The sequence below is a fragment of the Pseudarthrobacter sp. CC4 genome (assembly GCF_048957775.1).
GTDB lineage: Bacteria > Actinomycetota > Actinomycetes > Actinomycetales > Micrococcaceae > Arthrobacter.
Genome location: NZ_JARCCZ010000021.1, coordinates 1 through 57,671, shown reverse-complemented (window position 1 = coordinate 57,671; position 57,671 = coordinate 1). Strand labels below are relative to the sequence as shown.

General features: G+C 67.4%; 45 protein-coding genes (1 of these 45 running past the window's edge). 16 read left to right on the top strand and 29 right to left on the bottom strand.

The window, feature by feature from the left end:
• From PV768_RS15175 to PV768_RS15130, 10 genes are all read right to left on the bottom strand, one after another.
• A protein-coding gene (locus PV768_RS15175; protein WP_421093439.1) for an energy-coupling factor transporter transmembrane component T crosses the window boundary here: on the bottom strand, positions 1-423 show its 5' portion. It extends 321 nt beyond the left edge of the window; 423 of the gene's 744 nt are visible here — the first part of the coding sequence; the start codon lies at positions 421-423; the stop codon falls past the left edge of the window.
• Positions 424-431: 8 nt separating this feature from the next.
• A complete protein-coding gene (locus PV768_RS15170; protein WP_421093438.1) occupies positions 432-1,250 on the bottom strand; it encodes an ECF transporter S component in 819 nt (272 codons plus the stop codon).
• 162 nt (positions 1,251-1,412) lie between these two features.
• Complete coding sequence (locus PV768_RS15165; protein ID WP_157238466.1) at positions 1,413-2,438, bottom strand: nucleoside hydrolase; 1,026 nt, start codon at positions 2,436-2,438, stop codon at positions 1,413-1,415.
• 8 nt (positions 2,439-2,446) lie between these two features.
• Positions 2,447-3,424: an aldo/keto reductase gene (locus PV768_RS15160; protein WP_421093437.1), complete on the bottom strand. Its 978-nt coding sequence runs from the start codon at positions 3,422-3,424 to the stop codon at positions 2,447-2,449.
• A 9-nt stretch (positions 3,425-3,433) separates the two neighbouring features.
• Entirely contained in the window at positions 3,434-3,994 is a 561-nt protein-coding gene (locus PV768_RS15155) for a hypothetical protein (RefSeq protein ID WP_157238467.1), read from the bottom strand.
• Positions 3,991-4,608 (bottom strand): DUF402 domain-containing protein, encoded by a 618-nt coding sequence (locus tag PV768_RS15150; protein WP_421093436.1) that lies wholly within the window; start codon positions 4,606-4,608, stop codon positions 3,991-3,993. The genes PV768_RS15155 and PV768_RS15150 overlap by 4 nt, the downstream gene beginning before the upstream one ends.
• Positions 4,605-6,578, bottom strand: coding sequence for a 1-deoxy-D-xylulose-5-phosphate synthase (dxs, locus tag PV768_RS15145; protein ID WP_421093435.1), 1,974 nt, complete (start codon positions 6,576-6,578; stop codon positions 4,605-4,607). Before dxs ends, PV768_RS15150 begins: the two co-directional genes overlap by 4 nt.
• 127 nt (positions 6,579-6,705) lie before the next feature.
• The gene (locus tag PV768_RS15140) at positions 6,706-9,531 is read right to left on the bottom strand and encodes an aconitate hydratase (protein WP_157238469.1); all 2,826 of its coding nucleotides are present in this window, start codon (positions 9,529-9,531) and stop codon (positions 6,706-6,708) included.
• A gap of 165 nt (positions 9,532-9,696) precedes the next feature.
• On the bottom strand, positions 9,697-11,067 hold the full coding sequence (locus PV768_RS15135; RefSeq protein ID WP_421093434.1) for a class I SAM-dependent RNA methyltransferase: 1,371 nt from the start codon (positions 11,065-11,067) through the stop codon (positions 9,697-9,699).
• Complete coding sequence (locus PV768_RS15130; protein ID WP_321215962.1) at positions 11,067-13,043, bottom strand: APC family permease; 1,977 nt, start codon at positions 13,041-13,043, stop codon at positions 11,067-11,069. The genes PV768_RS15135 and PV768_RS15130 overlap by 1 nt, the downstream gene beginning before the upstream one ends.
• A gap of 118 nt (positions 13,044-13,161) precedes the next feature.
• Between PV768_RS15130 and PV768_RS15125 the strand changes: the two genes are divergently transcribed.
• Together PV768_RS15125 and PV768_RS15120 are read left to right on the top strand one after the other, a co-directional pair.
• Complete coding sequence (locus PV768_RS15125) at positions 13,162-13,836, top strand: potassium channel family protein (protein ID WP_104997563.1); 675 nt, start codon at positions 13,162-13,164, stop codon at positions 13,834-13,836.
• Positions 13,833-14,582, top strand: a complete 750-nt coding sequence (locus tag PV768_RS15120; RefSeq protein WP_421093433.1) for a potassium channel family protein — start codon at positions 13,833-13,835, stop codon at positions 14,580-14,582. Before PV768_RS15125 ends, PV768_RS15120 begins: the two co-directional genes overlap by 4 nt.
• 21 nt (positions 14,583-14,603) lie before the next feature.
• On the opposite strand, the gene PV768_RS15115 is transcribed toward PV768_RS15120, so the two are convergent.
• From PV768_RS15115 to dut, 4 genes are all read right to left on the bottom strand, one after another.
• The gene (locus PV768_RS15115) at positions 14,604-15,392 is read right to left on the bottom strand and encodes a DUF3159 domain-containing protein (RefSeq protein ID WP_421093432.1); all 789 of its coding nucleotides are present in this window, start codon (positions 15,390-15,392) and stop codon (positions 14,604-14,606) included.
• Positions 15,389-15,772, bottom strand: a complete 384-nt coding sequence (locus PV768_RS15110) for a hypothetical protein (RefSeq protein WP_231754784.1) — start codon at positions 15,770-15,772, stop codon at positions 15,389-15,391. The genes PV768_RS15115 and PV768_RS15110 overlap by 4 nt, the downstream gene beginning before the upstream one ends.
• Entirely contained in the window at positions 15,765-16,478 is a 714-nt protein-coding gene (locus PV768_RS15105) for a DUF3710 domain-containing protein (RefSeq protein ID WP_157238472.1), read from the bottom strand. The genes PV768_RS15110 and PV768_RS15105 overlap by 8 nt, the downstream gene beginning before the upstream one ends.
• 104 nt (positions 16,479-16,582) lie before the next feature.
• Positions 16,583-17,110, bottom strand: a complete 528-nt coding sequence (dut, locus tag PV768_RS15100; protein ID WP_421093431.1) for a dUTP diphosphatase — start codon at positions 17,108-17,110, stop codon at positions 16,583-16,585.
• Positions 17,111-17,258: 148 nt separating this feature from the next.
• On the opposite strand from dut, the gene PV768_RS15095 reads away from it, so the two are divergent.
• Positions 17,259-17,759 carry a DUF3093 domain-containing protein gene (locus PV768_RS15095; RefSeq protein WP_157238473.1) on the top strand — a complete coding sequence of 167 codons (501 nt, stop codon included), beginning with the start codon at positions 17,259-17,261 and terminating at the stop codon, positions 17,757-17,759.
• On the opposite strand, the gene PV768_RS15090 is transcribed toward PV768_RS15095, so the two are convergent.
• The gene (locus tag PV768_RS15090; protein WP_157238474.1) at positions 17,735-18,034 is read right to left on the bottom strand and encodes a DUF4193 domain-containing protein; all 300 of its coding nucleotides are present in this window, start codon (positions 18,032-18,034) and stop codon (positions 17,735-17,737) included. The genes PV768_RS15095 and PV768_RS15090 overlap by 25 nt on opposite strands.
• Positions 18,035-18,246: 212 nt before the next feature.
• On the opposite strand from PV768_RS15090, the gene sepH reads away from it, so the two are divergent.
• Complete coding sequence (gene sepH, locus PV768_RS15085) at positions 18,247-19,584, top strand: septation protein SepH (protein WP_157238475.1); 1,338 nt, start codon at positions 18,247-18,249, stop codon at positions 19,582-19,584.
• Between the two features lie 35 nt (positions 19,585-19,619).
• On the opposite strand, the gene PV768_RS15080 is transcribed toward sepH, so the two are convergent.
• The 4 genes from PV768_RS15080 to PV768_RS15065 are packed head-to-tail and all read right to left on the bottom strand — an operon-like array spanning position 19,620 to position 25,075.
• Positions 19,620-20,345 carry a thymidine kinase gene (locus PV768_RS15080; protein WP_321215958.1) on the bottom strand — a complete coding sequence of 242 codons (726 nt, stop codon included), beginning with the start codon at positions 20,343-20,345 and terminating at the stop codon, positions 19,620-19,622.
• Positions 20,338-21,606, bottom strand: coding sequence for an alkaline phosphatase family protein (locus tag PV768_RS15075; RefSeq protein WP_421093430.1), 1,269 nt, complete (start codon positions 21,604-21,606; stop codon positions 20,338-20,340). The genes PV768_RS15080 and PV768_RS15075 overlap by 8 nt, the downstream gene beginning before the upstream one ends.
• A 1-nt stretch (position 21,607) precedes the next feature.
• Entirely contained in the window at positions 21,608-22,348 is a 741-nt protein-coding gene (locus PV768_RS15070) for a DUF5998 family protein (protein WP_157238476.1), read from the bottom strand.
• Between the two features lie 42 nt (positions 22,349-22,390).
• Complete coding sequence (locus PV768_RS15065; RefSeq protein ID WP_421093429.1) at positions 22,391-25,075, bottom strand: GNAT family N-acetyltransferase; 2,685 nt, start codon at positions 25,073-25,075, stop codon at positions 22,391-22,393.
• An 88-nt stretch (positions 25,076-25,163) separates the two neighbouring features.
• On the opposite strand from PV768_RS15065, the gene PV768_RS15060 reads away from it, so the two are divergent.
• Together PV768_RS15060 and PV768_RS15055 are read left to right on the top strand one after the other, a co-directional pair.
• Positions 25,164-27,683 (top strand): DNA topoisomerase IV subunit A, encoded by a 2,520-nt coding sequence (locus PV768_RS15060; protein ID WP_321215955.1) that lies wholly within the window; start codon positions 25,164-25,166, stop codon positions 27,681-27,683.
• 19 nt (positions 27,684-27,702) lie between these two features.
• Complete coding sequence (locus tag PV768_RS15055) at positions 27,703-28,221, top strand: DinB family protein (protein WP_104997551.1); 519 nt, start codon at positions 27,703-27,705, stop codon at positions 28,219-28,221.
• Here PV768_RS15055 and cydD read toward each other — a convergent pair.
• Genes cydD through PV768_RS15040 form a run of 3 tightly spaced genes read right to left on the bottom strand, consistent with a single transcriptional unit; the run spans position 28,203 to position 34,383 of the window.
• The gene (cydD, locus tag PV768_RS15050; RefSeq protein WP_421093428.1) at positions 28,203-31,700 is read right to left on the bottom strand and encodes a thiol reductant ABC exporter subunit CydD; all 3,498 of its coding nucleotides are present in this window, start codon (positions 31,698-31,700) and stop codon (positions 28,203-28,205) included. The two genes, PV768_RS15055 and cydD, sit on opposite strands and share 19 nt — an antisense overlap.
• A 1-nt stretch (position 31,701) precedes the next feature.
• A complete protein-coding gene (gene cydB / locus PV768_RS15045) occupies positions 31,702-32,751 on the bottom strand; it encodes a cytochrome d ubiquinol oxidase subunit II (RefSeq protein WP_157238480.1) in 1,050 nt (349 codons plus the stop codon).
• A gap of 27 nt (positions 32,752-32,778) precedes the next feature.
• Positions 32,779-34,383, bottom strand: a complete 1,605-nt coding sequence (locus PV768_RS15040) for a cytochrome ubiquinol oxidase subunit I (protein ID WP_321216241.1) — start codon at positions 34,381-34,383, stop codon at positions 32,779-32,781.
• A gap of 270 nt (positions 34,384-34,653) precedes the next feature.
• On the opposite strand from PV768_RS15040, the gene PV768_RS15035 reads away from it, so the two are divergent.
• Positions 34,654-35,040, top strand: a complete 387-nt coding sequence (locus PV768_RS15035) for a BlaI/MecI/CopY family transcriptional regulator (RefSeq protein ID WP_157238481.1) — start codon at positions 34,654-34,656, stop codon at positions 35,038-35,040.
• Positions 35,041-35,046: 6 nt separating this feature from the next.
• Positions 35,047-36,039, top strand: coding sequence for a M56 family metallopeptidase (locus PV768_RS15030; protein WP_157238482.1), 993 nt, complete (start codon positions 35,047-35,049; stop codon positions 36,037-36,039).
• 37 nt (positions 36,040-36,076) lie between these two features.
• Here the strand turns inward: PV768_RS15030 and PV768_RS15025 are convergent, their stop codons facing one another.
• Positions 36,077-38,185, bottom strand: a complete 2,109-nt coding sequence (locus PV768_RS15025; protein WP_421093427.1) for a DNA gyrase/topoisomerase IV subunit B — start codon at positions 38,183-38,185, stop codon at positions 36,077-36,079.
• A 257-nt stretch (positions 38,186-38,442) separates the two neighbouring features.
• Between PV768_RS15025 and PV768_RS15020 the strand changes: the two genes are divergently transcribed.
• Positions 38,443-38,664 (top strand): DUF7455 domain-containing protein, encoded by a 222-nt coding sequence (locus tag PV768_RS15020; RefSeq protein WP_139028897.1) that lies wholly within the window; start codon positions 38,443-38,445, stop codon positions 38,662-38,664.
• A 181-nt stretch (positions 38,665-38,845) separates the two neighbouring features.
• Here the strand turns inward: PV768_RS15020 and PV768_RS15015 are convergent, their stop codons facing one another.
• The 4 genes from PV768_RS15015 to PV768_RS15000 form a co-directional block, all read right to left on the bottom strand.
• Complete coding sequence (locus PV768_RS15015; protein ID WP_321215950.1) at positions 38,846-40,156, bottom strand: RNA polymerase sigma factor; 1,311 nt, start codon at positions 40,154-40,156, stop codon at positions 38,846-38,848.
• Positions 40,157-40,459: 303 nt separating this feature from the next.
• Entirely contained in the window at positions 40,460-41,701 is a 1,242-nt protein-coding gene (locus tag PV768_RS15010; RefSeq protein ID WP_421093426.1) for a DUF4192 domain-containing protein, read from the bottom strand.
• Between the two features lie 77 nt (positions 41,702-41,778).
• Positions 41,779-43,131 (bottom strand): MFS transporter, encoded by a 1,353-nt coding sequence (locus PV768_RS15005; protein ID WP_421093425.1) that lies wholly within the window; start codon positions 43,129-43,131, stop codon positions 41,779-41,781.
• A gap of 35 nt (positions 43,132-43,166) precedes the next feature.
• A complete protein-coding gene (locus PV768_RS15000; RefSeq protein ID WP_321215947.1) occupies positions 43,167-44,105 on the bottom strand; it encodes a PAC2 family protein in 939 nt (312 codons plus the stop codon).
• Between the two features lie 260 nt (positions 44,106-44,365).
• Here PV768_RS15000 and PV768_RS14995 point away from each other — a divergent pair, with 260 nt between their 5' ends.
• The 5 genes from PV768_RS14995 to PV768_RS14975 all read left to right on the top strand — a co-directional run bounded on the left by PV768_RS14995 (position 44,366) and on the right by PV768_RS14975 (position 50,472).
• Positions 44,366-45,892 (top strand): leucyl aminopeptidase, encoded by a 1,527-nt coding sequence (locus PV768_RS14995; RefSeq protein WP_421093424.1) that lies wholly within the window; start codon positions 44,366-44,368, stop codon positions 45,890-45,892.
• A 257-nt stretch (positions 45,893-46,149) separates the two neighbouring features.
• Positions 46,150-47,532, top strand: a complete 1,383-nt coding sequence (gene lpdA / locus PV768_RS14990; protein WP_321215945.1) for a dihydrolipoyl dehydrogenase — start codon at positions 46,150-46,152, stop codon at positions 47,530-47,532.
• Between the two features lie 114 nt (positions 47,533-47,646).
• Complete coding sequence (gene sucB, locus PV768_RS14985; RefSeq protein WP_421093423.1) at positions 47,647-49,416, top strand: 2-oxoglutarate dehydrogenase, E2 component, dihydrolipoamide succinyltransferase; 1,770 nt, start codon at positions 47,647-47,649, stop codon at positions 49,414-49,416.
• 130 nt (positions 49,417-49,546) lie between these two features.
• Complete coding sequence (locus PV768_RS14980) at positions 49,547-49,897, top strand: hypothetical protein (RefSeq protein WP_157238486.1); 351 nt, start codon at positions 49,547-49,549, stop codon at positions 49,895-49,897.
• A 146-nt stretch (positions 49,898-50,043) separates the two neighbouring features.
• Positions 50,044-50,472 (top strand): OsmC family protein, encoded by a 429-nt coding sequence (locus PV768_RS14975; RefSeq protein WP_421093422.1) that lies wholly within the window; start codon positions 50,044-50,046, stop codon positions 50,470-50,472.
• An 83-nt stretch (positions 50,473-50,555) separates the two neighbouring features.
• Here the strand turns inward: PV768_RS14975 and PV768_RS14970 are convergent, their stop codons facing one another.
• Positions 50,556-54,053 (bottom strand): S41 family peptidase, encoded by a 3,498-nt coding sequence (locus PV768_RS14970; protein ID WP_421093421.1) that lies wholly within the window; start codon positions 54,051-54,053, stop codon positions 50,556-50,558.
• A 73-nt stretch (positions 54,054-54,126) separates the two neighbouring features.
• On the opposite strand from PV768_RS14970, the gene PV768_RS14965 reads away from it, so the two are divergent.
• Complete coding sequence (locus PV768_RS14965) at positions 54,127-55,053, top strand: TIGR01777 family oxidoreductase (protein ID WP_421093420.1); 927 nt, start codon at positions 54,127-54,129, stop codon at positions 55,051-55,053.
• Positions 55,054-55,093: 40 nt separating this feature from the next.
• On the opposite strand, the gene PV768_RS14960 is transcribed toward PV768_RS14965, so the two are convergent.
• Positions 55,094-56,764: a serine/threonine-protein kinase gene (locus tag PV768_RS14960; protein ID WP_421093419.1), complete on the bottom strand. Its 1,671-nt coding sequence runs from the start codon at positions 56,762-56,764 to the stop codon at positions 55,094-55,096.
• 164 nt (positions 56,765-56,928) lie between these two features.
• Between PV768_RS14960 and lipB the strand changes: the two genes are divergently transcribed.
• Complete coding sequence (lipB, locus tag PV768_RS14955) at positions 56,929-57,597, top strand: lipoyl(octanoyl) transferase LipB (protein ID WP_421093418.1); 669 nt, start codon at positions 56,929-56,931, stop codon at positions 57,595-57,597.
• Positions 57,598-57,671 lie beyond the last annotated feature (74 nt).

Below are 57,671 nucleotides of genomic sequence, written 5' to 3'. Positions count from 1 at the left end.
GAGGGTGGACGCCAGCACGAAAGCGAACCGGCCCTGGACGCCGCGTGCGGACAACGCCGCCACCAGGTCCGGAACGCTGACACTGAAGGAGAACACCAGGAGCGCAAGGATTACCGCTCCCAGCTGTGCCGCCCGTTCCACGGCGAAGGAAAGCCCCTCCGCGGTGACGCGGGCCGGCCCCCACTGCGCCAGGACGGTCCGGCCCTCGGGAAAGAACAGCCCATGCAGGACCAGCAGGGACAGCCCCAGCGGGAGCAGGACAGCCGCGGCGGCCGGGAGCATCCTGCGCGCCGTACCCGCGCGGGCCGACACGACGGCGGCCGCCGCCACGACGGCGAGGGACAGCGGCAAACTGGCTGCCGCCGTCGTAATGGCCGCCGTACTGCCGGCGGCTGCCAGCGAGGTGAGCGGGTGGAGGCGCATCAGACTGGTCAGGAACCCTGTTCCGGCATCTTGCCGGCCAGCACGCGGTGCCGGCGGATGAACGGGAACTGCAGCCGTGCGCGGCGCGGAAGCGCGTACGCCAGGATGGCCACAACGGTGAACACAATCGCTTTGTCCATGGGGTCGGAGATGAGCGCCTGTTTGGTGATGGCGGCCAGGAGGGTGTCGCCCATGGCGCGGAAGGCACTGACGACGGCACCGGTGGCCACGCCGGACGTGCCGCCAAAGACGAAGGCCGCCACCGGCGCGGACACCACGCCGCCGATGATGCCGGTGACGAACCCTGCCACGGGGGCGAGGTAGAAGCGGCGGAACATTCCATGGCGGGCGGCGAGGCCGGCAAGGCAGCCGATCAGTGCGGCCCCGGCGGCGAACGGCAGCACGGTGGGGTTGAAGAAGGACCAGACAATGCTGCTCAGTGCACCGGTCGCCGCGCCCGCCGCCGGGCCGGCCAGCACCGCGATGAGGACCGTGCCGATGGTGTCAAGGTAGAACGGGACCAGGGTGCTGCCTACGAACTGGCCCAGCACAATGTTCAGCACCAGCGCCACGGGGATCAGCACCACGGTGGAGGCCGGCAGCGTGGGCAGGACGGCGACAATCAGCAGCACGGCGCCGACGAGGAAGCCGGAAAGGGCGATCAGGGCGGACGCGCTGCCTGGTCCCCCGGTGATGTCTGCAGGCTGGTTCAGCACCAGGTAGACGTAGGTGCTGGCGATGGCCAGGGCGCCGAGGATTTCCAGCAGCCGGCGCCTGCGGGCAGCGGCGGGCGCCGGGGACGGCAACGTCAGGGAGTGCGATGACATGGAGGTTCCTTCAGGGTGCGGGGCGCGGGTGGCCCGGAGTTCCCGGGCCGGGCGGAGCGCCGCCTATGTCACCTCGGCAGCAGCCGGCGGCGTGTGGCCGGGCCGGACGCGAACCATTCTACCGCGGCAGTTTTGCGCGGCCCAGCGAGGTTTCGGGGGCGCTCAGCCCAGGCGCCGGGCCATGCTCCCGACGGCGGACACCAGTTCCCGGAAGGCGGCTTCGGGCTGGTTCGCCGTCACCACCCTGGCATTGGGCGGAATGCCCCACAGTCCCCGGAAGTCCGCCACGGTGGTGCCCATCAGGAGCGGAGACCCGGTCTCGACGTCGACGGTGGCGGGCAGTGCCTGGAACTCCAGGGTGCCCGCGGCCACGCCAGCGGCAAAGAAGTCGTGGACATGGGCCAGGTATCCCTGGTCATAGTGGCGGTGGAATTCGAAGTAGAACCGCAGGGCATCGGACAGGTGCCTGATGAGCTTGTTGTCCGAGGTGCTGCGCTGTCCTTCGGGCTGGCCGGGCAGCACCAGCTCGGGAACTGTCGCGCCGGCCGCCTCGGCCAGCTGCTGGACGTGCGCCGGGTGCAGCTCGATCCGCTCAGTGGTGTCCAGCGAGCAGACCACCGGCAGTTTCTCCGGCGGCTGCCCGCGGAAGGCGGCATAGACTTCCTTGGCCGCGTGGGGATCCACGTGCGTGTTCCACTCCGCCGTGGGCGTGGTGTTGCCCTGGTGGTAGAAGCTTCCGCCCATGATCACAACCTTTGCCAGCAGCTCGGGCAGCCTGGGTTCCTGCCGCAGGGCCAGCGCGAAGTTGGTGAGGGGCGCGGTGATCAGGGCCGTGAGCTCCCCCGGCCGGTTGCGTGCGTGGTCAACCCACAGATCGACGGCGTGGCGCGCCGACACAGCGCCGGCCGGTTCCGGCAGGACCGCGTACCCGATGCCCTGCGGGCCGTGCGTTTCCGGGGTGGTCAGCAGCGGTATGGCCAGTGGTCCGCGCGCGCCGACGGCCACTTCCACACCGGGGCGTCCGCAGAGTTCCAACAGTGCCAGGGTGTTGCGGGCCACCTGGTCCGCGTCCACATTTCCAGGGGTGGCCGTGACCGAGACGAACTCGGTGTCCGGGAGGGCGGCAAGGTACGCGAGTGCCAGGGCGTCGTCGATGCCGGTGTCCACATCCAGCAGGAAGGCGGTCATGTCGTTTCCTAGAAGAGCGCCACCTTGGGCGCTGCGGGGAAGATATCGTCCAGCTCGGCAAGGTCCTTGTCAGAAGGAACCCAGTCCGCTGCTTCCGCGTTCTGGCGCACCTGCTCAGGCCGGGTGGCCCCGGCGATGACGCTGGCCACCGAGGGCTGGGCGGCCAGCCAGGAGAACGCAACCTGGACTTCGTTCAGGCCGCGGTCCCCGGCGAAGCGGCTGAACCTGTCCAGCTGGTCCCAGTCGGCGTCGTGGACGAGGTTCGTGCGGGTGTGGCTGAGCCTGGAGCCCTCCGGGGCATGGCCGGGCGAGTACTTGCCGGTCAGCAGTCCGTTGGCGAGGGGGAAGTAGGGCAGGACGCCGAGTCCGAACTCCTCGGCGGCCGGGGTCACCTCGAGTTCCGCCCGGCGGTCCAGGAGGTTGTAGTGGTTCTGGGTGGAGATGAACCGCGCGCCGCCGAGTTCGCGGGCGACGTACTCGGCCTGGGCGATCTGCCAGCCGGCGCGGTTGGAGTGCCCGAGGTAGCGGACCTTGCCGCTGGTGACGAGCGTGTCCAGCGCGGACAGGGTTTCGTCAATGGGGGTCAGCGGATCCGGGGTGTGGAACTGGTAGAGGTCGATCCAGTCGGTGCCCAGCCGCCGCAGCGACGCCTCCACCGCCTGGATGATGTAGCGGCGGGAGCCTCGGGCGCCGAAGTCCGGCCCGCTGGCGCCTTTCATGTCCATGCCGAACTTGGTGGCAAGGACGACGTCGGGGCGCCGGCTGCCGAGGGCCCTGCCCAGCATCGTTTCGCTGAGGCCGGGTTCCCGGCCATAGGTGTCTGCGACGTCGAACAGGGTGATTCCGGCGTCGAGTGCGGCGTGGACGACGGCGTCCGTGGCTTCCTGGGATTCGGTGACGGTGTTGGCGCGGCCAAGGTTGTTGCAGCCCAGGCCCACGGTGGAGACGGTCAGGCCGGATTTACCGACGCGGCGGTACGCGGTCACGGGATGCTCCTAAAGGCTGAAGCCGGTGGCGGGTTTGGCTGAGTGCTTGAGCTTGAAGTGCTCGGGTTCGTTGTACGGGGCGGCCCCGATGCTCAGCTTGGTGAAATCCAGGTCCTCGCCGCGGGTGCAGACCTTGATGGCGTTGACGGCCTTGTTCACGTCGGGGCAAAGGCAGAAGATGTTCAGCTTGTAATCCGTGAACCCGGAACGCTCCACGGTTCCCAGTCCACGCCAGGCGAGGTGGCTGATGAGGGCGTCCGTTGCCTTCTCTTCGAGGTAGCGGTCCCGGTCCGTGCCTTCCCTGGTTTTGAGTGCGAACTGGGCTACCACCCAGAACTGCTCCTCGTCGGGGATTTCGGCGTAGCCGTCCTCGGCGCACTGGGCCGCGAAGGCGTCCAGGAGCCCCTCGGCTGCCTCCGCATCGGGCACGTCGGTCTCTTCCGTTTTGCTCTGGTGCCCCACCGCGCCGTAGTTCATGACGAACTGGCTGTAGTCCCCGTCATACCAGGCCTCCCGGAAGTGGAGGGTGCCCTCGTCGTCGCGCTTGTAGACCCTGACAATTCCGCTCATTTTCGTCCCTCTGTGAACCATGCGACGTCAGTGCCGTCGAACGGAGCCTGTTGCGCCTTGACGGCATGGTAAAGCTGGTCTGCGGCATTCTGGATGTCCGCCACCAGCCGGTCCGGGTAATGCATGGAGATACTGTGCTCGGCGAACTCGTCCTGGTCATCGATGAACACGCCGCGGTCTTCGGTGCGGATGACATCCAGGTCCATGTCGATCACATGGAACTCGGTGACGGCGGGCCGGATGACTGTCCACTCGTGGCCCACAGCCAAGTCCACGTACACCCGGACCTGGTTCGGGTGTACGTCATCGTAGAACGTGGCAACCCAGTCGCCGGAGCGCGGAACCAGCAGCACGGCGTCGGATTTGGTGTAGAACGCCGCACCGGGCCTGGAGCAGAACTCATTGGTTCCCTGGAAGATCCACCACCCATGTTCGTCTTCGCCCAGGTAGCGCCCCGGCACCACCCAGTGCGCCTTGCCGTTCCATTTCCTGTTCCTGGCCACTACCAGCTGGCCAGGCTTCAGCCCGGCGGGAACCCGGGTGGTGGTGGTGTGCATGGGCCGCCCGGACTCCCCCGCTGCACCCGGGTACTTCAGTGCGTCTTCTTCCCTCACAGAATCGGAAGGCTGCCGGTGGTGGGGTGCTGCTGGCCGGGCAACGGACGGGCAAACGGGACCTTTGTCCCGAGAACCTGCGCGACGACGTCGTGCGTGATCTGCTGGGCCGTCAGGCCCACGCGTTCGAGGATCTGCCCGCGTGTGCCGTGGTCCAGGAATTCGACCGGCAGGCCCACCTCGTTCAGGGCGGTGTCCACGCCTGATGCGCGCATTTCCTGGCGGATCCGTGAGCCGACGCCGCCGGCACGGACGCCGTCCTCGATGCAGATGACCAGGCGGTGGTGGGACGCCAGTGCAACAATGGAGCGCGGCACGGGCAGGACCCAGCGCGGGTCCACCACCGTGGTGCTGATGCCTTGCGCGCCAAGCCGGTTGGCCACATCCAGCGCGAGTTCGGCCATGGCGCCCACACTGATGATCAGGACATCGTTCTCGGTTGAGCCGCTGGGCCTGCGGGCCAGCACGTCCACGCCGTCGCTGAGGCGTTCCAGCGCTTCCACTTCGGCGCCAACGGAGCCTTTGGAGAAGCGGACCACCGTGGGGGCGTCGCTGACCGCCACTGCCTCGCGGAGTTCCTCGCGCAGCCTGGTGGAGTCGCGAGGCGCGGCCAGGTGGAGGCCGGGAACGATCTGGACCATGGCCATGTCCCACATGCCGTGGTGGCTGGCGCCGTCCGGCCCGGTGACCCCGGCGCGGTCCAGGACGATCGTGACGCCTGCCTTGTGCAGGGCAACGTCCATCAGGAGCTGGTCGAAGGCGCGGTTGAGGAAGGTGGCGTAGACGGCGACCACCGGATGCAGGCCGCCGAACGCCATGCCGGCGGCGGAGGTGAGGGCGTGCTGTTCGGCGATTCCGACGTCGATCACGCGGTCCGGGTGCCGGGCAGCGAACTTGTGCAGCCCCACGGGGATGAGCATCGCGCCGGTAATGCCCACGACGTCCTTCCGCTCATCCGCGATGGCGGCGATCTCATCGGCAAACACGGACGTCCAGGACTGGGCCCCGGCGGTTCCGGTGGGTTCGCCGGTTTCGGGGTCGATGATGCCGACGGCGTGGAACTGGTCAGCCTCGTGGGCGCGTGCCGGGGCGTAGCCGTGGCCCTTTTCGGTCATCGCATGGACAATCACCGGGCCGGCGTAGTGCCTGGCCGTGGCGAGGGCGTGCTCCATCGCCTGGAGGTTGTGGCCGTCCACCGGGCCGATGTACTTCATGCCCAGGTCCTCGAACATCCCCTGCGGCGCCCACCAGTCCTTGATGCCCTTCTTCATGGCGTGCAGGCTCTTGTAGGTGAACTGGCCCACGGGTCCACCGCTCTGCAGCTTCTTCTTCCACCAGTCCAGCGCCCGTTCGTAGGCGGGGGTGGCGCGGAAGGAGTCAATGGTGGGGCGCAGCGAGGCCAGGTAGTCCGCGAAGCCGCCCACGGTGGGAGCATAGGACCTGCCGTTGTCATTGACCACAATGACAACGCGGCGCTTCTTGTCTGCGGCGATGTTGTTGATGGCTTCCCAGGCCATGCCGCCGGTCAGGGCACCGTCGCCCACGACGGCGACGACGTGCCGGTCGCCTTCGCCGGTCAGCTGCCGGGCGCGCGAGATGCCGTCGGCCCAGGACAGCGAGGAGGAGGCGTGCGAGCTCTCCACGATGTCATGTGCGGACTCCGCGCGGGACGGGTAGCCGGAGAGGCCGCCCTCCTGGCGCAGGGTGCTGAAGTCCTGGCGCCCCGTCAGGAGCTTGTGGACGTACGACTGGTGGCCGGTGTCAAAAACGATGCTGTCACGCGGCGAATCGAAGATGCGGTGCACGGCCAGCGTCAGTTCCACCACGCCGAGGTTTGGTCCGAGGTGGCCGCCTGTCTGGGAGACGTTCGTGATCAGGAACTCCCTGATCTCCGAAGCCAACTCTTTTAGCTGTTCTTCGGACAACTCGTTCAGGTCCTGCGGATTCCGGATGGTGTCCAAGATTCCCAATGACCCCTCCTTCGGATGGTAGACGTGCCGTTTAACTCTAACGCGTCGGCTCAAATGCAAAGCCGAAGCCCCGGCTGGTCGGTGACCGGCCGGGGCTTCGGGAGGTGGTGCCTGCTGGCGGAACCCGCTAGTTGGCGGAGATCTGGCGCAGCACGTACTGCAGGATGCCGCCGTTGCGGTAGTAGTCCGCTTCACCCGGGGTATCGATGCGCAGGACGGCGTCGAACGACGTCGAGGTGCCGTCCTCGGCAGTTGCGGTGACCTTGAGGGTCTTCGGCGTGGTGCCCTCGTTCAGGGCGGTGACGCCCTCAACCGAGAACGTCTCCGTACCGGAAAGGCCCAGGGTTGCAGCGGACTCGCCGGCCGGGAACTGCAGCGGCAGGACGCCCATGCCGATGAGGTTGGAGCGGTGGATGCGCTCGTAGCTCTCGGCGATGACGGCCTTGACGCCCAGCAGGGCGGTACCCTTTGCAGCCCAGTCGCGGGAGGAACCGGAACCGTATTCCTTGCCGGCCAGGACCACCAGCGGGGTGCCGGCCGCCTGGTAGTTCTGCGCGGCGTCATAGACGTAGGCCTGCGGGCCGCCCTCCTGGGTGAAGTCGCGGGTGAAGCCACCCTCGACGCCGTCCAGGATCTGGTTCTTGATGCGGATGTTTGCGAACGTTCCGCGGATCATCACCTCGTGGTTGCCGCGGCGGGAACCGTAGGAGTTGAAGTCCTTGCGCTCCACGCCGTTGGCCAGCAGGTACTGGCCGGCAGGGGTGTCGGACTTGAACGATCCGGCCGGGGAGATGTGGTCGGTGGTGACCGAATCGCCCAGCTTCAGGAGCACGCGGGCGCCCGTGATGTCCTTGACCGGCTCCGGCTTCGCCTGCATGCCCTCGAAGTACGGGGGCTTCCGGACGTAAGTGGAGTTCGGATCCCAGGCGAAGGTATCGCCGGCGGGAGTGTCGAGCGCCTTCCAGCGGTGGTCGCCTTCGAAGACGCCTTCGTAGCCCCTGGCGAACATGTCCTTGTCGATCGAGGAATCGATGACCTGCTGGACCTCAACCGGGTTGGGCCAGATGTCCCTGAGGAAGACGTCGTTGCCGGCCTGGTCCTTGCCCAGGGCGTCGGTTTCGAAGTCGAAGTCCATGGAACCGGCCAGGGCGTAGGCGATGACCAGCGGCGGGGAGGCCAGGTAGTTCATCTTGACGTCCGGGTTGATGCGGCCTTCGAAGTTGCGGTTGCCCGAGAGGACAGCAGCAACGGCGAGGTCGTTGGCCTGGATGGCTTCCGACACTTCAGCTTCCAGCGGGCCGGAGTTGCCGATGCAGGTAGCACAGCCGTAGCCCACGATGTAGAAGCCGAGCTTCTCCAGGTAGGGCGTCAGGCCGGACTTCTCGTAGTAGTCGGTGACAACCTTCGAGCCGGGGGCGACGGAGGTCTTGACCCACGGCTTGGACGTCAGGCCCTTGTCCACGGCATTGCGCGCCAGGACTGCGGCGGCCAGCATGACCGACGGGTTGGACGTGTTGGTGCAGGAGGTGATGGAGGCGATGGTGACGGCACCGTGGTCCAGCTCGAACTCGCGGCCGTCAGCCGTCTTGACCGGCACAGGCTGGGAGATGCGGCCCGCTGCCCCATGGCCTGCCGAGTACTTCGGGGGCTCCCGGTCGGTGTCGGAGATGTGCGTGGCGCCGGCCGTGAAGGAGGGCGAATCGGAGGCCGGGAAGGACTCCTCCAGCGATTCGTCCAGGGTACCGGCGTTGGCATCGTGGGAAACGTAGTTCTTGAGGTCGTGGCGGAACTCGTCCTTGGCCTCGGTCAGTTCGATGCGGTCCTGCGGGCGCTTGGGGCCTGCGATGGACGGAACAACCGTGGACAGGTCCAGTTCCAGGTACTCGGAGAACTTGATGTCGCGGGAAGGATCGTGCCAGAGGCCCTGTTCCTTCGCGTAAGCCTCCACGAGGGCAACGTTCTGCTCCGAGCGGCCGGTAAGGCGCAGGTAGTCCAGGGTGACGTCGTCGATCGGGAACATGGCCGCGGTGGAACCGAACTCGGGGCTCATGTTGCCGATGGTGGCGCGGTTGGCCAGCGGCACAGCGGCCACGCCTTCGCCGTAGAACTCCACGAACTTGCCCACCACGCCGTGCTTGCGGAGCATCTCGGTGATGGTCAGCACCACGTCGGTAGCCGTGGCGCCCGCCGGGATGGATCCGCTCAGCTTGAAGCCCACAACACGCGGGATCAGCATGGAGACGGGCTGGCCCAGCATGGCGGCCTCGGCTTCGATGCCGCCGACGCCCCAGCCGAGCACGCCCAGTCCGTTGACCATGGTGGTGTGCGAGTCGGTGCCCACGCAGGTATCCGGGTACGCACGGAGCGCGCCGTCCACTTCGCGGGTCATGACGGTGCGTGCCAGGTATTCGATGTTGACCTGGTGGACGATGCCGGTTCCCGGGGGAACCACCTTGAAGTCGTCGAATGCGGTCTGGCCCCAGCGCAGGAACTGGTAACGCTCCCCGTTGCGCTGGTATTCGATCTCCATGTTGCGCTCCAGTGCGCCGGAGTTACCGAAGGCATCGATCTGGACCGAGTGGTCAATGACCATCTCGGCGGGCGCCAGGGGGTTCACCCGCTTGGGGTCGCCGCCCAGTTCCTTGACCGCTTCACGCATTGTCGCCAGGTCCACCACGCAGGGGACGCCGGTGAAGTCCTGCATGATCACGCGTGCAGGCGTGAACTGGATTTCTGTATCGGGCTGGGCGTTGGGATCCCAGCCTGCCAAGGCGCGGACGTGATCGGCAGTGATGTTCGCGCCGTCCTCGGTCCTCAACAGGTTTTCAAGCAATACCTTGAGGCTGAACGGAAGGTTTTCTGCACCTTCAACGGAGTTCAACCGGAAAATTTCGTATTCGGTTCCGGCTACATTAAGTTTGCCTTTTGAACCGAAGCTGTCCACAGTGCTCATCGCAGGACTCCTCTCGCAACAGTTTCATCTTTGTCGCGCGGTTGACCGCCTGCTAGTTAGGAAGCCCTAATTAGTTTCGGGCCCGAAAATTGCACACGGCCGGCCGTGATTACGGAGCGCGACGTGGGACTACTACGGCCATCGTAGTCGAAAACGGCAGTGGCATCACGGAAGGGGCGCCAGCAGCGCCACAGTCTCCAGGTGGTGGGTATGGGGGTAGAGATCGAAGGCCCGGAGGCCTGACAGCCCCCATCCCGCCTGGCGGAAGTACCCCACGTCCCGGGCGAACGACGCCGGATCACAGGACACGTAGGCAATGGCGCGGGGGCTGGCCTCAACAAGCTGGCTCACCACTGCCTTCCCTGCCCCCGCCCGTGGCGGGTCCAGGACCAGGGCGTCAAAACTCCGCGGTTTCTGGCGGAGCACGCGCTCCACCCTGCCCTGGACGATCTCCACCTGGGGCGCTCCGTGCAGGTTCTTCCGTGCATCCCGGCTGGTTCCGGCGGCACCTTCCACGGACAGGACGGACCCTGTCTCCCCCACCGCGTCAGCCAGGACTGCGGTGAAGAGCCCGGCCCCCGCGTAGAGGTCGGCAACAACGGCCCCGGGGTGGAGGAAGCCCCCGCCGCGGAGGAATTCTGTGACAGCCCCCACAAGGGTCCCGGGCGCGTCGCGGTGGATCTGCCAGAACCCTGCGCCGGTGACCCGGTAGTCGTGCCCGGCCGCTGATTCCTGCACCCACGTGCGGCCGCGAAGCTGCTGCACGGCCTCGGTAGCGGGGTCGAAAGTGGCTACGGACACCTCGCCGGGCAACTGGGCTGCGATGGCGCTAAGCCGCTTGGGCTTGGTTCCCGGACCTGGCGCCAGCAGCACCAGCGGACGGGAACCGTTGGCCGGGGCTGCCACTTCCACGCGCTCGATGCCCTGCAAATCGATGTCCCAGAGGCGCAGGTTGTTGATTGCCTCCGAAGCGAGCGGCATCTCCCGGACCGGAACGATGTGCGTGGAACGGTGTGCGTGCATGCCCAGCTTGCCGCCGGGGGTGACCGAAAAGCCCGCGCGCGTGCGCCACCCAAGGCCGTCCCCGCCGTCGGCCGTTCCGCCCACGGCTTCCACGCTCCCGGCGCCCGCGGGCAGCTGGTCGACGCCGGCGAGCCGCCTGAGCTGTTCGGCAAGCACTTCCGCTTTGAGGCTGCGCTGGCGGGCAAGGGTGATGTGGCCGAACTCGGCTCCGCCCACCGGGGGGTGACCGTGGCTCCAGGCCCGCGCTGAGTCGGCCAGGTGCCAGAAATGGTCCGCGCGGTCCGGAGAGGCTTCAAGGACCTCGACGACGTCCGCCCGCCAGAATTTGGCCTTTTCCTCCGCATCCGTCAGGCGCACCCGCACCTTTTCCCCCGGAATGCCGTGCCTGACGAAAATCACCCGGCCCTCGTGCCTGGCAACGCAGTGGCCGCCGTGGGCCACCGGGCCGACGTCGAGCACTACTTCCCTGCCTGCTTCTCCGGTCAGGGGCGGCTGTGTTTCGGTGTTTGCCATTATTGGACGTCCTGCAGGTTTTTCGCTTCTTCGGATGATTTCAACTGCCAGGGGACGCTCGCCACCATGACGCCGGGTTCAAAGTGCAGCCGGGTCTTGATGCGCAGGGCAGTCTGGTTGTGGACCAGCTGCTCCCACCACTTGCCCACAACGTATTCGGGGATGTAGACCACGATCAGGTCGCGGGGAGAATCCTTCCGCATGTGTTTGACGTACTCCATGATGGGCGTGACCGTCTCCCGGTACGGACTGGCCAGCACGGTCAGCGGCACCGGAATCTCAAGCTTTTCCCAGTCAGCCACGGTCTGCGCGGTTTCTTCGGCATCGATGTCCACTGTCACCGCATCAAGCCGGGACGGCCGGGAGGCCCTGGCGTACGCCAGCGCCCGCAGCACGGGCTTGCGCACATGGGACACCAGCAGGACGGCGTGCACCCTGGTGGGAAGGGCGCGCGGCGAAGAGTCCTCGTCCACGGCCAGTTCCCTGGCCACGTTGTCGTAGTGCGCCCTGATGCTCCACATGATGAGGAACAGGATGACCATGGCGAGCAGGGCAATCCAGGCGCCCTGCTCGAATTTGGTGACCAGCACGATGACCAGGACCGTGGCCGTCATGCCGAAGCCGATGCTGTTGATGACGCGGGACTTGGCCATCCGGCGCCGGACTGCCTTGTCCTTGGCCAGCTTGAGCTGCCGCCCCCAGTGCCGGATCATCCCCAGCTGGCTGGCGGTGAACGAGATGAAGACACCCACGATGTAGAGCTGGATGAGCTTGGTGACGTCCGCGTTGAAGGCGATGATCAGTACCAGGGCGCCTGCGGCGAGGGCCAGGACGCCATTGCTGAAGGCCAGCCTGTCACCCCTGGTGCGCAGCTGCCGCGGCAGGTAGCCGTCCTGGGCGAGGATGGAGCCCAGCACCGGAAAGCCGTTGAAGGCGGTGTTGGCGGCAAACACCAGGATCACGCCGGTGGCCGCCACCACGATGTAGAACGGTATGGATCCCGGGCCGAAGATGGTCTGGGCGATCTGGCTGATGGCAGGGTTCTGGATGTACCCCTCCGGCAGGGGGTTGCCGTTGAGCAGGAACTCGGTGGCCGGGTCCAGGACGATGTGCACCTTGGTGGCGTTGGCCAGGTAGATGATGCCCGCCAGCATGGTGGCGCCGATGACGCCCAGCAGCAGCAGGGTGGTGGCGGCGTTCTTGCTCTTCGGCGGGCGGAAGTTGGGCACTCCGTTGCTGATGGCTTCGACGCCGGTGAGCGCCGCGGCGCCCGAGGAAAAGGCCCGCAGCAGCAGGAAGGCGCCGGCGAGGCCCACAAGGCCCTCGTCGAAACCGGGGGCCGGGACGATCGTGAAGGCAGCGGAGGGCGCCTGGCCCAGCTGCCCGGTTGCCGCCTGGAACAGTCCCACCGCCGTCATGCCCAGGATGGATGCCATAAAAATGTAGGTGGGGATGGCGAAGAGGGTGCCGGCCTCTTTGATTCCGCGCAGGTTCACCAGGGCAAGGATGACGACGCCGACAGTGGCTATTGCGGCCTGGTTGCCGTGCAGCGACGGGACGGCGGTGGTGAGGTACGTGGCGGCGGAGGAGATGGACACCGCGACGGTCAGGACGTAGTCAACCAGCAGCGCAGAGGCCACGGTGAGGCCTGCGTACCTGCCCAGGTTCTCACCGGCGATCTCGTAGTCGCCGCCGCCGGAAGGATAGGCGTGCACGTTCTGCCGGTAGGAGGCCACCACCGTCAGCAGGACCACCATCACCGCCACGCCCACCCACGGCGAGAACGCCACCGCACTGACGCCCGCCAGCGCCAGCGTCAGCAGGATCTCGTCCGGGGCATAGGCTACGGAGGAAAGTGCGTCGGAGGCGAAGACCGGAAGTGCGATCCGCTTGGGAAGCAGCGTATGGGCCAGCCGGTCATTTCGAAATGGCCGGCCCACCAGCACACGCTTGACGGCGTTCAATATTGTCAACACCCCACAAAGCTAGTCTGATTCCCGGACGATGTCATGACGGACCGGGGACAACGGGAGCCGGCACGCTGGCGGTAGAGTTCTAGCAGCAGGACCTTGACAGGAATACAGAGGAGAGACCGTGGCGCATTTCGTGATCATGGGATGTGGCCGGGTAGGGGCAACGCTGGCGCACACGCTGGAGGACGCCGGGCATTCCGTGGCCATCATCGACCAGGACGACCGCGCCTTCCGCAGGCTCCGGCAAGGATTCACCGGACGCAAAGTCACGGGCGTCGGCTTCGACCGGGACACCCTGAAACAGGCCGGCGTGGCTGAAGCGTACGCGTTCGCCGCCGTTTCCAGCGGCGACAACTCCAACATCCTGGCCACCCGGGTGGCCAGGGAAACGTTCCACGTCCCCCACGTTGTGGCCCGCATCTATGATCCCGGCCGTGCCGAGATTTACCAGCGCCTTGGGATTCCCACCGTTGCGGCCGTGCGCTGGAGCGCGGACCAGGTACTGCGGCGTATCCTGCCCGAACAGCACCTCGCAGGCGATTTCCGGGAGCCGTCCGGACGGCTGGTGCTCGCCGAACTCGATCTCGACGCCAGCTGGATCGGACAACGGGTGAGCACCATTGAGAAAGCCGCCGCTATCCGGGTGGCCTACCTGACCCGTTTTGGTGAGGGACTCCTGCCGGACGCTGCCACCGCCTACCAGGACGGCGATACCGTGCACGCGATGCTGCAGGTTGACCGCAGCGCCCAGGTAGCCCATATCCTCGCCAAAGCACCCGCCAAGGAGTACCAGTGAAAGTCGTGATTGTGGGTGCCGGCAGCGTCGGCTCGTCCATCGCCAGGGAACTGCTGGCGCACAAGCATGAGATCCTCCTGATCGACCTCAAGCCGGAGGTCATTGGACGCAGCGGCCTCCGCGGCGCACACTGGCTCGTGGGCGACGCCTGTGAGCTGAGCACGCTGCAGGGAGCCAAAGTGGAAGACGCAGACGTGGTGGTGTCAGCCACCGGCGATGACAAGGTCAACCTGGTGGTTTCCCTGCTGGCCAAGACCGAATTCGGGGTGGGCCGCACCGTGGGGCGGGTGAACAACCCCAAGAACGACTGGATGTTCAACGATTCCTGGGGCGTTGACGTCGCCGTCAACACTCCGCAGCTCATGACCGCCCTCGTCGAGGAAGCCGTGGAGATCGGCGACCTGGTCCGGCTGCTCACCCTTCAGACCGGCGTTTCTTCCCTCGTGGAGTTCACCGTGCCGCACGACTCGCACGTGATCGGCCAGACGGTCGGCGACATCCGGTGGCCGGAGGATTCAACCCTCGTGGCCATCCTGCGTGATCATGCACCCATCACGCCGAGCCGGGACGACGTGATCGACGGCGGAGACGAGTTGTTCTTCGTCACCACCATTGCAGCTGAGGACCACCTGCGCGCCCTGCTGGCGCCTGATGCCCTTGATACGGCCGGCGAGGCGGACGCTCCGCTGCCGGCCGGCGCCAGGGCCGCCCAGCAGGCGCCCGAGGACGACGGCTTCGACGGCTAGGACGATCCGGCCGTCAATGCGTCAGGCTTTCAGGCCCGCGTCCTCCCCGTTGGAGTCCGTGCCGGCGTCGACGGCGGCCGGCCGGGTCACCAGCCAGGCAATCCAGACACCCAGGATGTACAGGGGCGCGCCCATGATCAGCCGGGTGGTGGCCAGCGCGGCAAGCCCGTCCGGACCCATGAGGTAGAGCGGAACCTGCACCACGAGCCGAAGCGCCAGGACCGCAACGATGATCCAGGTGCCAAGCTGGTAGGCCCTGACCCGAACCGCGTCCTTGCGCCAGTCAAGGCCCTCGTTCCGGATGAATCCGAAGAGCAGGCCGGCCACCGGCCATTTGAGGAAGATGGACAGCACCATCGCCAGGATGTAGCCGGCGTTGGTGAAGAAACCGGGGAGGTAGAAGTCCTCCGCCTTGCCGGTGCTGTTTGCGAGCCAGGCCGAGATGCCTACGCCCACCACACCGGCCAGCGCCTGGGTGAGCGGGCGCCGCTGGACCAGCCGGACCACGGTGAACACCGCGGCGGAAGCCAGTGCCGCCACCAGGGACAGCGTCAGCTCCCTGGTGATGGTGAAGGCCACCAGGAACATAAGCCCGGGCACGATGCTTTCGGCAATGCCCTGGACACCGCCGGCGCTGCGCAGGACGTCCACCCGGCCGTCGTGTGTCCGGTGCAGCCCGGCCTTGGCCGCGTACTCCGCCGCAAGGCCGGCCACCGGTGACGGCTCCCGGGCCGGTCCCTGCCTTCCAGCACGCTCAGGGGTGCCGTGGTTTGGGGGCCCGGAGGACGGGTCGGGCTGGGGCTCGGTCATTCGTTCTCCTGGCGGGACAGTATTTCGTAGCGTGGGTTGAACATGGTGGGCAGGCCTTGGCTGCGGGAAAGCATTCCTTCAAGCCGGAGCCGGGCGCCGGCTTCGATGCCCGGCACGCGGCGGCGCCCCAGCCATACAACCCGGAGCCTGCCATGTGCCTTGGACTGGCCGGCCTGGCCGGAGACTCTCCTGCCTGGTTCGGCCCGGCCCGGCTCGGCGTCGGAAACAATGGCGGTGAACGCAGGTGCCTGGTCCGCCGGGAGGTACGTCACCGATTCAATGCGTCCCTGGCAGACGACGCGGCCCTTGTCCGGAAGCTCGTCCAGGGAGAGAACGTCAGGGCGGGGCTGGAGCCCGTCCCCGGGGGCCGCGTCAGCCAATCTGTGTGGTTTCCGGACCACGTTCCGGTTCCCCAAGAGCGGGGGCAGGCGGAGGAGGCGTGGTGGCCGTGTCCTTGGGCAGGCGCAGCTGCAGCAGGTCACGGGGCGGCATGGGGCTGCCCCCGCGGATCACCACAACCTGCCGGAACAGCGCCTCCAGCGGCTCGGCCGCTTCACGTTCAAGGGCCGCCGGTCCGCCCAGGACTCCGCGAAGGAACCAGCGCGGACCATCAACGCCCACAAAGCGGGCCACGCGATAGCCCTGGCTGCCGTCAGGCAGCCCCGCAGGCAACTTGGCCACGAGTTCGGTTCCAAAGCTGCCGTCGATCTCTTCCACCTGGCCACCCTGCGCACCCACGGACTGGCCGATCTGCTCGCGGATCTCGTCCCACAGGCCCTCGGTCTTGGGAGCGGCGAAAGCCTGCAGCTGCAGGCTGGAGCCATTGAGGTCCAGCGTGACCGCCACGACGCGCTGGGTGGCTTCCTCGACCTCGAGGCGCAGCTGGAGACCCTCGCTGGGCGTGATCAGCAGCGCGCCCAGATCCACGTAGCCGTCGCGGCTGGTGATTTCGGATTCATCAAGCGGGCCGTTTGCCCGGATGCCCGTGGCGGTCGCCGCGTCGGCCGAAGCCTCCGCGGCGGTCAGGGAGTCGTCCGGTTCGGCTGTCTGTTCCTTCTTGGCTTTCCTGCCGAGCCCAAAGACCATGGGGGTGTCTCCTTAGTTGTGAAATGTGCCGGTCCGGCCCGTTGGGGTCCCGCCGTCCTGCTGTACGCGCCCGGCAGCAATACTGCGGGAACGGAAATCGTTCTTTAGGCCCCCGGCGGGTTGAAACCGCCGGTGGATCCGAAGCCTCCCGTACCGCGCACGGACCCGCTCAATTCATTGACGGGGATGAACTGCGCGTGCTCCACACGCTGGATAACCATTTGCGCAATTCTATCGCCGCGGTGCAGCTCAATGGACTGGCTCGCGTCGGTGTTCAGCAGGGTGACGGCTATTTCCCCCCGGTATCCGGCATCCACCGTTCCGGGGGCGTTGACAATGGTCAGCCCGTGTTTGGTGGCAAGCCCCGACCGCGGATGGATCAGGGCGACGAAGCCGTCAGGGAGGGCAATTGCCACTCCCGTGGGAACCAGCCTGCGCTCCCCCGGCTGCAGGACAACGTCCTCCCTGGCACGAAGGTCAGCGCCGGCGTCGCCCGGGTGCGCGTAGGAGGGCGCCTCGAGGCCTGGATCCAGCATCTTCAGCTGGACCTGCAGTGTGGGGGCTGTGGCCGACGGCGCCAGGCCGGCAGGTTCTGCGGTGAAGGTGTCTACGGCTGCGGAATGATCAGTCACAGTCACTCACTCTAACCCGCGCCCGCCGCGCGCACCTAGGCGCAGGCACCTGCCGGGGGCAGGCACCGTGCTGCGGGGAAGGTGCCGCCGGCGCCGGGACAGAAGCGGCCGGGATGAAATAGCCAGGGAAAGATGGAAAGCTTGCGTCATGCCCGAATCCAGTTCCGCCGCGCCCGTTCCCGGCACACCATCATCCGAAGCCGCAGTGGTCTACCGGGAAAAGCTGTGGCCCAATGCCTGGATCTGGATCATCGCAGCGGGCATCTCAGGTGCAGGAATCCTGGTGTTTGCACCTATCAGCGCGGCTGCGGGCTACACGGCTGCGGTGGTTCTCTTCACGATTATCGCCATCCTCCTGATCCTTTCCACCCCCACCATCCTGGTCACGGAAAACACCCTGACCGTGGGGCGGGCCACCATTGAACGCCGCTTCGTGGGTGCCGCCCAGCCCTTCCGCGGTGAAGAAGCGACGGCGGAACGCGGCACCCGGCTGAACGGCCTGGCCTACCTTTGCATCCGGGGCTGGATCGATCCCGTCGTCAAGATCGGCATCACCGATCCCTCGGATCCGACGCCGTACTGGCTGGCGTCCACCCGCCGCCCGGACAAACTGGCGGCAGCCCTTCAGCCCTCACAGTCCCTGCAGTAGAACCGGCCGTCCTTCTCCCTGGCGATCTGGGAGCGGTGCCGTACCAGGAAGCACGAGGAGCAGGTGAATTCGTCAGCCTGGGCCGGAACCACCTGGACCACCAGCTCCTCGCCGGAGAGGTCCGCGCCCGGCAGTTCAAAGCCGGCGGCAAGCTCGCTTTCGTCCTCATCCACCACCGCAACCGGTTTGTCAGACCGGCGCGTCTTCAGCTCTTCCAGCGAGTCCGCGGTGGCGTCTTCCTCGGACTTGCGCGGCGCATCGTAATCGGTGGACATCGTGGCCCTGGCCTTCTTCCTGTGCGATTGTCTGGGACAACACCCTTCATAACGCGGGATGCGCGGGGTTGGTGCCCGGTGAAGGCCGGGCCTGGCGGAGGATTTGCGAGCGTTGTCCCGGAAAATCGCGGCGCGCCCTGCCCCTTGACGGAAAACCCGTCCCCCGGGTGGCAAAGTTTCGAGTGATAGTAATGCCAGGGTGGAGGATTTGTATGCAGGATCTACGGCTTGTAGGCGTACACGACGACGGGACTCACCTCCTGTTGAGCGGGGCCGGCGGCGAGATGTTCCAGCTGCCGATCGACGAAGCGCTGAGAACGGCCAGCCGGCCTGCGGTTAAGCCGCGGGCCGAGCGGCCAGCTGTTCCGATGTCCCCGCGGGACATCCAGGCGCGGATACGCGCCGGTGCCACTGCGGCCGACGTCGCCGAGCTTTCCGGGCTTCCGCTGGCCAAGGTTGAACGGTATGAGGGGCCGGTCCTTGCTGAACGGGAGTACGTGGCCCAGCAGGCCCGCAAAGTGGAAGTGGCCTCGCCTTCCCCCGGCCATGACGTCTACCGGTCCGCGTTCGGCGACAACCCTGCCACGCTGAATGACATGGTGGGGCACCGGCTCGCCGCCCATGGCATCGACCCGGCCACGGTGGAGTGGGATTCCTGGCGTCGCCAGGATGGGACCTGGACTGTCTCGGCCACTTTCGAAGCCAAGAACGGCACCACTCCGGGCATAGGCGAGGAGCCCCCGGCACTGTGGACCTTCAGCCCGGCACGGAAGTCGCTGCAGAACGCCAACCGCTGGGCCCAGCAACTGAGCGAACTGGAGCCCCTGGACGGGCCCGTTCCTGCCCGCCGGCTGTCGGCCGTTTCCGACCGGCCCTTTGACTTTGAGACCGATGCCGACGCCGTTCCCGGAAGCCAGGCAGGCAATGCCGGCCACGCGCCGGGCAAGGAAAAGGAATCCGACGGCCTCCTGGACATGCTGCGCTCACGCCGGGGCCAGCGGCTTGGCGTGGATGAGGATTCCGACGACGCCCTGGCCCTGCTCCTCACGCACGGCGTGCCGGCTGCCCATCCCCGGCCCTCCGAGGTCACGCCGGAAGCAGACGAACAGGAGGCAGAGCCGGAGGAAGATGCCGGCAGTGCCCCCGCTGCCCAGGGTGATTCCTTCATCCGGCGCCGGGATGCCCGCCCGTCGATGCTTTCCCGGCTGAGCCTCATCCCCCCGCACGCGGACCCGGTGGAAGACAACCTCCGGCTGCACAACGGTGTCAGTACAGACACCCGGGAGATAACAATCGTGGCCTCCCCCCAGCGCCCCTCCGGTTCAGCGGATCCTGACGCGGCACGCGGCACCGGCGCCTCAGGCAGCGGAGCAGGACTGGACGAACTGCTGGGCGGAAACCCGCGCCGGCCGGCGCCGCGCACTGACGATAACTCCCCTGCCACCGGCCAGCTCCCGGAAACGGGCGCACCGGAAAGGCAGCCCTCGAGGCCCAAGCGCTCCAGCGTTCCGTCCTGGGACGAGATAGTCTTCGGGACCCGCGGAGACTAGGTACACGGCCTGCGCGCCGGCCGGACACCGAACGCTTAGGCGCCTGCCCCGGTTCCGCCGGTGCCGCGCCACAGGCACGCATCCACCTCGAACGGCAGCAGCTGGTCCTGCTCAGCCATGAGGTTGGCACCATGGGCCGTGACCCGCCGCATGAAGTGGCGCCGGCAGAGGGTTTCGTAGCCCACCACGGGAATGCGGCCTGCGGCCGGAGCCGCTGATCCGTCAACGGCCATGTCGACGTCACCCACCACTACCTGGGCGCCTTCGGTGACCATGACGCCGTCCACCGTCCTTGCATTGTGCGTAGCCCGGCGGCCGCACCAGCACAGTGCCTCCACCTGTAAAACCTGCACCCGGTCCGCCAATTCGATCAGCCGCTGCGAACCGGGGAAGAGCCTGGTGCGGAAGTCGGCGGTAATACCGAAGGCAAAAACGTCGACGTCGATCTCGTCCACGACCTTCGCCAGCTGTTCCACCTGCTCCGGCGTATAGAACTGCGCCTCATCGCAAATCAGGTAGTCCACGCGCTGGCCCTGGGTGCGCCGCAGCATGACTTCCTCCCAGAAGTCCGTGCCGTCCGCCACCTCCACTGCGTCGGTTTCGAGGCCGAGCCGGCTGGAGATGCGGGATGCGCCGGCACGGTCGTTGCGGCTGAAGCGCACACCGCCCCGGCCCCGGGCACGGTGGTTGTGATCCATCTGCAGCGCGAGGGTGGATTTGCCGCAGTCCATGGTGCCCGAAAAGAAGACGAGTTCAGCCACGGCGGACGCTCCTGCCGCCTGCCGTGAAGCACAGCAGCGGGACCTCCCGCTCAGCCTTGGTCAGGGATCCGTGCTGGCCCACGACTTCCATCGCCGTGGGGCGGACGCGCCTTGTGTCATACAGTGCCAGCTCATCGCGGGCTGCAATCATCACGTCGCCGATCCTGCCCTCGACGGCGGGCCGAACCGGGCCGAAGAGCCCCGCCGCAATGGCGTCCTCCCTGGTGAAGGCCCAGATGCGGGTACCGAAGCGGGTGCGCCAGGCTGCGAGAAGCCTTTCGCGTGTGCCGGCGTCGGGCCCTGTGCCGTCCGCTCCGGTTTCCAGGTAGAGGTGCACCATGCGCGGTTCGCCGGCGGTGTGCCGGACGCCTTCCACCAGCGCCGGGTCGGCTGAAAAGTCGATGCGCTGTTGTTCCGGCACATCCAGCATGCCGTGGTCCGCGGTCAGCAGGATGGTGGTGCCGGCAGGCAGGGAGGCATTCAACCGCTTCATGGTGGCATCCAGCTCCTCAAGCTGGTGCTCCCAGGATTCGGACTGGCAGCCGTAGCGGTGCCCGGCCTTGTCCAGCTCGTTGAGGTAGAAGTACAACAGGGCCGGGCCGGGGACGGCGAGGGCTTCGGCGGCGGCCTCAGTCCGGGCGTGGGAAGTGGTGCCGGCCACGAAGGTCCCGCCGCGCAGGGCAGCCCTGGTCATGGGCGAATCGCCGAACTGGGGAAGGCTGACCGTGGTGACGGCGGCCTGGCCTGCAGCCCGTTCCAGCACGGTGGGGAACGGCTGCCAGGCGAGGGGGTCCACCCCGGCGTCCCAGTTGCCGAGCATGTTGACCACTTTGTCCTGCTCCGGGTCAAGCACGTCGTAGCCCACCATGCCGTGCTGGCCGGGGGGCAGCCCGGTACCGAAACTTGCCAGCGCGGCGGCCGTCGTTGAGGGGAATGCCGAATCCAGCCACACGGGAACTTCCCCCTGACCGGCCTGGATGACCGACCTGAGGAAGGGTGTGTGCGCGGACTTCTGCTTCAGGAGGTTCCGGCCCAGGCCGTCGGCCACCACGACGCAGACACGCGACGCGGCAGGAAGGCCAAGCGTATTGGTGAAGCCATCGAGGCCCAGGCTGGCCGCGGCACTGGTCAGCACATCCGCGACGGAGCGCCGGCCGTAGGCGGGGGCGGGCGGAAGGTCGGCCGTCCGGCCGGCCTGGACTGGAGCGGCATGCGGCGGGGTAACTGGGGCGGGGATGGTCAGGCGGCGTTCTTCCGGCATCTCAGCGCTGCTGGTGCCCGCGGCTCAGCCGGTTGCCGAACACGCCCGGACGCGGACGCGGAGGGAGGGACTGGATGTGCGGCACCGGGGCGGCGGAGCCCGTGTTGACCGCGCGCAGCGCGCGGGCAAACAACTTGGCGTCCTGGACTGCCTGCAGCCCGTCTGCCTCAGCGCTGATCCGGAGGACGATGTCTTCCTGCGCAATGGTGCCGCTGTAGCCGTGGTCGGCTTCGCACTGGGGATCCCCGCAGCTGGCAGGGCCCATGTCCAGCCGCTGGCCGCCGGACCAGGCGATGGACAGCGTCACCTCGCGCACGGGATCCGATGGCTTGTAGTTCTGCGGCTGGGCGTACATGTAGCTGAGCACCACGGAGCGGATCTGCGCCACGGGGACGGATTCCGTGGAAATTTGGGCCACGATCTGTTCACCGGCCTCGTCCAGCTGCTGGTCGTCCACGTGGGTAATCACCAGCATGTCCGCGGTCAGCACCAGAACGGTGATGTGGCGCCGGACCTCGGCCCGGTCAAAGTGGGTTTCCAGGTGCACCAGGTGGGCAACACAGTCGCGGCCGTCCAGGGCGTCGTCCACCACGTCGGCAACAAGGCGCGGGTAGAAACCGGCCTTCTGCAGTGCGCCGTCCAGGCTTTGGCCCTGGGCACCGTGGTTATGTGAGCTGTGGCGGACTGCCTGGTTTTCATTGCCGGGCGTTTCGGGCGCCGACGCGGGAGGCTGTGAGCTCATTCCCCCATTTTCACAGATGGGCCGGTCACATTGCTAACCGCGTCAGCCGAGCATGGCCCGGCGGGCGCTGTCCGTGCGCTGGGCCGCGTTGCCGATCCGGACGTCCGCCGCCAGGATAACCGCCCCGGAGGCGCCGCAAAGCACCGGATTGAATTCCAGCAGCGCGATCTCGGGGTGGCTGTCCTTCAGCCACGCGAGCCTGCCGGCAAGGTCCTCGAGTGCGGCGACGTCCACTGCGGGCAGGCCCTGGTAGCCGAACAGCTTCCGGGCCGCCCGCGGTCCGCGGATGAAATCGTGCACGTCCGCCGCGGACAGGGGCGGCACCCGGTGGGCCCAGTCGTCCAGCAGGTTGACGGCGTCGCCCGCCAGGCCGAAGGAGATGACCGGCCCCAGGAGCGGGTCCTCGATGGCCCGGAACGTGCAGGCCTGTCCAACGGGCGCCATGGTCTGCACTTCCAGGGCGGGGTCGCCGTAACGGGACAGGGTGCGGCGCATCTGCAGCACGTTCAGGCGCAGGGACTCGGCGTCCTGGATGTCCAGCCGCACTCCCCCGAGGTCCAGCCGGTGGCGCAGGGAGGGGTCGGTGGTTTTCAGCGCTACCGGCCAGCCGAGGGCCTCCGCGGCCTCCACCGCCTCGTCGGGGCTGTCAAAACCGGCAGAGGGCAGTACGGTGATGCCGTAGTGGCCCAGGAGGGAACGCGTGGCCGCCGGGTCCAGCTGTTTGAGCTGCTCGCCTTTTACGTCCCGGAGGTGGGCCTCAAGTTCTGCCCGGGCGGCCTGGGGATCGCAGCCTTCGGGTTCAACGAAGTGTCCATGGTCGCGGGAGACCCACCCGGCATACCGCACCACGGCCGCGAGCGCGGCCACGGCGGCGCCGGGGTTGGAAAAGCAGGGCACGGCGCGCTCCCCGGCCCCCACCATCCCCTCAACGTAGACAGAGGGATCCAGGATCCCCGTGAACGCGGCCACCACGGGCTTTCCGGACTTCACGGAGCATTCGGCCAGCACCTCGGCGATGCTGTCCACGGTGAGCCCGCGGGCCGGAAGCAGGGCAGCGACGGCTGCGTGGACGGCGTCAGACTCCAGCGCCGCGAGCAGGGCCGAACGCAGGGCGGGAAGGGCCACCGACTGGCCGGCGTCGAGGTCCACCCCGGCCACTACCTGGCCAATGCCCAGGCCGTGCGAGGCGGCACTGTCTGCCACCACCTTGCCCAGCGCCTGGGAGTTGCTGAAGATGGCCAGGCCGGGCCCGGCCGGGAGCGGCTGGCCGGAGACGACCTGGGCAACATCCACCAGCTGCTCTATGGTTTCCACCCGGATGACGCCGGACTGGCGCAGCATGGCGTCCAGGGCGCCCGCCGGCGCCTGGGTGGTGCGGACGGCGTGCCCGGGCGGCAGGCGCAGCCCCATGGCGTCGGACTTGGCCACGATCACCGGCTTGATGCGCGCCAGCCGGCGGGCCAGCCGGGAGAACTTGCGCGGGTTGCCGATGGATTCCAGGTACAGGCCGACTGCCGAGGTGTCGGCGTCGTCCTCCCAGTACTGCATCATGTCGTTGCCGGAAACATCGGCGCGGTTGCCGGCGGAGAGGAAGGTGGACAGGCCCAGCCGGCGCCTGCTGGAGGCGGCATAGAGCGAGACGCCGATGGCGGCCGACTGGGAGAACAGCCCCAGGCTGCCCCGCAGCGGCATCGCGGGCGCCATGGAAGCGTTCAGCGACACGTCGGGGTGGGTGTTCACAATTCCCAGGGACGCCGGTCCTATCACCCGCATGCCGTTGGCCCGGGCCTGCCGCACGAGGTCCCGCTGCCTCGCGAGGCCGCGTTCGCCGTCGTCCGCGAAGCCTGCCGAAGCAACCACCAGTCCCTTCACCCCGGCCGCGGCGCAGTCGGCCACGACGGCGGCGACTTCCTCGTAGGGGACGGCCACCACCGCAAGCTGGACGGGCTCGGGGACTTCGGAGAGCCTGCCGAAGGACATCATGCCCGCCAGTTCCAGCGCCTCGGGGTTGATGGCGTACACGCTGCCGCGGAAGCCGCCCTCGATGATGTGCTCCAGCAGCTGGTACCCCACGGTCCCCCATTTTCGGCTGGCACCGATGACGGCAACGGACGACGGCGTCAGCAGGTCGCGGACGCTCCTCGCCTCTGCGCGGTGCTCACGGGATTCCATCACCGCCCGGGACCTCTCGGTGGGGTCGATGTTGAACTCCAGGCTCACGACGCCGTCGTCAAAATGCCGTTTGACGTCATACCCGGCATCGGAAAAGACCATCAGCATCTTGCGGTTCTCCGGCAGCACTTCGGCGCTGAAGCGGCGGATGCCGTTTTCGTGGGCGGCGGCGGCAAGGTGTTCCAGCAGGATGGAACCAATGCCCCTCCCCTGGTGGGCGTCCGCGATGTTGAACGCCACTTCCGCCTCGGCGGGGTCGTCGAGCCGGTCATACCGGCCGATGCCGACGATTTCACCGCCGATGGTGATGACGAACGCCACCCGGTCCCGGTAATCCACCTCGGTGAACCGCTTGAGCTCCTTGCTGGAGAGCCTGGCCTTGAACGCGAAGAAGCGCATGTAGATTGAATTCTGCGACTGTCCCATATGGAATGCCTGGACGGCGTCCGAGTCCGAGGGATGGATTGGCCGCAGATGCGCGGTTCCGCCGTCGCGCAGGACGACATCGGCTTCCCAATGTTCCGGATATTCGCCGTCCACGGGCTGATCCACCATAGGCTTAGCCTAGCCAAAAACTCCCGCAGCACCGCCGCTCGCGCACAATAAACCGTTTGCACAGCACTCCAGAAGGATTTACCCACCCATGGCCCGCCGCCAAAGCCCAGCCCCCACCGTGGAAGACAGCACCCCCTACACGGAGAACATCGTGGACATCGATGTCACCTCCGAAATGGAGGGGTCCTTCCTGGAGTACGCGTATTCGGTGATTTACTCGCGGGCCCTTCCCGACGCCCGCGACGGGCTCAAGCCGGTGCAGCGCCGCATCCTCTACATGATGAGCGATATGGGCCTGCGCCCCGACCGCGGCCACGTGAAGAGCGCGCGCGTGGTGGGCGAGGTCATGGGAAAGCTGCACCCGCACGGCGATACCGCCATCTACGACGCCATGGTGCGCATGGCGCAGGACTTCTCGCTGCGGCTGCCCCTCATTGACGGGCACGGCAACTTCGGCTCGCTCGACGACGGCCCTGCGGCTCCGCGGTATACGGAGGCACGGCTGGCCGCCGCCGCCCTCACCCTCACCGACCACCTCGATGAAGACGTGGTGGACTTTGTCCCCAACTACGACAACCAGCTGACCCAGCCGGACGTCCTGCCGGCAGCGTTCCCCAACCTGCTGGTCAACGGTGCCACCGGCATCGCCGTCGGCATGGCCACCAACATGGCCCCGCACAACCTCGTGGAGGTCATCGCGGCCGCGCGGCACCTGATTGCCAACCCGGACGCGACGCTGGATGACATCATGCGCTTCGTGCCCGGCCCGGACCTGCCCAGCGGCGGGCGCATCGTGGGCCTGGACGGCATCCGCGACGCCTACGCCACCGGGCGAGGGTCCTTCAAGACCCGGGCCAAGGTGGAGATCGAGCAGCTTTCCGCGCGGCGGACCGGCCTGGTGGTCACCGAGCTCCCCTACATGGTGGGCCCGGAGAAGGTCATCGAGAAGATCAAGGACGCCGTCAATGCCAAGAAGCTGACCGGCATCAGCGACATCGTCGACCTGACGGACCGGAAGCACGGCCTGCGGCTGGTCATCGAACTGAAGAACGGCTTCAACCCCAACGCCGTCCTCCAGCAGCTCTACCGCTACTCGCCGATGGAGGACTCCTTCGGCATCAACAATGTCACCCTGGTGGACGGGCAGCCGCAGACCCTGGGCCTGGTGCAGCTGCTCACCGTCTACGTGAACCACCGGATCGACGTGGTGCGCCGCCGGACCGTCTTCCGGCTGGGAAAGAAAAAGGACCGCCTCCACCTGGTGGAGGGCCTCCTCATCGCCATTGTGGACATCGACGAAGTCATCCAGATCATCCGGTCCTCGGATGAGGCCGCCGCCGCCCGGGCCCGGCTGATGTCCATCTACGACCTCACGGAAATCCAGGCGAACTACATCCTGGAACTGCGCCTCCGCCAGCTGACCAAGTACTCCCGGATCGAGCTCGAGAAGGAACAGGACGAGCTCCGCCGCGAGATCGCGGAGCTGGAGGCCATCCTGGGCTCAGAGGAACGGCTGCGCACGCTGGTGTCCGACGAACTGGGCGCCATCGCCGAAGAGCACGGCACGCCGCGGCGGACTGTCCTGCTGGAATCAGAGGCTGTGGCCCCCACCGTTGCCGCCGACCTCGCCCTGGCCGCGGGAAAGAAGGGCAAGGCCGCGCCGCTGGCCCTGGAAATCGCCGACGACCCCTGCTGGGCAATCCTGACCGCGTCCGGGCAGGTGGCCCGCACCAGCAACCAGGAGCCGCTGGCGGAGGCCGGCCCCCGGGCCAAGCACGATGTATACACGTCCGTGGTCAAGACCTCGGCGCGGGGCGAAATCGCTGCGGTCACCTCACAGGGGCGCATGCTGCGCCTCCAGGTGATGGACATGCCGGTCCTGCCCCCGGTCTCGGGCCTGCCGAACCTCGCCGGCGGGGTTCCCGCCAAGGATTTCCTGACCCTCCTGAAGGGGGAGACCCTGGTGGCGTTCGTCCCGCTGGACGAAGTGCTGGCCATTGGCACTGCCCAGGGAGTGGTGAAGCGGGTGCAGCCGGACTATCCGCTGAACCGGGAAGACTGGGACGTCATTTCCCTGAAGGACAAGGACTTTGTGGTCAACGTGGTGCCTGCGGGAGCCGATGATGCCGAGCTGGTGTTCCTGACCAGCCAGGCGCAGCTGCTGAAGTTTGGTGCCGCAAGCGTGCGGCCGCAGGGCCGTACGGCCGGCGGCATGGCAGGCATCAAGCTGGCGTCCGGGGACCGTGTACTGTACTTCGGCGCCATCCAGCCCAAGGACGAGGCCGCCGTTGTGGTGACCATCGCGGGAACCACCGGCGCGCTTCCCGGCACCGCCCCCGGCACAGCCAAGGTGACCGCGTTCTCCGAGTATCCGGTGAAGGGGCGTGCGACGGCCGGAGTGCGGGCCCACCGCTTCCTGAAGGGCGAGGACACGCTGCTGCTCGCCTGGGCAGGCCACGGCCCGGCCAAGGCGTCCTCGGCAGCCGGGGTCGCCAGGTCCCTGCCGCAGGAGCATGGCCGGCGTGACGGATCCGGCGTCCCGCTCTCCCAGCCGGTGGATGTGGTGGGTCCCGCCATGGCCTGGCCTGATCCCGCCCAGACTGCCTGATCCAGCCTAGACTGCTTCCATGCCTATCGTTCCTGATGAGAAGGACTGGACCTGGGTCCTGACCCGTCCCTGCCCGGAATGCTCTTTTGACGCTTCCACGGTCACGCCGTCAACGGTCCCCGGGACCATCGAAAACATGCTCCCCCGCTGGCGGGCCGTCCTGCGCAGGCCGGACGCCGCCGAGCGCCCGAACGAGCACACCTGGTCGGCGCTGGAGTACGCCTGCCACGTCCGGGACGTCTTCAGCCTCTTTGACCAGAGGCTGAACCTCATGCTGGATTCGGACGACGCCCGGTTCGAGAACTGGGACCAGGACCGGACAGCGCTGGACAAGGACTACGCCAACGCCGATCCCGCCGTGGTGAGCGCTGAACTGGCCGCAGAGGGCAAGCAGGTGGCGGAGTCCTTTGCCGGCGTCCGCGAAGCTGAGTGGGGACGGAAAGGGCTGCGCAGCAACGGTTCTGAATTCACCGTCCTGACCCTCGCCCAGTACTTCCTGCACGACGTCGTCCATCACCTTCACGACGTGGACGGCTGATCCCCCTCTGCCGCGGTAAGCGCATACGCCGTCGAGGCACGGGTCCGGGCATACGCAGGCGCGGGTGCGCGTCCTGTGTTCCCTGACCCGGCGGCCAGCACCAGGCGGGCGTCGCCGGGGGCGATGTCAGCGGGGTTGTGGGTCACCAGCACCACAGTGCGGTTCCGCAGCCCCGCGCGCAGGTCCGCCAGCATGTCCTGTGCCGATTCCGCATCCAGGTGGGCCGTCGGCTCGTCCAACAGGATCACCTCCGCGCCCGTCATCAGCGTGCGGGCCACCGCCAGGCGCTGGCGCTCCCCTCCGCTCAGGAACGCACCGCCGGGACCGATCCGGGTGTCCAGGCCCGCCGGCAGCCCCTCCACCAGGCCGGACAGCCCAACGGACGCAAGCACATCCCGAAGTTCGGCGTCGCCGCCGGCAGCCCGGTCCCCGGAGGAACGCTTGCCCAGCAGCAGGTTGCCGCGGATGGTCGAGTCAAAGAGGTGGGCCTCCTGCGGGCACCACGCGGCCCGGCCGGTCACCCGGGCAGTCCCCGCGGCGGCCGGAAGGAAGCCCAGCAGGACCGAGAGCAGGGTGGACTTTCCGGAGCCCGAGGGCCCGGTGACTGCCAGCCAACGCCCCGGTTCCGCAACCGCGTCCAGCCCGGCAAACACCGGCGAACCGCCCGGCCAGGCCGCGGCAAGGTTTTCGAGTTCGACGCCGGGAGCACAGTTGTGCCGGGGCGGCACCTCCTGCAGGCCGTCCGCAGCGCTGCCCACGGAATCGGGGGCGGCGCGGTCCAGCGCGCCCGAGGCGGCGACGCGCCGCATGACCGTCCGGAGCGCCAGGAACTGGCGTACCGCCGTCGTCATCGCCGCGTAAGGTTCCACGAGCGCGAGGAGCAGCAGCACCACCACCGCCGCAGTGGCGGGCTCGAGGCGGCCCTCGAACACCGCGGGAGCCGCCAGCAAGGCGGCAGCGAAAGCCGCGGCGCAGCACGAAGCGGTGGTGATGGCGTGGCCCAGTCCGTCCGCCCAGGCCGAGCGCCGGGACGCCCGGGTCGCATTGCGGTCCTGCGCCCGCAGTCCTGCAAGGACAGCGAAGGCAACGCCGTTGGCGTGCAGCTCGGCCCTGGCATCAAGGGCTGCGGAAATGCGCCGCAGCACTCCGGACCTCAGAACCTGTTCGGCGCTGGCAGATTTCCGGTCAGCCCACAATGCCACGGCCGGCGCCATGAACAGGCTGGCCGCGGCGGCGGCCAGGACGGCCGGCAGCGCGGCCGGCACCAGCAGGCCGGTAGTGGCCAGCGCCAGCGCGGAGACGGCTAGGGCGGTAACGGGCGGCAGCACAACGCGGGGCAGGAGGTCGCGGACGGTATCGACGTCGTCAATCACCGATCCCAGGACGTTGCCGCCCTGGAGCAGGCGGCGGAGTGCGAGCGCCCTGCGGCTCAGCGACTCCCACAGCTGTCCGCGGAGCCGGGTGAGGGCGGCAAACACCGCATCATGCAGGAGGAGCCGTTCCCAGTAACGGAGCACCGCCCGCCCGATGCCGAAGAACCGCACCCCCACGATGGCGGTCAGCAGGTACAGGATGGGCGGCTGCCCGCTGGCCCGGATGATCAGCCAGCCGGACAGGCCGGACAGCGCCACGGCGAAGACTGCGGCCAGCGTGCCCACCACCGCGGCGGCCGCGAACTTGCCGCGCACCGGCGCAAGGAGCACTGCGAGCAGCCGGGCGGTGGCGCGGCTGTCTGCTGGTTCGGGCGCGGCGGGGATTGTGGCGCCGGCAGCCGTGCCGGCTGAGTCGTCGGCCGTTTCGCCGGCGGCGGAGCCGGCCGCGGTAGCAGGTCGTGCCTGGAATGCATCCGCCGGGTGCGCCGCGGCGGGGACTGTCCGGCCCGGCCCTCCCACGGCCACCACGTGGTCCGCGAGGCTGCGGGTGCGTTCATTGTGTGCCACCAGGATCACCGTCACCCGGCCCCGGAGCTTCCTGATGGCCTCCTCGACGGCCATCGCCGAGGCGTCGTCCAGGTGCGCGGTGGGCTCGTCGAGCAGCAGGACGGTGGCTCCGGCCTCGATCTTCGCCAGCCCCCGGGCCAGGGCGACCCTCCGCAGCTCGCCCGGGCTCAGTTCCGCCGGGTGCTGTTGGGCCAGGTGGCCGGCGGCAGCGCGGTCCAGGCAGGCGCGTGCGGCGGCTTCCGCGCCTGCATGGCCGCGGGCGCCAGGGATGTCCCCGGAAACGTAGAGCACCACCTCATCCAGGACGGTTTCCGCGAGCATCGCGGGGTGTTGCGGCACCCAGGCCAGGGCGGTCCGGTCCAGGCCCTGGACCGTGCCGGTTACCGTGGTGCCGGCGCCGTCGCCGATGGTCCCGGCCAGGACGCCGAGGACCGTGCTCTTTCCTGCGCCGCTGGCGCCGTCCAGGGCGGTGATCCTGCCTTGGGGTGCCGAGAAGGTGAGCGGGCCGACGGCGGGCCCTGACCTTCCGCCGTAGCTCACGGCAAGGTCCGTGACGGTGACCGGCGCCCCGGGCCTTCCTGCCTTGGCTGCAGGAAGCGGGCGGGGCTCGGGAGCATCCGTGACAGCGGCGGCTGCGGCGAGGGCAACCCGGCCGTCGTCGCTGGCGTGGTGGGCGGTGCCCAGTTCCCGCAGCGGAAGATAGCAGTCCGGCGCCAGGATCAGGGCAAGCAGGCCTGCTTCGAGCGGCATGTCGCCGTGCACCAGGCGGACACCGATGAACACCGCCACCACAGCGACGGAGATGGTTGCGATCAGTTCCAGCGCCAGGGCCGACAGGAAGGCCGTGCGCAGGGTTCCCATGGTGCGGGCGCGGTATTCCTCCGAGATCTCCTCCAGCGCCTTGCGCTGCGCCGTGGCCCGGCCGAGTCCCACCAGGACGGGCAGGCCTTTGGCGAGCTCCAGCATGTGGGCGGAGAGCCTTGCGAGGGAGGCCTGCGCCTCGCGGACGCTGTCCTCGGTATACCGGCCGATCAGCACCATGAACAACGGCACGAGCGGCACCGTCAGGACAATCACCACTGCGCTGAGCCAGTCGGCGAAAAGGATCCGCGCTCCCAGCAGCAGCGGAATCGTGGCGCAGTTCACCAGCGCGGGCAGGAACTGGGTGTAGTAGTTGTCCAGGGCGTCCAGGCCGCGGGTTGCCAAAACGGCGAGCCCGCCGTCGGCCGGTCCGGTCTCCCGTACGCCGTTGCGCAGAGCCCGTTCAAGGAGCCCGGCGCGGAGCTCCTCCTTGATGCCAAGGGCGGCCCGGCGGGATGCAACGGCTTGTCCCCAGACCGTCAGGGACCGCAGGACCGCGCCGGCCAGTCCCAGGGGAATCGCGCCGGCCCAGCCCGGGTCCCCCGCCACCATTCCGGCGAGGGCTGATGCCACCGCCTGGCCTATGAGCACAAGGGACAACGCCTTGAGCGCAGCCAGCAGTCCCAGGAGGTAGAGGGCGGAGCGGGTGGCGGGACCGGGCGGGAAACTTGGCCGCATGTCAGCCCTTCGTGGTGAAGGCCCTGGCGGCGATGGCCGGCAGGAAGCTGTGCGCCTCCGGGATGTGCGCCGCGCTGACACGCCGCCGGAAGACCCAGTAGGTCCAGGCCTGGTAGGCGATGACCAGGGGGAGGCCGAAGGCGGCCACGACACTCATAAGGCCAAGAGTGTAATCCGAGGAGGAAGCGTTTGAAATGGTCAGGTCAAAGGCGCTGTCCAGGGTGGAGGGCAGCACCACGGGGAATACTGCGGCGAAGATGGACGCGGTACCGAGTACCAGGAAGGCGCCCAGGGCCAGGAAGGCCTTGCCTTCGGCTGCCTTGCGGGCCAGGAACCAGGCTGCGGCCGCCGCGGCAACGGCGAGGATGACCAGGGCCCAGGTCCACGGCTTGCCGTCGAGGAACTGGATGCTGAGGGCCCACGCGGCGATGGGCAGCAACAGCACCGGCAGCAGCCGCACGAACCACTGGCGGGCCCGGTGCCGGACGTCGCCGTCGGTCTTCAGGGCCAGGAAGGCCAGCGCATGCAGCAGTGAGAACCCCGCTACGGCGAGCCCGCCCAGCACGGCGTAGCCGCTGAACCAGGCCAGCGGACCGCCCTCACGGTCGCCGTTCGCATTCAGGGGAAGCCCGGTGGTGGTGAGGGCCAGCGCGGCGCCCACTCCGAAAGCGGCGAAGAAGGAACCGAGGGCGATGGCCCAGTCCCAGCGGGCACGCCACTCTTCGGTGTCCACCTTGCCGCGGTATTCGAAGGCCACCGCGCGGAAGATCAGGGCAACGAGCACCACTAGGAGCGGCAGGTAAAGGGCCGAAAACAGGGAGGCATACCAGAGCGGGAAGGCAGCGAAGGTGGCGCCGCCCGCGGTCAGGAGCCAGACCTCGTTGCCGTCCCAGACCGGGCCGATGGTGTTGAGCAGGACCCGGCGTTCGGTGTTGTTGCGGGCGAAAAGCTTCATGAGCATTCCGACGCCGAGATCGAAGCCCTCAAGGAAGAGGTACCCGGTCCACAGCACGGCGATGGCGATGAACCAGATGGTCGGGAGCAGTTCCATTCTGTGTTTCCTCTGCTTGGTATCGGGCTAGTAGGCGAAGGCCAGGACGTCGTCGGCGGGTTTCCCGCCGCCTGGGCCGCCCGGTCCCGGGGTGGCGTCCTCGTTCTCGTCCACGGGTGCGTGCGCCAGTTCCGGCATGGCGGAAACTACTCCGCCCCGGATGTACTTGACCAGCAGCTTGACCTCAACCACCAGCAGGACCGCGTACACCGCCGTCAGCGTTACCAGTGATGCCAGCAACTCTCCCGCCGACACACCCGGCGAAACCGCGGCAGCGGTGAACATGAACACCTGGTCGATGCCGCTGGGGTCGGGATTGGGGGCCACCACAAAAGGCTGGCGTCCCATTTCCGTGAAGATCCAGCCGGCAGCATTGGCACCGAACGGGGCCAGGATGCCGAAGACCGCCAGCCGCATGAGCCACGGGGACTCTGGAACGGTTCCCTTCCGGGTGATCCACAGCGCCACCAGCGCTGCCAGGGCGGCAAGCCCGCCGAAGCCGATCATCATGCGGAAGCCCCAGTAGGTCACCTCCATGACCGGCAGGTAGTCGATCTCCTGCCCGGCGCGTTCACCGTAGATCGGGTTGTCCGGCAGGTTCGTGCCGTACTTCTCCTGGTATTCGGGCAGCAGGGTGTTGACCCCCTGGACTTCGGTGGTGAAGTCCCCCTTGGCCAGGTAGGAGAGGATGCCCGGAACCTCGATCAGCGCCACGATGTCGTCACAGTTCTGCGAGCCGATGTTGCCGATGCTGAGGACCGAGAAGCCGGTGCCGTCGTGGCAGGCAGCTTCCGCCGCGGCCATCTTCATGGGCTGCTGCTCGAACATCAGCTTGCCCTGGAGGTCGCCGGTGAGGGCTGTGCCGGCGAAGGAAATCATGGCAACCACGGCGCCGATGCGCAGGGACCGGAGCCAGACCTTGTGGTCGTTCAGGTCACGGCCGGGGATGTCCGCTGCTTCGCCGGGGACCACCTTGCCGTCGGCGCCCACGGTGTCGACGCCGTCGCGCCGCCTCCGCCACAGGTGGTACCAGGCGATGCCGAGGAGGAAGCCGCCCGCCACCGCCAGTGCGCCGAACAGCGTGTGGGGCACTGCAACGAGGGCGGTGTTGTTGGTGAAGACGGCCCAGGCGTCAGTCATGACGGGCCGGCCGTCGATCATCTCCACACCCACCGGGTGCTGCATCCAGCTGTTGGCCACGATGATGAAGTAAGCGGAGAAGACGGAACCGATGACGGCAATCCACAGGCAGGCCAGGTGGATGCCCGGCTTGAGCTGTTTCCAGCCGAAGATCCACAAGCCCAGGAACGTGGATTCCACGAAGAAGGCGAGGAGCGCCTCCAGCGCCAGCGGCGCGCCGAAAACATCGCCCACGAACCGGCTGTACTCGCTCCAGGCCATGCCGAACTGGAACTCCTGGACGATGCCGGTGGCCACGCCCATGATGAAGTTGATGAGGAACAGCTTGCCCCAGAACTTGGTCATCCGTAGGTATTCGGGGTTGCCCGTGCGGTGCCAGGCGGTCTGGATGACGGCCACGACCAGGCCAAGGCCGATGGTCAGCGGAACCATCATGAAGTGGTAAACGGTGGTGATGCCGAATTGCCAGCGTGCGATTTCCAGCGCGTCCATAGCGTCCAAGGCGGCCCCTCGTGTCAGCGAATGCAGATCTTCTACGTTTTGTAGAACTGAACTTCTACCGAGTGTAGAACAACGTCGGCAGCGGTGTAAAAACCAGCTTCCACTCCCCTGGAGCCGCAGGCAAGGGAGGCGGCAGGCGAACTGTTCTACCCAACGTAGAAAGTCTCGTGAAAACCGGGTAAATTAGAACTTGTAGTTGAAGCAAAGCATGCAGCCACCGCCGCTTCGACGCGGTGGCGCGGGGAACAAAGGAAAAGTGCAATGGCTAGTCTTGGTGAACTGGAACGGGCAGTGATGGATCTGCTCTGGGCGGGCCAGGGAGCAGCCACCGCTAATACCCTGCGGGACCGGCTGGCGCAGACGTCGGCCGGACAGGACGGCACGGCAGCCCATGAAGGCAAGGAACTTGCCGTGACCACCGTTCTTACCGTGCTGTCCCGGCTGGAAAAGAAGGGCCTGGTGGAGCGCGAACGCGGCACCCGCCCGCACCGGTACCAGGCAGTGTCCAGCCGTGCGGACCACACCGCTGAGCTGATGCATGAAGTGCTGGGGTCGGCGCCGGACCGCGAGGCCGTGCTGGCACGCTTCATTGGGTCCGTTTCCGAGGGCGAGGCCGAGACGCTGCGCAAACTGCTTGGCCACCTGTAACGCACCATGTTCTGGGCCTCATACCTGCTGGCGGTCCTTGCGATAGTCCTGGCGTGGCCGGTGCCTATCCTCCTCTCGCGGGCGAAGTGGCCTGCCCGCTCGCCGTTCACTGCCATGATCCTGTGGCAGGCGATCGCCCTGGCCGGCGGGCTGTCGATGATCGGCGCCATGCTGGTCTACGGCCTGGAACCGATCGGCGACAACCTGATTGCGGGGCTTCGGGCGCTGGCCGGAATGGTGCTCTTCAATGCCCCCACCACGGCTTTGGGGTTCTGGCACATCTTTGCCCTGTCCGCCGCAGCCCTGCTCACCGCCCACCTCGTGTTCACACTGTTGCTGACCTACTACAAGATCGAGCGCCAGCGCCGGCGGCACCGCGAACTGCTGGCCCTCCTGGCCTCACCGTCCGGTGAAGGAACGGGAACGCTCGTGATCAGCCATGACTCCCCCGTGGCCTACTGCCTTCCCGGCGGCGCCCGCTCGGTGACGGTCCTCTCGGATGGCCTGATGGCGGCCCTTGAACCGGCTGAACTCCGGGCGGTACTGATCCATGAGAACGCCCACCTGAACCAACGGCACCACCTGCTGCTGTGGGCTTTTGCCGCCTGGCGGCAAGCACTGCCGTGGCTGCCCACCACCCGCCTGGCCCAGGAGTCGGTGAATTCGCTGATCGAAATGCTGGCCGACGACGTCGCGCTCAAAACCGAGAGCAAGGCCACGCTGATCAAGGCCATCGCCATCGTGGCCAGCGGATCGGCCGGGAACACCGGAGGAGCGGAACTCCGCCCCTCAGCTTCCAGCCTGGCGCTGTCCGGGCTCGAGGCGGCCGCCGGCACGCCCGGCCCGGACCCGGCCCGCACCACGGCCACCAGGGTCAGCAGGCTGCTCTCACCCCAGCCTGAGCTGCCGGCTCCGGTCCGGAACATGGTGATGGCCGGATCCGTACTGCTGCTGGCGCTGCCCACCGCCCTGCTGGTGGTACCGGGGCTGCCGGGCTGAGCCGCGGCGTCGTACCTCCGGCGGCTCCACCGCCCCGTCAGGCGTCGATGCGCTCCCGGTCCAGGCTTGCGGCGCCGGCGATAATAAAGTCCTTGCGCGGCGACACGTCCGAGCCCATCAGCAGGTCAAAGATCTCCTCTGCCTGCTTGGCGTTCTCGATGCCCACCTTGCGCAGCGTGCGGTGCCGCGGGTCCATGGTGGTCTCGGCCAGCTGCTCGGCATCCATCTCGCCCAGGCCCTTGTAGCGCTGGATGGGCTCCTTGTACCGCTTGCCTTCCTTGGCAAGGCGGGCCAGGAGGACATGGAGTTCCGCCTCCGAGTACGTGTAGATCATTTCGTTCGCCTTCTGGCCAGCGTTGATGACCTCCACCCGGTGCAGCGGCGGCACCGCGGCGAAAACGCGGCCATCTTCGATCATGGGGCGCATGTAGCGGAAGAAGAGCGTCAGGAGCAGCGTGCGGATGTGCGCGCCGTCAACATCGGCGTCCGTCATCAGGATTACTTTGCCGTAGCGGGCGGCGCTGATATCGAAGCTGCGCCCGGAGCCCGCACCCACCACCTGGATGAGGGCTGCGCATTCGGCGTTGGAAAGCATGTCCCCCACCGAGGCCTTCTGGACGTTGAGGATCTTGCCGCGGATGGGCAGCAGGGCCTGGAAGTCCGAGGACCGTGCCAGTTTGGCGGTTCCCAGCGCTGAATCGCCTTCCACGATGAAAAGTTCGGAGCGGCCGACGTCGTCCGTACGGCAGTCGGCAAGCTTGGTGGGCATCGAGGAAGTTTCCAGGGCGTTCTTGCGCCGCTGGGTTTCCTTGTGGACGCGTGCCGAGATCCGCGACTTCATTTCGTTGACGATTTTTTCCAGCAGCAGGGCCGACTGGGCCTTGTCGTTCCGGTTCGCGGAGCCGAGTTTGGCACTGATCTCGCGCTCCACCACCTTTGACACGATGGCGCGCACCGCCGAGGTGCCCAGGATCTCCTTGGTCTGGCCTTCGAACTGCGGTTCCGCCAGCCGCACGGTCAGGACGGCGGTCAGGCCCGCGAAGATGTCATCCTTTTCGATCTTGTCGTTGCCCGCCTTGAGCTTACGGGCGTTGGTTTCCACCGCTTTGCGGAAGGTCTTGACCAGGGCCTGCTCAAAGCCTGACTGGTGGGTTCCGCCCTTGGGGGTGGAGATGATGTTGACGAAGCTCCGGACGGTGCTGTCGTAGCCAATGCCCCAGCGCAGCGCGACATCCACCTCACAGTCCCGCTCCACCTCGGCCAGCTGGCTGTGCCCGCGCTCGTCCAGGACGGGAACCGTCTCCTTGAACTTTCCGGAGCCATGCAGCCGCCAGACGTCAGTGACGGCGGGATCGGCGGCGAGGAACTCCGCGAATTCGGAGATCCCGCCGTCGTGGTGGAAGACCTCTTCGTGCACTCCTGCCTCGCCGGGCGTTCCCGGGAACCTCCGCTCATCGCGCACGGTCAGTTTGAGGCCGGGCACCAGGAAGGAGGTCTGGCGCGCGCGGGCGGCCAGTTCGTCATAGGAGAACTTTGCGTCCGGGGTGAAGATCTGCCGGTCGGCCCAGTACCGGATCCGGGTGCCCGTGACCCCGCGCTTCGCTTTGCCCACCACGTCCAGGACGGAATCGTCCACGAACGGGGTGAAGGGTGCGGCCGGGTCGACCTTGGAGCCGACGTCCTTGAAGCGCCCGGGCTCGCCGCGCCGGAAGGACATCTTGTAGGTCTTGCCGCCGCGGTCCACCTCAACGTCGAGGCGGGAGGACAGTGCGTTGACCACGGACGCGCCGACGCCGTGCAGGCCGCCGGAGGCGGTGTAGGAGCCGCCGCCGAACTTGCCGCCGGCGTGCAGTTTCGTGAAAACCACTTCGACGCCCGTCAGGCCGGTCTTGGGTTCCTTGTCGATGGGGATGCCGCGGCCGTCATCGTGGATCTCCACGGAGTTGTCGGCGTGGAGGATGATCTTGATGTCGTGGCCGAAGCCGGCCAGGGCCTCATCCACGGAGTTGTCGATGATCTCCCAGAGGCAGTGCATGAGTCCGCGGGAGTCGGTGGAACCGATGTACATGCCCGGGCGCTTGCGGACAGCCTCGAGGCCCTCCAGTACAGACAGGTGCCGGGCAGTGTAATCAGAACTTGGTGCCACTGGTGATGAACTCCTTCAGGGACGGGAACAGCAGGCGTGGATCGCTTCCTCTAGGGTAGTCGGCCGGGTACCGGCAGGCCGGCTGCCACACCTGGCCGGGGGTGTGGACCGCGCCACGCGGGATTGTGCCGGCCAGCCCCTGCGGCGAACTTGAGCCAACTTTGCGGATACGCGCACAGCGAACTTGCCCCATCCTTGCGATGGTTTTGTTACGAATGCTGGTTATATAGACGTACTGATCTACTAAGGAGGCCGACATGACAACAGCAGTGGCAGACCGCACACTCAACGCACTGGACCGGTGCGATCGTTGCGGAGCTCAGGCTTACGTCCGGGTTGTATTGGAGTCCTCCGGCGGTGAACTGCTGTTCTGCGGCCACCACGCCCGTGCAGTGGAGGCGACCCTCAAGCCGTTGAGCTCCGACTGGCACGACGAGACGGGCAAGCTTCACGAAAAGGCAGTCGTAGAAATCGACTAGGTTCCAGAAGCTGTTGGGACCCCGCCGCATGGTGGGGTCCCAATCCTTTTAAGCAGTAAAGATTCAAGGCACTGCCCCGCGGCGCAGCGGTCCTGCACGACCTGGCGGAAACAACGCGGCCCGCCGGCTGCTGCACCTGGGGCGCGGCGGCCGGCGGGCCGCGTTGTTGACCGGTCCTGACCTAGTCCAGGTAGTCCCGGAGCACCTGCGACCGCGACGGGTGGCGGAGCTTGGACATGGTCTTCGATTCGATCTGGCGGATGCGCTCACGCGTGACTCCGTAGACCTTTCCGATTTCGTCTAAAGTCTTCGGCTGTCCATCAGTCAGGCCGAAGCGCATGGCCACAACGCCGGCCTCGCGTTCGGACAGCGTGTCCAGGACGGAGTGCAGCTGCTCCTGCAGGAGCGTGAAGCTCACGGCGTCCGCAGGAACCACAGCTTCGGAGTCCTCGATCAGGTCGCCGAACTCGGAGTCGCCGTCCTCGCCCAGGGGCGTGTGCAGCGAAATGGGCTCGCGGCCGTACTTCTGGACTTCAACGACCTTCTCGGGCGTCATGTCCAGTTCGAGGGCCAGCTCTTCGGGCGTGGGTTCACGGCCCAGGTCCTGCAGCATCTGGCGCTGCACGCGGGCCAGCTTGTTGATGACCTCGACCATGTGCACCGGAATACGGATGGTGCGTGCCTGGTCGGCCATGGCGCGGGTGATTGCCTGGCGGATCCACCAGGTGGCGTAGGTGGAGAACTTGAAGCCCTTGGTGTAGTCGAACTTCTCCACCGCGCGGATGAGGCCCAGGTTGCCTTCCTGGATGAGGTCCAGGAACAGCATGCCGCGGCCGGTGTAGCGCTTGGCCAGGGAGACCACCAGGCGGAGGTTCGCTTCCAGGAGGTGGTTCTTGGCGCGCTTACCGTCATGGATGATGAATTCGAGCTCCCGCTTGTACTTCGGATCCATGGAGCCGTCGTCAGCGTTGATCTTTTCCTCGGCAAACAGTCCGGCTTCGATCCGGAGCGCCAGGTCAACTTCCTGCTCGGCGTTGAGCAGTGCGACCTTACCGATCTGCTTCAGGTAGTCCTTGACGGGGTCGGCTGTAGCTCCAGCGGACATGACCTGCTGCACGGGTGCGTCGTCGTCATCGGCGTCCGAGTAGACGAAGCCCTTGCCGGAGCCGGCGGCACCCTTGGCGGGATCTGCCTCGGCGTCGTCCTCGATGACCTCGGGTCCTTCGAGGATGATGTCGTCGAGATCTTCGTCGACTTCTTCTACATCGTCCGCGCCACCGGCCGCAGACTTACCGGCGGCCTCGGCAGCTGCCTTTGCGCCTGGCTTGGGCCCGCGCTTCTTGGGCTCGCGCTTGCCGTCCGCGGCCTCACCGGCAGATGCTTTGTTGGCTGCCCGCGTAGCTGCCCGCTTGGCGTTAGTCGCAGCCTGCTTCTCCTCGGCGGACAGTTCGTCCTGGGCGGCGGGGTCCTTCTTCGTGGAAGACGGGGTCACAGAAAACCTTTCTAGCGGTGGTCTGTGGAATCACCATACGGGCAACACCACTATGACCCTGTCAAGTCCGTGGTGAAAACCAAGCGCTACCACGGCCGGCAGAGTCTATTAAGACAACTGCCGGAGCCGCTGTAATGTTCCCCGAAGGGCTCAATCCTGGGCGCTCGATACACGGACCCAACCGGGTCTCGGCATCCATTGTCTCATGTTTTCCCGGTTAACGGCCTCTCCGCTGTTCTCGTCGTCAGGCAAGGCCGCCGGCCCGTGCCCGCTGCACGCTCACGCCACCCCTTCGCCCGCCACTCACGCCGCGTCGGGGCCGAATTTCTGCCAGGCTGCCTCCTTCCGTGCCGCCCAGCCGCAGACGGTTCCCCTGTGGACCAGTTCCAGCAGCAGTTCCGCGAGCCGGTACCCGGGTTCCAGATCCAGGGCCTGGGCGAGGTAGGCCGCGGAGAAGGAGCCGCGGCCCCGGCACCACGCGATCCAGCCCCTTCCCGTGAGCGATGCTGCCGCAGCCTTTCCTCCGGACGGTGCGAGTTGCCGGAAAATGAGATCCAAGGCGTCGAGCCTCTCCCAGTCCGGGGCGGCAGGCTGGATCCCCATCAGGACATCGCCATAGCGGGGAACACCCGTTTCCGTCGCCCGGCTGTTCGGAGTTCCACCGGGCGGGGCCGCTTCACGGCCAGGGCCGGCGCCAAAGGCCTCTGCCGGCGGAGCCACAGGTTCAAGGCGGCATTCGTCGCGAAATATGGCGAACTGCCCGGCCCCGGCTTCCGCTGCCGCCCGTCCGGCGGCAGCCATCATCAGGACGGCATCCCGCCATCGCGGTACCAGCAGGGTTGCCCGCAGGAAGCCGTCGCGTTCAGCCTCGGGCAGCCACGGTTCACCCCGCGGACGGTTAAGCAGGGCCGCCCAGACCTCCAGGACAGCGTCAAACTGCTGCCTGCTTCCGCGGCGCAGGTCCAGTTGTGCCAACCACGCCTCTTCGGCCTCCCGGACAGCAGCAAAATGGAGGCTGGAACCAGGCAGGACCGCGGCCGCCTGTTCCTGCGGCGCCGGGCCCACGCTGCTTCCGCGGTACACCATTTCTGCGTTCAGGGTGCTGTCCCGGATCTCCTGCACCGGACGTCCGGGAAAAGGGCAGCACGCAGGATCAGCACACAACGCGTCCCGCCAATACTCGCTGCCGACATACCAGGCATCCCGGACCGGCATTCCTGCTCCGGCCAGCGCCCATTGCAGCCCCGCGAGCAGGCTGCCATAGCGGTCCGGCCCTGCCAGCCAGCCATTGTTGGTGAACAGTGCCAGCAGCGACCCGTCGGCATTACGGTCCGCTTCAAGGTAGGTGCAGACCGTCCGGGCAAAGGCGGCGGGCTGCGCCAGGACGTCCGGGCCGGGCAGATCCAGACGGAGCGTGGCGCCCAGCCGTTTGCCCTGCAATGTCATGGCAACCAGGCTTGCGGACGGCCAGTAGCCCAGCGAGTGGGGAATGAAGCCCAGGACGTCTTCCGGGCTGCGGATTGTCAGGTGTTCTGGAGGTGTCATGCCTCCAGCCTTCATGGACCGCCTGCACCGGGTAAGGACCTGGTCCGGCTATGTGGGGAACCCTGCGCTGTGCAGGACTAGTCGGCGCCGTCCGTAGGCGTCGGCTGCCGGCGCCGGGCGAGGCTTTCCCGCCGCTGGCGGGCAAGGGCGCTGCGCAGGGGTGGAACAATGACGCCCTGCGCGGCCATTTGGCGCCGCACCTTGCGCCGGCATACCAGCATCGCAGCCGCACCGGATCCGATCAGCAGGAACTGGACGCTCAGGGCAATACGGAACGGATCCAGCCCGTACAGGACGCCGTTGGAGAAACCGCTGGCATACAGGACGTCCAGCATCAGCCCGATCAGGAAGATTGCGACAAGGGCTGCGATGAACCCGCCTACGTTGACGATGCCCGTCGCCGTTCCGATCCGGTGCGCCGGATTGAACGTCCGTGCGAAGTCGAAGCCGATCATCGAGCCGGGGCCGCCGACGGCGAGCACCACGACAAGGCCGGCCAGCAGCCAGAGGGGGGCCCGTCCGGGAGTCAGCAGGACGGCAGCCCATGCCCCCGCGGTAGCGCCGGCAATCAGCAGGACCATGGTGGAACGCCGCAACGGATGCCTTGACACGAAGCGTCCGATGAACGGCCCTACCGCCATTGCGGCGGCGACGTACAGCGCCATAAGGGCGGCAACTGTTCCGGCATCCAGTCCCTGGCCGGAAATGAGGAAGGGGTAGCCCCAGGTCATGGCAAACACCGTGCCGCTGAACTGGATGGTGAAGTGGCTCCACAACCCCAGCCGTGTCCCCGGCTGGCGCCAGGCCCGGGCCAGGGAGGCGCCGGTTGCCCGCAGGCCCTGTTTCGCGTGCGGCCGTTCCGTGCCCGGCGGGGCGTCCTGCAGGAGCAGCAGGACCAGGACGATGGCGAGCGCGGACAGGCCTGCCAGCATCAGGAACGCGGTGGTCCAGCCTGAGAGATGGAGGACGAAGGCGAACGGGATGACGCTGAACAGCTGGCCCAGCTGGCCGGACATGCCCGTCAGCTGGGTCACCAGGGGCACCCGGGCTGGAGCGAACCACAGGGGAATCAGCCGGATCACGGAGATGAAGGTCATGGCGTCCCCGGCGCCCACCAGCACGCGGCCGGCCACTCCCCCGGGAATTGTGTCGGCAAAAGCGAGTTGGAGCTGGCCCAGGCCCATCAGGGCGGCGCCGCCGGCGATCATGGCGCGCGAGCCGAACCTGTCCACCAGCAGGCCAACCGGGATCTGGAGTCCGGCGTAGACAAGGAGCTGGAGGACAGTGAAGAACGAGATCGCCGACGCGCTGGCATGGAACCGCTCAGTGGCTTCCAGCCCCACCACGCCAAAGGACGTGCGCTGCGCCACGGCTACCAGGTACCCAAAGATTCCGATGGTCCAGATAAGCCAGGCGCGGGGTGCAGTCACCACTTCATTATGCCCGGGGACAACGCTGCAGGCCTTTATTGCCCCGGGTTCTCCCGCGCCAGGTACGCTTCCACCGCGGCGCCCAGGACGTCGGCGTTGGGCAGCTCGTCATTCTCGTCGGCGAGGAGCGATCGGCGGACCGTGCCCTCGGCCTTCTCGTCGTAGCGGGTCTCCAGCCGCGACACCACCTGCTGGACTTCCTCGGAGGCGTCAATCTGTTCGGCAATCTGGCGGCTGACCTCGCGGCCGGCTTCGCGGAGCCTGTCCGAGGGCAGCATCAGCGAGGTAGCCGCCCCCAGGTATTCAAGGCCGGCGACGGCTGCCGTGGGGTATTCGGCCTCGGCCAGGTAGTGGGGCACGTGGATGACATAACCGGCAACATTGCGTCCTGCCTCCACCAGGCGGAGTTCCAGGATGTGGCCCACAGCTGCGGGAACCTCCACGGTGGGCTTCCACACCGAGATGCCCTCGATCAGCTCCGGCCGGTTGCCGTGCACCGTGACGCCCACCGGGCGGGTGTGCGGAACCGGCATTGGAATGGAGTGGATCCAGGTAACCAGGTTGACGTCCAGTTGCTCCACGATGCCCACCACGGCGCGGGCAAAGCGTTCCCACTGCAGGTCCGGTTCGAAGCCTGCCAGCAGGAGGAAAGGCTTTCCGAGCCCGTCCACCAGGCGGTACAGGGCCAGCTTCGGTTCCTGGTAGTCCTGGAGGTGGTCCTCCACGAAGGTCAGGTGCGGCCTGCGTGAGCGGTAGTCGATCAGCTGGTCGGCGTCGAAAACCGCCACCGGCTCGGCGTCAAGGGAATCCAGCAGCTCCGCATTGATCTGCTTCACCACGTGGCCGGCATCGGCGAATCCGGTGAAGCCCATCACCAGGTTCAGCCCGCGGAGCCCGGGGCTGTGGAACAGCTCAATGTTGCTCGCATAGAGCGCACCGGGGTCCAGCAGGGAGCCGGAAATCCGTTCAAGCACGGCATGTTCCTTTCATAGGTGCGGGTGGACATTCTTTTTTTACAACGCCCCGGGACGGCCTCGCATTCCGGCGCCCGGTGTGGCGCACCTCTCACGAAATACCCCGCGCGCTGCGGCCACGGGCTACGATCGGAACTGGCCTGCCAGACGGGCCTGCAACTCCCGGGCTGCGTTCCGAACGGCCGTACCCGGGGAACCATGGCAGAGCGCCGAACATGCTCCCCTGCCCGAACATCTTTCGAGAATCGAGGACTGACCCCGTGGTCAAGAATACTGAAATCAACCTTAGTACCCTCTCGCGGGACCTGAAGAAGAGCCCCAGCGACGCCGTGGTCATAGGCGTGGGGCAGGGTGCAGACGGTCCCGTCCTCCTGGAGAACCCGCTGACGGCAAGGTCCGCCGAGGCGCTGGCCGATTCCCTTAAGGCGCTCGGCGTCACGGGCGCGGCGGATCAGCTGGTGCGCCTGCCGGGCCTCCCCGAGACCGGCGCGGGTGTCCTGGTTTTGGCCGGCGTGGGCAAGGTATCGGCTGCGCAGCCCCTGGCCGGGGAAACACTGCGCAGGGCGGCCGGCTCCGCCATCCGCCAACTCGCCGGTTTCGCCACGGTTGCCTTGGCGTTCCCGACGGCGACTGCCGCCGACGTCGCAGCCGTGGCCGAAGGTGCCGCTCTGGGGGCCTATTCCTTCACCGAGTTCCGCACCTCCAGGGAAGGCCTGAAGGATCCTGTCCGCAATGCGGTCATTTTCACTGACCTGACCGACCAGAAGGAACTTGCCCCTGTCCTTAAAAGGGCTGCACTGATCGGCAGGGCGGTCAACGCCACCCGTTCGCTGGTGAACCAGCCGCCCAGCCACCTCTACCCCGAGTCCTTCGCCGAGGCCGCGAAGGAGCTGGCCAAGGGCCTGCCCGTGAAGGTCACCGTGTGGGACGAGAAGCGCCTCGAGAAGGAAGGCTTCGGCGGCATCATGGGCGTGGGCAAGGGCTCCGCCCGCCAGCCGCGCCTGGTCAAGGTGGAATACTCTCCCGCCAAGGCAACGTCAAAGATCGCGCTCGTCGGCAAGGGCATCACCTTTGACACTGGCGGAATCTCCATCAAGCCGGCCCTCGGCATGGGTGACATGAAGAGCGACATGGCGGGCGCCGCCGTCGTCCTTAACACTGTCCTGGCCCTGGCGGGACTTGGCCTGCCGGTGAAGGCAACCGCCTGGCTCTGCATCGCCGAGAACATGCCCTCCGGCGCCGCTTCACGTCCGGCCGATGTCCTGACGATGTTCGGCGGAAAGACCGTTGAGGTCCTGAACACCGATGCCGAGGGCAGGCTGGTGATGGCCGACGGCATCGTCGCTGCCAGCGCCGAGTACCCGGACGCCATCATCGACGTCGCAACCCTCACCGGGGCACAGCTGATCGCCCTGGGAAACCGGACAGCGGGTGTCATGGGATCGGACAGCGTGACCGGCCCGCTCAAGGCCGCAGCGGACCGGGCCGGAGAGCTCGTGTGGCCGATGCCGCTTCCCGAGGAACTACGTCCCAGCCTTGACTCACAGGTCGCCGACCTCGCGAACATCGGCGAACGCCATGGCGGCATGATGACCGCAGCTGTTTTCCTCCGTGAATTCGTGGGTAAGGGCAAGGACGGGGAACAGATCCCCTGGGCCCATATCGACATCGCCGGGCCGTCCTTCAACAACGGGAGCCCCTATGGCTACACCCACAAGCAGGGAACGGGCTGCACGGTCCGGACCCTGGTGGCCTATGTGGAGGACGTCCTGGCTGCTGCCGCCTGACATCCGGCGGCCCGCAGCGGGCTGGCACGCGGCTTTGCGGGACCGGTGATCCCTATGCCACAAAGCCGCGTGACACTCGACACAAGCGCTCCACAATCGCGGTGCCAGGGTGGAGCATGGATAAGTGGTTCGCTAAGGTGAACCACGGTAGTCACAAATGCAAGAGAATTCGCCTGCTGGAATAATCACAGCAGTGCAGGTTCCAAGACCAGATGATGCGCAGGACCGCGTCATCGTTCACGCGAGGGAGCGTCTAAGTGGCCGATCAGGCAACTGCGCAAGAATTCGACATCCTGGTACTCGGCGGCGGCAGCGGCGGATACGCCGCCGCGCTCCGGGCAGTACAGCTTGGCCTCACCGTCGGCCTCGTGGAGAAAGCCAAGCTGGGCGGCACCTGCCTCCACAACGGCTGCATCCCCACCAAGGCCCTCCTGCACTCCGCGGAGCTGGCCGACCACGCCCGGGACTCCGCAAAGTACGGCGTGAACGTCACCCTCGACGGCATCGACATCAACGCCGTCAACGCGTACAAGGACGGCATCATCGCCGGCAAGTACAAGGGCCTCCAGGGCCTCATCAAGTCCAAGGGCATCACCGTCATCGAGGGTGAAGGCAAGCTCCAGGGCACCGACACGGTGGTGGTTAACGGCACGGCCTACAAGGGCAAGAACATCGTCCTGGCCACCGGCTCCTACTCCCGCACCCTCCCGGGCCTGGAAATCGGCGGCAAGGTCATCACCTCGGACCAGGCCCTCACCATGGATTCCATTCCCAAGAGCGCCATCATCCTGGGCGGCGGCGTGATCGGCGTCGAATTCGCCTCCGTCTGGAAGTCCTTCGGCGTGGACGTCACGATCGTCGAGGGCCTGCCCTCGCTGGTTCCCAACGAGGACGCCACCATCGTGAAGAACTTCGAACGGGCCTTCAAGAAGCGCGGCATCAAGTTCTCCACCGGCGTGTTCTTCCAGGGCGTCGAGCAGAATGACGACGGCGTCAAGGTCACCCTGGTGGACGGCAAGACCTTCGAAGCCGATCTCCTCCTCGTTGCCGTAGGCCGCGGCCCCGTCACCGCCAACCTTGGCTACGAGGAAGCGGGCGTCACAATCGACCGTGGCTTCGTCATCACCAACGAACGCCTGCACACCGGCGTCGGCAACATCTACGCCGTCGGCGACATCGTGCCGGGCGTGCAGCTGGCCCACCGCGGCTACCAGCAGGGCATTTTCGTGGCCGAGGAAATCGCCGGCCTGAAGCCGGTGGTCGTCGAGGACATCAACATCCCGAAGGTCACCTACTCCGACCCCGAAATCGCCACCGTCGGCTACACCGAAAAGGCTGCCAAGGAAAAGTTTGGTGAGGACCAGGTGCAGACCCAGGAATACAACCTCGCCGGCAACGGCAAGAGCTCCATCCTGGGCACGTCCGGCCTGGTCAAACTGGTCCGCCAGAAGGACGGCCCCGTGGTGGGCGTCCACATGATCGGCGCCCGCATGGGCGAGCAGGTCGGCGAAGCCCAGCTGATCGTCAACTGGGAAGCCTACCCGGAGGATGTGGCCCAGCTGGTGCACGCCCACCCCACGCAGAACGAGTCCCTGGGCGAAGCCCACCTGGCACTCGCGGGCAAGCCGCTTCACGGCTAGTTTCCCTCAGCACCAAAGGGCCTGGTGCACCCGGCACGGAATGCCGGGTGCACTAGGCTGGCCAACAGGCAGCAACCATCCGCACTAAAGATCAATAAGGAGAACGGGGACGACATGTCTGAATCCGTTAACTTGCCCGCCCTCGGTGAGAGCGTCACCGAAGGAACCGTCACCCGCTGGCTCAAGCAGGTAGGTGACCGGGTAGAGGTGGACGAGCCGCTGCTCGAAGTCTCCACCGACAAAGTAGACACTGAAATCCCCTCTCCTGTAGCTGGCGTGATTGAGGAAATCCTGGTTGCCGAGGACGAGACCGCCGAGGTCGGCGCTCCCTTGGTCCGCATCGGCGACGGCGCCGGCGCCGGCGCCCCCGCCGAAGAGGCCCCTGCCGCTGAGCAGGCCACACCGGCCGAGGCCCCGTCCACTGAAGCCCCCGCACCGGACGAAGCCCCTGCACAGGAGGCACCTGCACAGGAGGCCCCCGCCCAGGAAGCTTCCGCGCCTGAGGCTCCGGCCGCCGGCGGCGGCGAGAGCCACGAGGTCACCCTCCCGGCCCTCGGCGAGAGCGTCACCGAGGGCACGGTCACCCGCTGGCTGAAAGCCGTCGGCGACGCCGTCGAGGTGGACGAGCCCCTGCTGGAGGTGTCCACGGACAAGGTAGACACCGAAATCCCCTCCCCCGTGGCCGGCACCCTCCAGGAGATCCGCGTCAACGAGGACGAGACCGCAGAGGTGGGCTCCGTCCTGGCCGTCATCGGCTCAGGCGCGGCAGCAGCGCCCGCACCCGCAGCACCGCAGGCCGCCCCCGCCCAGGAAGCCCCCAAGCAGGAAGAGCCGAAGCAGGAAGCCCCCGCAGCAGCACCTGCACCGGCGGCAGCTCCGGCCCCCGCGGCAGCTCCGGCACCGGCACCGCAGGCCGCTCCGGCCGCAGCCGAGGCACCCGCCGCCGGCGGCGAGTCCGGCTACGTCACTCCCCTGGTCCGAAAGCTGGCAAACCAGCACGGCGTGGACATCACTTCCCTCTCCGGCACCGGCGTCGGCGGCCGCATCCGCAAGCAGGATGTCATTGCCGCAGCCGAGGCAAAGGCTGCACCGGCAGCAGCTCCGGCCGCGTCCGCGCCGGCAGCATCCGCCGCTGCAGCATCCAACGGCGCAGTCTCCTCGCTGCGCGGAACCACGCAGAAAACGCCGCGCATCCGCCAGGTCATTGCCCGCCGCATGCGCGAATCCCTTGAGGTCTCCACGCAGCTCACGCAGGTCCACGAAGTGGACATGACCAAGGTTGCCAAGCTCCGTGCCCGCGCCAAGAACTCCTTCCAGGCGCAGAACGGCGTCAAGCTGACCTTCCTGCCGTTCATCGCCAAGGCGGTGGCCGAGGCCCTCAAGCAGCACCCCAAGCTCAACGCTGCGTACGACGAGGACAAGCAGGAAATCACCTACCACAACGCCGAGCACCTGGCGATCGCCGTCGACACCGACAAGGGCCTGCTGGTCCCTGTTATCTCCGACGCCGGCAGCCTTAACCTCGCCGGACTGGCGGGCAAGATCGCCGACGTAGCCGGCCGCACCCGCGACGGCAAGATCGGTCCGGACGAACTGTCCGGCGGCACGTTCAGCATCACCAACATCGGCTCGGTCGGGGCCCTGTTCGACACCCCGATCATCAACCAGCCGCAGGTGGGCATCCTCGGCACCGGCGCCATCGTCAAGCGCGCCGTGGTGGTGGCCGACGAGAACGGCGACGACTCGATCGCCATCCGCTCCATGATGTACCTCTCCCTGACGTACGACCACCGCCTGGTGGACGGCGCGGACGCCGGCCGTTTCCTCCAGACCCTGAAGGCACGCCTTGAAGAAGGCGCCTTCGAGGCTGACCTGGGGCTGTAACAGGCCGGAACGCACGACGGCGGTGCAGGCACCGGTGGGGATCCACTGGGCGGCCTGCACCGCCGTCGTCATTTAACTGCTATGGAACCTGACTACTACAAGCCGTAGAACCCTTGGCTACACTGGTCCCATGAACATCGTCTATAACATCGTGGTTTTCCTGCACATCGTCGGCGCCGCCATGATCGTCGGCATCTGGATCGGCCAGATGAAGAAGCCCACCGTCCACCCCCGCCAGTTCGACGGCGCCATGCTCCAGCTGCTGACCGGGGTCGCGCTGATGGGGCTGATCCCGGCCCTGGACATGGACGCGAACTACGCCAAGCTGGGCATCAAGTTCGTCATCGCCCTCGCCGTCGGCGTACTGGCGTTCATCGGCCGCCGCAAGTACAAGAACAACGAGCCCATCAGCACCGGCCTGGCGCACGCCGTGGGCGGACTCGCGCTGCTGAACATCGCCATCGCCACCATCTGGAAGTGATGGTCCCGCAGGCGGCAGCCGGACGCCGGGTCACAATCCACTGACAGCGGACACCCGGTGCAAGCAGCCGCTGAAGTCCCTAGGATGGAAGACGGCGGGGTCCAGGCAGCAGCCTGCCCCGGATTCGATCAATCTGAGGAGTGAACATGGCAGCAACGCGTTCAGCAAATGCAGTATGGAACGGCAACCTGACGGAAGGCTCCGGAACCACCAGCCTTGCCACCTCAGGCCTGGGAACGTTCGATGTCACCTGGAAGGCCCGCACCGAAGCGGCCAACGGCAAGACCAGTCCGGAGGAACTCATCGCGGCAGCCCATGCCGCATGCTTCTCGATGGCGTTCAGCAATGAGCTCGATAAAGCGGGCCACACGCCTGAGGAAGTGCGCACCAAGGCTGACGTGACGTTTGTCCCCGGTACCGGAATCACCGGCAGCCACCTGACCATGTCGGCACGGGTCCCCGGCATTTCCGAGGATGAGTTCCAGAAGATCGCGGGCGAGGCCAAAGTGGGCTGCCCCGTTTCCGGCGCCCTGGCAAGCATCGACATCACCCTGGATGCAACGCTGGAGTCCTGATCCGGCGCTGATGGCAAAAGGCCCCGCCTGTCCGGAATGTTCCGGACAGGCGGGGCCTTTTTCTGCTTCCCGCGCGGCCCCGGTCAGTTGCCTTGTCGGCGCGCCGGGAGCGGAGCCGGACGCAGCCGGCGGTACCCTTCCCGGGCCGGCGGACGGTCCGTGGGCAGCTCCTGGACCATTTCCTTCAGCGCCCCAATGCCGTACTCCAGCTGTGGGTCCCGGCCCGCCGCATAGGCGTGCGGCGGGTAGGTGACCTCGATGTCCGGGTCGACGCCGTAGTTCTCCACGCCCCAGCCCACGCCGCCGCCGAACCAGGTGGCGTACCGCGGCTGCGTCACGCCGGTGCCGTCGGCAAGTGAGAAGCGGTTGTCGATGCCCACCACGCCGCCCCAGGTGCGGGTGCCGATGACCGGTCCGATCCCCCTGAGCTTGGACACCTGGGTGATGATGTCGCCGTCCGAGCCAGCGAATTCGTCGGCCAGAATGATCACGGGTCCGCGCGGTGCGTGGTGCGGGTAGGTTCGCGGCTTTTCCCCGCGTGGCATGCTCCAACCGGTCACCTTGCGGCCGATCAGTTCTGCGACCAGTTGCGAGGTGTGCCCGCCACGGTTGCGGCGGACATCGACAATGAGGCCGTCAAGCGCAGTTTCCGTGTCAAGGTCCCGGTGCAGCTGTGCCCAGCCGTTGGCCATCATGTCCGGAATGTGCAGGTAGCCGAACTTGCCCCCGGAGGCTTCGCGGACGGTGCGCCGGTTTGAGGCCACCCATTCCTGGTACCGCAGGCGCTCCTCGTCCTTGACGGGAACGACGGCGACGCGGCGCTGGGTGCCTGCTGCGGCCCCGTGTGCCGGACCATTCAGGAGGGTGAGCTCCACAGCCCGCCCGGCTGCTCCCACCAGCTGCATGGCCGGGGTGATGCCTTCGGACAGCGGCACGCCGTCGACAGCCAGCAGGAAGTCGCCGGCCTTTGCGCCGACTCCCGGCCTGGTCAGGGGTGAAGTGGCCAGCGGATCGGAGGACTCGCCGGCAAGGATCCGGGTGATCTCCCACCCGCCGGAGACGTACGCCAGGTCCGCGCCGAGCCTGCCCTGGCCGTGGCTGCCGTTTTCGGTGACGGGCGCCGGCCGGACGTAGGCATGCGACGTCCCCAGCTCGCCGTGCAGCTCCCACAGGAGGTCCACCAAATCATCGTGCGAGCCGAGGCGCTCCACCAGGGGACGGTAGCGCCGGTGGATGGAATCCCAGTCCTGCCCCGCCATGTCCTCGGTCCAGAAGAAATCGCGCTGCAGCCGCCAGGCCTCGTCAAAAGCCTGCCCCCAGACACTGAGCGGGTCCATCATGACCCTGATCCGGCCGAGGTCAACCTTGACCAGCTTCCCGGACTCCTCGTCCACCTTGGCGTCGGCCGGGACCACTGTCACCTGCTTGTCCGAGATCAGCACCACCTTGCTGCGGTCCCCTGACAGCCGGTAGCTGTCCAGCGCGTCCACGAGGGTGGCCTGCTTGCGCCGGCCAAGGTCGTACCGGACCAGGCTGGGCCGGGAATCCTTGTCCTCCTGGCTGGCTTTTCCATCACCGGTCACGCCGGCCAGGGCCCAGTCGAGCCACAGCAGTGCCCCCTCGGCGGCCTTCAGGGACGTGTAGTTGCCCTGCGGCACGGGCACGGTGATGACCCGGTGCGCCAGGCCCTCGGGATCCACCCGGACCTCCGGCTGCTCCGGGCCGGTGCCGTCCTGCTGCCCGGCTGCCTCGGCGGGCGGCGTGCCTGCACCGTCGGAGTCCACGGCGGGGCCGAAGGGCGACGGCGTATCCGAGGCGAGTGCTACAAGGTACGGCTTGATGGGGCTGGGGAAGGAGAGGTCGAAGGAGTGTCCGTCGTACACCGGATCGAAGCTGCGGTTGGAGAGGAAGGCCAGGAACCTGCCGTCGGGGGTGAAGGCCGGCGACTGGTCACAGAAGCGCCCGTCGGTGACTTCCACCGGGGCGGCGCCGGGCTTTGCCACGTTGGCCAGCCGCAGCCGGCTGCGCGAACCAAAGGACGTGACCGGCTCCGACCATACGAGCCACTGCGAGTCCCCGGACCATGCGAGGTCCGCAACCGTGCCCTCGCCGATGCTGGACACCAGTGTCAGCTCGCCCGTGCGCGTGTCTGCCACGTAGACCTCACCGAAGGACGTGCCCAGGGCTATCCGGCGACCGTCCGGGCTCGCCTCGAGGGCACTGGCGCGCGACGGCTTGGGGAAGGCGATGCGGGTTGCGGCCGGCCCTGCCGGTGCCTCCGCAGCCGGGGCGCCGGATTCAGGCGCGACGTCGGCCTGCTCGTCCGAGGCATGGGCGGCCGGCGTGTTCCCGGCGAGCACGGCAGCGCCGGCAGCAGGGACGGGCTGCGGCAGCACCACGGCGTCCTCCGGCGGCGCGCCGTTGTCCAATGCCGCGCTGGCCCCCTTTGTGCCCGCTGCAGCTGTGCCGGCTGCAGCGGCAGGGTGCGGCACAGGGGCCGCGATGTCCTTGATGTACAGCGCCTCCACGCCATCGTGGTCCGCCAGGTAGGCAAGCCGGCCGTCGCCAAGGGGCCGGGGCAGGCGGGCGCGGACCCCCGGCGTTGCCTCAATGATGCGGGACGGACCATCCTTGTGGCGGAGCCAGTGGATGGTGCCGTGGGCCTCGACCGCACTTGCAGTGCCGCTGGTGTCCGGTACCACCGCGCCGAGGTGTTTGGCCGCCTTCAGCAGTGCAGGGCGCCTGGACTGCGATGCGGAGCCCAGGCTGATGTCCAGCCGGACGGCGTCGGAACTGAGGTCGTGCAGCACCCAGAGCTCACCGGCGGACTCGAAGATCACGCGTTTGCCGTCTGTGGAGGCGTGCCGGACATAGAAGTCCTCGTGGTCCGTATGCCGGCGCAGGTCCTTTCCGCCCGGCAGGACCGAATACAGGTTGCCGTAGCCCTCGTGGTCGGAAAGGAACGCAATGCGGCCATCCACCCACATTGGATCAGCGAGGTTGCCCTCAAGCTCCGGAAGGAGGCGCTCGAACTCCCCGTTGCCGTCGGTGTCGATCCACAGCTTCCCTGCCGTGCCGCCGCGGTAGCGCTTCCACCAGGCGGGTTCGCGGGACAGCACGCTGCCCACCACCACTGGCCGCTCGTCACCCACCTCCGGGCCAAAGGCCACGGACTCAACCGGCCCGTACGGGAGTTCCTCGGCCCAGCCGCCCTCCAGCGGGACACTGTACGCGTGCGTGTGCCTGCTTTCGGCCTGGCGGAAGGCACTCGTGACCACTACCGCACCGCCGGCGGTGAAGCCCTTTACCCTCGTGGTGCTGTGGCCGAAGTACGTCAGCTGGCGGTATCCCCCGCCGTCGACCTCCGCCGATACCACCTCAGGCGCCGTTCCCTGGACCACTGTCCACACCAGCCGCTTCCCGTCGGGAGTGAAGCGGGGATTGCGGGCGGGCAGCTGGAGTGCCGAGACGCGCCAGGCGCGGCCGCCGCCCAGGGGCGCAATCCACACGTCATCCTCGGCCACGAAAGTGACCAGATCACCATGCAGATGCGGGAAACGGAAGTAGCTCGAAAAGGTCATCGTTCGATCATAGTCAACCCCCCTGCGGCCTGTCGGGAGGTGCCGCCGCGCACGTGGCGTGGTGAGATGGACCATGCGTATCGTCATGGCCGGGGCCTCCGGGCTGATCGGCAAATCCATGTCAGCAACCTTCCGGAACGCCGGACACGACGTCGTGTCCTTGGTCAGGCGGAAGCCCGGCACGGCCGCGGAAGTCCGGTGGAACCCTGCCGCGGGGGAACTGGACCCGCAGGCCCTGGCCGGGGCTGACGCCGTCGTCAATCTCTCCGGCGCCGGCATCGGTGACCGGCCATGGACCCGCAGGCGCGTTGAGGAGCTCTTCCGCTCGCGGGTGGATTCAACGCGCACCCTCACCCAGGCGATGCAGCAGATGGATTCCCCGCCGCATGTCCTGCTGAGCCAGTCCGGCTCCAACTACTACGGCAACGCGGGAAATACTGTGCTCCGTGAAGATGCGCCGCGGGGTTCCGGAACGCTGGCCGCGATCTGCGGGGAGTGGGAGGACGCCGCTGCCACCGCTCCCCCGGGTGTGCGGGTGGTGGTGACCCGGACGGGCGTGGTACTCAGCCGGAAGGGAGGCGCCCTGGGCAGGCTGATGCCGCTGATCCGGCTGGGCGTGGGCGGCCCGCTGGGAAACGGCCGCCAGTACTGGCCCTGGATTACCCTTCCGGATGTTTCCGCGGCGTTCCTCTTTTTGCTGGAGTCCCGCATTAGCGGGCCGGTCAACCTGTGTGCTCCCGAGGACGCCGACGTCAATACCCTGGTGTCGGCGCTTGCCCGCGCCGTGCACCGCCCAGCGGCCCTGCGGGTACCTGCCCCGGTCCTCCGGCTGGTGATGCGTGCGCTGGCGGACGAACTCCTGCTGTCCAGCCAGCGCATGGAGCCTGCCGTGCTTCGGGCGGCCGGATTCCAGTGGCAGCACCCCACGCTGGCACAGGCCGCGCAGTGGGTTGCGGGCCAGGACAAGGTTGCAGGCAAAGAAGGGGCCGGCCTGGGCTAAGGCAGCCGGCCGCTGCGGCAGGATCAGGAGCCCGGCAAGATCAGGAGCCCGGCAGGATCTCGCTGATCCGCCACCTGCCGTCCCCGGCTACGAGGACCAGCCTGAGCTGGCGCGCTCCGGCGGCCGGCCCGGCCCCAACGACCACGCCATGGGCGTCCTTCTCCTCATAGGCGGAGGAACTGGACAAGACACGCACCACGGCGCGCTCGGCTGTTGCGCCGTCCTCGGTGCGAAGCTCCGCAAGGTTGCTGGCGAACCCGTCGAGGATGTGGCCGGAGCTGCGCAGGCGCTCCACCGCCTGCTGGTCCGAGGCCGCTGCCGGCGAATCCTTGGCATTGACTTCTGCCAGCAGTTCCCAATAGCCCCTGCTGAAAGCCAGGTCCCGCAGGAGGGCAAGTCCCTCCACCGCCTGGACGGGATCGGAGTCCCCGGCCTGCTGCCTGGCGGCATCGGCAGGGCCTGCCCCGCCCTCAGTGCCGCTCCCTGTTCCAGCGGCTGCCGTACCGGCAGCCACGGGCGGCGGCGCAGCGGCGGCAGCTGATCCCCGGGCGGCGGGGGCAGTTTCGGCGGCCGTACCACCGGTTCCAGCGAGCCACCACACGCCTGCGGCAGCCACCGCCGCAGCCGCCGGCAGCACTCGCCGCAACACCGGAGAACGGCGCCGCCCCCTGCCCGGCGCTGCGAGAGCGTGCCTTCCTTGGGAAGGACGAACCTCACCCGTGGCATTCGGGAAGGGCATGCGTTGCCTGGAAAGCGGCAGCGCCCCCCACTTCGCAGCGGCGAACCGCCTGCCGGCGGCCGCGGCCCTGTCCTTGACTGCTCCGCGCCGGGACGGCGCCGGGATGTGCCGGCGGGTCATCAATTCCGGGATCACCGTGGGATGGACCGAGGCCGCGAGGTCCAGCGGCCGGGGCGAGGCACTGCGGTAGACGGCCGTGGCCAGGGCAGCCGCCGTGGGCCGGCGCCTCCGGTCTTCATTGAGCCCGGCCTCCAGGGCGGCCGCCAACTCCCGTGGAACATCCGGAACCAGGAGGGAAAGCGGCGGCCGGTCAACCGTACGGGGCGGAGCCTGGCCGGTCAGGCAAAACCAGCCGAGTGCCGCCGTCGCATAGACGTCCCGTTCCGGTTGGAGGCCCCGCACTGCGTCCACCGGGGCCGGGTCCACGAAGCCGGGCGTCCCGGAAAGCGCGGTACTGCCCGGGTCACCCAGCATCCGCGCTATGCCGAGATCGGACAGGAGCGGTTTGCCCTGTCCGGTGAACAGGACGTTTCCCGGGGAGACGTCCGAGTGGGTGAATCCCTTACTGTGCAGGTAGCCCAGGACCTGGGCCAGGGGCGTCAGTACCGTCACTGTTTCGCCAACAGTGAGCCGGCCGCGGCTGGATACCAGGGCGGCCAGGGACCCGCCGGAAGCGTAGTCCATGACCAGCGCCGTCCCGCCGTCCGGCTGTCCTCCCAGCCGGACGGCGTCACGCGCTTTGACCAGGTGCTGGTGGTCCAGGACGGACAGGATCCGGATCTCACGCCGCACGGCGTCTTCCGTCACCGTCTCCGGGCGGATTGACCGGGCCGGGCCTGAGCGGAAGCATTTCACCGCGAAGTTCCGCCCCGTCTTCTGCTCCCTGGCCAGCCACACAACCGCGCTCCCGCCCTGCCCTAGCAGGCGTTCGACGGCGAAGCCCGGCACCTCGGGTGCCTGCAAATCTTCCATAGCTCATGTCTAGCCGAATCCGGCAGGGCCTGCAGAAGTTATCCACAGGCATGCCATCAGGGGCTCCGCGCTTGTGCCGGAGCCCCTGTGACGTGCCCCCTGCAGGTGGGTGAGCTTAACCACTAAACCGGGCGCGGGACGCCGCGGGGTCTAAGCTGGATGCCATGACTCTTGAGTTTTCACAGCTGGGTCTTGCTCCGGATTTTGTCGATTACACACGTGGTTGGGAAATCCAGAGCGAACTCCATGACAAAGTGGTCGCGGGGATGGCACCCAGCACTGTCCTCCTCCTGGAACACGCACCGGTGTATACCGCCGGAAAACGGACCCAGGACCACGAACGGCCGTTCGACGGCACCCCGGTGGTCCCGGTGGACCGCGGCGGGAAACTGACCTGGCACGGTCCGGGCCAGCTGGTGGGATACCCCATTATCAAACTGAAGAACCGGGCAGGCATCCGCGATTACGTCGAACGCCTGGAATCCGTGATCATCGCGGTCCTCGCTGACTACGGGATCAACGCCGTGCGCATCAAGGGCAGGGCCGGGGTGTGGATCACCGCGGACAGCAAGGGTCCGGACCGGAAGATCGCCGCCATCGGCATCCGGGTGCACGAGGGCGTGACCATGCACGGCTTCGCCATCAACTGCAACAACGATCTTGCACCGTACTCGCAGATCATCGCCTGCGGAATCACGGATGCCGGCGTGACAACCATTGCCCGGGAAACCGGCCATGACGTTGCCCCCGCTGACCTTGTTTCCCGGATCACCGAAGAACTGCGCAAGAATGAAGACGCCCTGGTCGCTACCCCCGAAGGAGCTCTACTGTGACATTGGCACCTGAAGGCCGGAAGCTTTTGCGCGTTGAACAGCGCAACTCGGCTGTCCCGGTGGAGCGGAAGCCG

Bases quoted from the DNA above. Each gene is read 5' to 3' on its own strand.
- PV768_RS15040 (WP_321216241.1), bottom strand. From the start codon at position 34,383: ATGGACGCGCTGGAAATCGCACGCTGGCAATTCGGCATCACCACCGTT.
- PV768_RS15095 (WP_157238473.1), top strand. From the start codon at position 17,259: ATGCCCGAATCCAGTTCCGCCGCGCCCGTTCCCGGCACACCATCATCC.
- PV768_RS15065 (WP_421093429.1), bottom strand. From the start codon at position 25,075: ATGGTGGATCAGCCCGTGGACGGCGAATATCCGGAACATTGGGAAGCC.
- sepH (WP_157238475.1), top strand. From the start codon at position 18,247: ATGCAGGATCTACGGCTTGTAGGCGTACACGACGACGGGACTCACCTC.
- PV768_RS15115 (WP_421093432.1), bottom strand. From the start codon at position 15,392: ATGACCGAGCCCCAGCCCGACCCGTCCTCCGGGCCCCCAAACCACGGC.
- PV768_RS15165 (WP_157238466.1), bottom strand. From the start codon at position 2,438: ATGACCGCCTTCCTGCTGGATGTGGACACCGGCATCGACGACGCCCTG.
- sucB (WP_421093423.1), top strand. From the start codon at position 47,647: ATGTCTGAATCCGTTAACTTGCCCGCCCTCGGTGAGAGCGTCACCGAA.
- PV768_RS15035 (WP_157238481.1), top strand. From the start codon at position 34,654: ATGGCTAGTCTTGGTGAACTGGAACGGGCAGTGATGGATCTGCTCTGG.
- PV768_RS15105 (WP_157238472.1), bottom strand. From the start codon at position 16,478: ATGGTCTTTGGGCTCGGCAGGAAAGCCAAGAAGGAACAGACAGCCGAA.
- cydD (WP_421093428.1), bottom strand. From the start codon at position 31,700: ATGCGGCCAAGTTTCCCGCCCGGTCCCGCCACCCGCTCCGCCCTCTAC.
- PV768_RS15155 (WP_157238467.1), bottom strand. From the start codon at position 3,994: ATGAGCGGAATTGTCAGGGTCTACAAGCGCGACGACGAGGGCACCCTC.
- PV768_RS14960 (WP_421093419.1), bottom strand. From the start codon at position 56,764: ATGGAAGATTTGCAGGCACCCGAGGTGCCGGGCTTCGCCGTCGAACGC.
- PV768_RS15060 (WP_321215955.1), top strand. From the start codon at position 25,164: ATGGCCCGCCGCCAAAGCCCAGCCCCCACCGTGGAAGACAGCACCCCC.
- PV768_RS15030 (WP_157238482.1), top strand. From the start codon at position 35,047: ATGTTCTGGGCCTCATACCTGCTGGCGGTCCTTGCGATAGTCCTGGCG.
- PV768_RS14970 (WP_421093421.1), bottom strand. From the start codon at position 54,053: ATGACCTTTTCGAGCTACTTCCGTTTCCCGCATCTGCATGGTGATCTG.
- PV768_RS14965 (WP_421093420.1), top strand. From the start codon at position 54,127: ATGCGTATCGTCATGGCCGGGGCCTCCGGGCTGATCGGCAAATCCATG.
- cydB (WP_157238480.1), bottom strand. From the start codon at position 32,751: ATGGAACTGCTCCCGACCATCTGGTTCATCGCCATCGCCGTGCTGTGG.
- lipB (WP_421093418.1), top strand. From the start codon at position 56,929: ATGACTCTTGAGTTTTCACAGCTGGGTCTTGCTCCGGATTTTGTCGAT.
- PV768_RS15170 (WP_421093438.1), bottom strand. From the start codon at position 1,250: ATGTCATCGCACTCCCTGACGTTGCCGTCCCCGGCGCCCGCCGCTGCC.
- PV768_RS15135 (WP_421093434.1), bottom strand. From the start codon at position 11,067: ATGGCAAACACCGAAACACAGCCGCCCCTGACCGGAGAAGCAGGCAGG.
- PV768_RS15140 (WP_157238469.1), bottom strand. From the start codon at position 9,531: ATGAGCACTGTGGACAGCTTCGGTTCAAAAGGCAAACTTAATGTAGCC.
- PV768_RS15075 (WP_421093430.1), bottom strand. From the start codon at position 21,606: ATGCCGGAAGAACGCCGCCTGACCATCCCCGCCCCAGTTACCCCGCCG.
- PV768_RS14975 (WP_421093422.1), top strand. From the start codon at position 50,044: ATGGCAGCAACGCGTTCAGCAAATGCAGTATGGAACGGCAACCTGACG.
- PV768_RS14980 (WP_157238486.1), top strand. From the start codon at position 49,547: ATGAACATCGTCTATAACATCGTGGTTTTCCTGCACATCGTCGGCGCC.
- PV768_RS15055 (WP_104997551.1), top strand. From the start codon at position 27,703: ATGCCTATCGTTCCTGATGAGAAGGACTGGACCTGGGTCCTGACCCGT.
- PV768_RS15090 (WP_157238474.1), bottom strand. From the start codon at position 18,034: ATGTCCACCGATTACGATGCGCCGCGCAAGTCCGAGGAAGACGCCACC.
- PV768_RS15020 (WP_139028897.1), top strand. From the start codon at position 38,443: ATGACAACAGCAGTGGCAGACCGCACACTCAACGCACTGGACCGGTGC.
- PV768_RS15010 (WP_421093426.1), bottom strand. From the start codon at position 41,701: ATGACACCTCCAGAACACCTGACAATCCGCAGCCCGGAAGACGTCCTG.
- PV768_RS15070 (WP_157238476.1), bottom strand. From the start codon at position 22,348: ATGAGCTCACAGCCTCCCGCGTCGGCGCCCGAAACGCCCGGCAATGAA.